Raw genomic sequence first — 57,671 nt, 5'->3', positions numbered from 1 at the left:
ACTTGAACATGATTTGAAAATGATGGTGCAACGTTTATCTGTGGAAATAAGCAATCGGCAGGAAATAGAGCAGCAACTGCTGGTGCTGGCGACACGGGATAAATTAACAGGCGCGTTTAACAGGCACAAATGGGATGAACAACTGCGTATGGAGCTGAGTCTTGCCGAGCGTGGCGGCCTGTTCAGTATTGCCCTGCTGGACGTGGACTTCTTTAAGAAGGTTAACGACCAATTTGGCCACCACACAGGTGACACAGTATTGCAGGCTTTAACAGAGCATATCAGCCACCGCTTACGTAAAACAGATTCGTTGTTTCGCTTAGGTGGGGAAGAATTTGTCATTTTATTGCCGCAACAAAAAGCCGAAGCCGCATGCCAACTGGCTGAAATGTTAAGACAACATATTGCCAGTCTCGACGAGCAAGGCTTGCCCCAATTCACCATCAGTTTTGGTGTAACAGAATACCAGCAGGGTGATGACAAAGATTCAGTGCTAAAAAGAGCCGATCAGGCCTTGTATCAGGCCAAAGCTATGGGGCGAAACAAAGTACAGTTGGGCTAAAAGCCAGTGTCGGATAACAGGCACTGGCTTTTTAAAGGACGCAGTTAAAACTTACTGCAGATTCAACTGATAAGCCTGCACTGAATTGCCAAAAAAAGTGGGGATAAACAAGGTTTTAGTTGCTGCGTCCCAGCCAATATCTGCGGTATTCAGTTTGGACGTTCTGCTATCCAGCAACTCTTCAATCCGGCCGTCGGCATAGACGTAATACACCACGCCTGCCCAGCAACTGACAATAAAATCGCCATTACCTACAGCTTCCACACCATCGGCTCTTTCGGCAAAACCAACAGCAACCTGTACAGGGGTTTTGTCCTTAGCTGTCAAATCAGTTCTCAGCAACTTATCACCAGCTGCAATATACAGCTGCTCAGCCACTACTGTTAAGCCATTGGCCGCTGCTACATTGTCCAGAAAAACGCTGATGTTGTTTTGTTCCAGCTTATAAACACGGTTCAGGCGGGTATCGGAAATATACACCACACCTTTGCTGTCTACTGTGACATCATTTAAAAACACTGCATCTGGTGCTTTGATTTTGTTCAGTATTTTGGCAGATGCTATATCTACCACCACTACTTCGGTTAAGTCAGCAATATAAAGTTTACCCTGATACAAAGCCAAACCTTTAGGCGCATTCAGGCCACGTAACCAATCTTTGTCACGAATGCTGCCGTCCGTATTTAACAGAGCCACACCACCCACGCCATCGGCTTCATTACCTTTGCCATCAATTTCCGAGACAAATAACAGGTGGTCGGTTTTGCCATTGTTTTGCTGCTGATGCCAAAGCACAGACTCAGGCACACGCAGGCCATCGGTTTGCCACAAAGCCTGTAAAGTTGGCGTGGTGGTGACCGCTTCTTCAGCGACCACTATCGGACTGATCAGCATTGGCACTGTGAGGCTCAGTAAAAAAGGCAACAAAGTTTTCATCGGTAGGGTCCTGTATTCACAAATTCGGCTCTACCTTACCCAGAGCGTAGAAAAAAAGCGAATTTGCGATGGTGCAACAGAAGGAAAGTCCGGGCTTGTTTCAGATATGAAACTTTTGTCACACTCAGAAAGTGCATGGCATTTCGTTTTCACCAGCCTGTTATCCACTACTGAGTCACAGTTCAATCTTGAGTTGTTCTTGTTCTTCAGTTAATCTTTTTTCTTTATTTAACAATAAGGTAACTTATGAGACGCGCTATTAAAACTCGGGTGTCCAGGCTGACAGCTGTGGCTTTGTTGTGTGCTTTGCCTTCTGTTCTGCTCGCCAGCGAACAACAAGCCCCGGTGTTGCCTGCTACGGCGCAGGGCTGGGCTGAGCTTGCCCGTCAGGATATTGAAGCGGCGTATCAAATCACGGCAGAAAATCATCCGGGCATGGCAGACAAGCAAAACCCTGGTTTTCAACAACAGTTATTGCAAGCCAAAACCAATGCGCTTTTATTGGTCACACAAGTGACTGATGCCTATGGCTACGAAGCTGTGATTGAACGTTTCAGCACCAGTTTGCAAGACGGTCATGCCGGAGCCTATGCTCAATTACCCGATTCGGTACCTGCCATCAGACGCTGGCCTGGTTTTAATACAGTCTGGCGCGGCGATGCGTTATGGGTGTATTACAGCGAACAAGCTGGTGTGACAGCAGGAATGCAAGTGCTGTCTTGCGACGGCAAAGCGGTAGAAAGCCTGATCAAAGACAGAGTTTTTGCCTTTGCAGGGCAGGCAAATCAGCCAGGGCACTGGTGGTCCTTTGGCAGCAGGCTGATGCTGGATGATGGTAATCCATTTAACCCGCCATTAAAGCAATGTCAGTTGGTAAAACCCGGTGCTGAAGCTGTTGCTGTTACATTGAACTGGCAACCCCGGCCTGAATCGGCCATGCAGCACGTCAAGGCTGCTTATAACGGCGATAAATTACCTGTTGGCTTAAGTTGGCAGCAGAAGGATATCGCCTGGATTGCCATGCCTACTTTTAGCCCTGAAGCTGATGACATTAAGCTGTATGAAAGCTTGTTCAGCAGCCTTGAGCAGCAGCGGCCACGCTTGCTTGAGGCTAAAGCCATAGTACTGGATTTGCGCCACAATCAGGGTGGCTCCTCGTACTGGAGTGTTCAGGTTGCCAATGCTTTATGGGGCGAAAAGCGGGTTGAATCTCTGCGTAATGCCTTGTTTAGCAACACCGAAGTCTGGTGGTTTGCATCCCCAGGTAATACAGCCTATGTAAAATCTTTATACGATGTACTCAAAACTCAGGGTCAAACCGATATGTTGCCCTGGATCCAGGCTGTAGGGTCGGGCATGCAAAAGTCGCTGGACTCGGGCAAAGCTTTTTACGTTGAAGGGGATGACTCTGAAGCTGATGCAGCATCAGCCCAGCCAGAGGCAACGCAGGAGCTGCAACCGCTGCAGGCACCTGTATATGTCATTATGCCGGGTCAATGTGCCAGTGCTTGTCTGGATGCAGTAGATGTATTTACCTTGTTTGAAAATACTAAACTGGCAGGTGCCACCAGTAGTGCCGATTCCACTTATATGGATGTAAGGTTCCAGATACTGCCATCAGGTTTAGGTCAGGTGATTATTCCAAACAAAGTTTATGTCAACAGACCAAGAGCCAATGGCCAGTATTACACTCCAGCCTTAGCCCATAACGAGCTGGATTGGTCGACACAAGCGCTGTTGGAGAAAGTGTTGTCGGATCTTAAAGACTGATATTTTTGTCAACTGAGCAACAACTTTAAGCAAACAGGCTGGTTACTCATGATATTTGATTTGGAAACTGGTTATGTCAGGTCCGTTCAGCTTTGGAGCTTTTGCTTATCCTGCATCCATCAGGTAGTTGCTTAATTATGCTGTTAACAGTTGAAATGAAATAGTGCTGTCACTATACTCACTACCAAGTGGATTGGGGGTGCCCGGTCGGCGTTGTAGCCTCGGTGAGTTTCATCGGGGCTTTTCGCTTTCTTGCTCTGGATAAATTTTCATGCCGATACCCTCAAAATTCTGACCCAGTCTTCTCCTGCCTCCGTCACAGTAGAATTTTTTCATTAATACGTCAAAAGCACGGTTTTCCTGTTGTGGTCTTACTGTTTTCAGACCTATAGGTCGAGCGACCAGATCGGCCAATTGTAAACCCGACGACATGGCTTTTTTGTCCGCAAACAGTACTTCGAAAGGAAGTGGGATCCCAAGCCGGTTATTGCCATCGCTAATACGCCTGAATTCCAGCTCCAGCTCTCTGTCTTCTTTATTCCCTCTGCATTCGACGACGATAAAAGTCTTTTTCTGTTGCTGGCCTTTTTCCTGGAGGAATTCGTGTAAAGTCTCCATGCAGAAACCAAGGGCTGTATGATAAGGATTAGATTCTAAATCGGCTTGTTTTTTCAAAGCCCGTTTGTCTATGGTGCAGCTTATGAGAATAAAGTTACTAAATTCAATAATATGAGTTAACTCATTTAGAAACTGAATTTTATCTTCTTTACTACGGAAAATATTAAAAGCGCCTTTTTCCTTACGAATTTCGTTTTCGTGTAACACGACTTGATCATGGCCAAAGTGGTTAAATTTGAACTTCTCCAGTGCCGGGACTATTGCTTCGCTATAATGTCTTTTGTGAAAAATGCAAAAAGCTAATACGAAGACAGGGTAGTTTTCATCAATACTTTGCAAGCTGTGATCGCCACTTTCATCTACATAGACGATATATTTGCTAAAGAGCGAATCAGGTTTGTCGGAGTTGTCAGCCTGTGCTGCCTCCGGATAATACTCTTCGGTTTCAAACAGTGGGAGTTGCCTGTCTGCATCTTTTGCTTTCATGCTTGTAACCCTGCATTGTTTCCAGCCCTTGATTATTCGGTATTATTTTGATTTGAGTCTGGCTAGGCTGAGTGCTATTTCAGTGATGAGTTTTGAATGTTGAGCATAGTTGAAGAAATTAAAGGGGCAGGGGTATTTCATTTTTCCTCATGTTCGGAATAAAACTGTGCAATCAAAAGACCGCCTCTTGCTACAAAAAAGTTAAAGCAACTTTTGCCAGTAGCCCACATCCTGCCACTGCTCAAATTTAAAACCCACTTGTTGAAAGTGGCCGCATTTCTCAAAGCCAAACTTCTCATGCAGCGCTACGCTTTTTTCATTAGGTAAAGTGATGCCACCTATCACCAGGTGCAAACCCAGAGCTTTCAGTTCATCTAAGAGCTGCTGATACAACTGACTACCTATGCCTTTGGCTATAACCCTCTCTTTGACATACACAGTGCTTTCCACCGAAAAGCGATAAGCCGAACGCACCCGCCATTTTGTGGCATAGGCATAGCCCAGCAGTTCGTCGTTTTGTTCCAACACCAACCATGGCAAGCCATCAGCTTTTACTTGCCCAATGCGCTCCGCCATCTGTTCAGTAGCCACAGCCTGCTCTTCAAAAGTAACGCTGGTATTCAGTACATAGTGGTTATAAATGGCTGCAATAGCTGCTGCATCTGCTGTAGTTGCCTGACGGATCATGTTGTATCTCCAATAAATACAAGATTTTGCGTGCTTCAGATACAAGAATGCCAGTCATAGGACTGGCATTGCAAGATGGCATTTGTACTTAAAAGCTTATTCCGCTATCAAACCATAATCGCGGCTTAACACCTCGATAATTTCAGCTTTAGGGTTGGCTGCTAATTCAATTTTACGGCCAGTTACTTTTTCCGCTATGCCAAGGTAAGTGCGGGAAATATCCATCATTACGTCAGTTGGCAAAGCATTGTCGCGGGCTAAAGCGGCGCGCTCTGGCATACGGTCTTTGTTCAGCAAAATATCCGGATCAGGGAAGTTGCTCAGCAGCCACTGGCGGAAGCCTTCTTTCGATTGCTCTACTATGCTGCCATTGCGCCAGCTGGCGCCATCCCAAATACGTGAGCTGTCTGGTGTGCCCACTTCGTCCATATAAATCAGTTTGCTGCAGCCATTAGCATCGTTGACATAACCAAATTCAAATTTGGTATCAACAAACATCTGATCCAGCGCAGCTAAAGCGTCGCTTATCACGCCAAAACCTTGTTTTAACAGGGTTTCGTACAGGCTGATGTCGGATAACTGTTCAAAACCAAAGGCTGCGCTATGACGTTCAATATCGGCGCGGGAAATGTTTACATCATCCGCTTCAGGCACACCGGCTAAGCCAGTCAGAATACCTTTGGTAGACGGAGTAATTAAAATCTCCGGCAGTTTTTGATCTTTTTGCAGGCCTTCAGGCAGGGTAATACCACAGAATTCACGTTCGCCTTTGCTGTAAGCACGCCACATAGAGCCGGTAATGTACTGGCGGGCTATGGCTTCAATTTTCAGCGGACGGGCTTTTTGCACTATCCACACCAGCGGGTGCGGAATATCCAGAATATGACTATCGGCCAGGCCATGTTGTTTAAACAAGGCAAACCAATGATTCGAAATTGCGTTTAATGCCGCGCCTTTGCCAGGCACACCATTTAAGCCATTTTCGCCATGCCAGATGCAGTCAAAAGCGGAGATGCGGTCGCTGATCACCATAATGGCCAGCGGCGTGTCTGGTGCTACAGGGTAATTTTTTTCCCGGATCAACCGCTCGCTGTCAGCGGCAGTCAGCCAGTACACACTGCGAACTTTGCCTGAATGAACAGGTAAATCTGTACGAATAGGCAAGTCGTCATTGACCGCCAGGACCTGAGTTGCAAGAGTCATCTTCACTTCTTCTGTGGCTGAAAAAAGGCGCGGTGGAGTTTAACAGAAAGTATGGGTGAACTGAATCGGTCTGGTGGAATATGGCTGGCATAGTTGGCCGTGAAATTTTCAATAGCTCAGGCGCTGTATTTTTGTTTCACCATAGAGGCAATGTCTTGCAAACTAAGCTCACTTTCTCCGCTGTTTTCACCAGCTTCAACAGTATTTCTAAGGGCTATTAGCTTATTTTCCTGTTGTTGCAATAAGCGCAAAGCGGCTTGAATAACATCATTGGTTGAGGCGTATCGGCCTGATTCAATTAGTTTGCCAATAAATTCATCGAACTGAGGCTCTAAGCTTATGCGGATTGTTTTAGTCATTTAAAAAGCCTGTGTTGACAGATATCACTAGCCTAGTGCTGTGAGGTATTGGTTGCAATTGATAGTGTATGAATAAACAGAATAGAGCAGTTTGAGAAGTCAAAATAACTGCGTTCGTGGTTATTCCGCCATTTTTTGTTGGGGTAGACAGCACACTTACACGAACGCATAAATAACCAGGCGTTACAGTGTTAACACCAGATTCAGCACTAGAGATCAAGGCATTGAAAGGCCCTGCCACGTAAAAACAAGATCAGCCGAAAACAGGGACTCGCGAGACAAATTACTGTTTTATATCTTTTTTTTATCACACTAAAGGAGTAATTTGTCTGGCTTATGCTATGACTGTATTTGTACGACTGTTGTCCCTGAGCAGTTAAATTCCGGTTTAAGCCTGCACTACATGGAGTTTTTTATGCCTGTCAATGAAGACATTATCCGCAGAAACAATATCAACATAACAGGCTCTGGCCAGCAGGTGATGCTGATGGCACATGGTTTTGGTTGCAATCAGCTGATGTGGCGTTTCCTTACTCCAGAGCTAAGCAGTCAATACAAAATAGTGTTGTTTGATTATGTCGGGTCGGGCGGCTCCAACCTTGCCGCTTATTCCAGGCAAAAGTATGCCGATCTGGAAGGTTATGCCCAGGACATCATCGACATTTGCACCAGGCTGGATTTACAGAACGTGGTGCTGGTTGGCCATTCTGTCAGCAGTATCATCAGTTTGATTGCAGCACAGCAAATTCCGCAGCGAATTCACAGCCTGGTGATGGTGTGCCCATCGCCTTGCTTTTTAAATCATCCGCCGGATTATCTGGGTGGCTTTGAACGCGAAGATTTAACTGAACTAATTGATTTAATGGATAAAAACTACATCGGCTGGGCTCAGTATCTGGCGCCGCTGGTGGCGGGCAACACAGATACAAATTTTGTCAGTGCTGAACTTACCGAAAGCTTCTGTAGCACCAACCCTATTACAGCCAAAAACTTCGCCAAAGCTACCTTTTTCTCGGACTACCGCTCTTTGTTGCCACTGAATAATCACCCTGTATTGCTGCTGCAAAGCCAAACCGACGCTCTGGCTTCGTTGTTTATTGGTGAATACATGCATAAACACACCCCAAAAAGTGATTTGCAGGTGGTGCAGGCCAAAGGCCATTGCTTGCATATGACGCATCCACAACAAGTGGCTGGCCATATTCAACACTTTATGCAGTCCTTACAGCCAGGTGAAAGCACAGTATGACGGCTGAATTTGCTCTGGACGATTTCCCCACTGGTTTAGTGGTGACCACCCTTGAAGATCGTGAAATCCTGTTCGCTAATCAGTATTTTTATCAGGTCAGCCAACAAGAGCCACAAAGCTGCGCCCGTATTGGTCTGGTATTTACTGCCGCGTCCAAAATTGTCATCGAAAGTTTTGTCATGCCTATGCTGCTGCATCAGGGGTACTGCGCAGAAATCCAGTTAACCCTTGAAACCAAAGCCGCAGAGCGTGTGCCTGTACTGGTGAATGCCCGTATTGTGGATGACGGCAACCGGCTAATTTATTGGGTGATTAGCACAGCACAACAGCGCGATACCTTGTATCAGGAACTGGTGAACCTGCGTAACGATTTAGAGCTAAGGGCCGAGAAGCTGGAAGTGTTGTCGCAAACTGATGAACTGACAGGCTTACTGAACCGCAGAGCTTTTGTCTCCAGAGCCACAACGCTGATCAAACAAGCGCTGCGGCATAAACTACCCTACTCATTTTTTATGATAGACATAGACCACTTTAAGCACATCAACGACCAGCACGGCCACGATGTAGGCGATGAAGTGTTACATAAATTGGGGCAGCTGCTGGCAAACAACAGCAGAGAAAACGATGTGCTGGCCCGTATTGGCGGCGAAGAATTCGCCATCATCACGCTAAATCAAAGCAGCGAATCCCCCATCCAATTCGCCGAAAAATTGCTGTCGATGATCCGGGCTGAAAAAATACAAGGTATTGATATTAGTGTAAGTTTAGGCCTGGCTATCTCAGCAAAAGCCAGTTTTGAGCAGCTGTACAAAGGCGCAGATATTCTGCTGTACGAAGCAAAACATCAAGGCCGCGACAGACTGGTGTGGCGGGATATTGATTGATCAATGCCGCTGTTTTAGTCTTCAACGTTTTCTTTGTTGCGTGGAAAAAATAGCAGGAACGAGTTAGGCAGGCATTAGGAATTGAAATTTTTACGTTTCTGTTATAGGTTCTAAGCAAATCATGGCAGTAGTGGTAAATCAGGATGATTGTAAAAGACAAACTGCAAAAAGCCGCCGTTGGCGTGCGTCAGAAAGCTGGAGATCAGCAAGAACAGGATGTGGCTTTTTACCTGCGTCGTGCTTTTAAAGACGAACACAGGGTGAAGGTGTTTCATGACTACAGTTGTGTTACGACGGCGAATTCGCCCAGATAGATCACCTTATTGTCTATACCTTCGGTTTTATTGTCATTGAATCCAAAAGTATTAGAGGCGAAGTGCAGGTTAATGCTCAGGCTGAATGGTCTCGCGGCTATCGCCAACAATGGCAGGGTATGCCATCTCCTATCAAACAAGCCGAGCTGAAACTTAGAGTATTGCAGGAAGTGCTAACTCATAATGCTACAAAGATGCTTGGCCGTGTTTTGGGTATCCAACAAGGTTTAGGTGGCCGTTGTTACCATGTGCTTTGTGCTATATCGCCATAAGCGTCATTAATAGGTTTGAAATTGTCCAGGTCAATAAAAGCGACAGCGAGCTTATTTTCTGACGCAGCCAGTTTATTAAATTCCAGCTCTGCATGTTTCCGGTTGTAAAGGCCAGTTAAGGGGTCGAGGGTAGCTATTCGTTTAATTTCTAGCTGTGAGCGTTTTGATTGCTGGTTTTCGTTCCATAGTTCGCGTAGCAGCGAATGGAAATCTCTTGCTATATACCAGGCTGTAAAGCCTGTAATAGCAATAAAAATATTCATTGCAACAACAGAGATAACCCGAACTTGTGGTGTTGGTTCAGGCCAAATACCCCAAAGAATAAGCAACAAGAGCCCAGTGCAATACAGACTGATAAAAACTAATAAACCACTAAAGATAAGTCTGGATGAAAACAGTGCTGCATACATCAGGACCAGCGCGTAACAAATAACCAGAGGGCCGTACACTGTGTTATTGATAGTGATCAAGGCACTAATAAGAAAGGTGGTTAGCCAGAGAAAGCAGTTAACCGCTAAATTGATTTTCTGTTTTGAGAATACCAGCCAGAATATTCCACACATAGCTAAGGCTGCAGTGAGCAGAATTAACTGAGACTTGGGGCCAGAGAGCACAGCTCCCAGCACGCAACTAAAAAAGTAAACTCAGAGTACCTGAATAAAGCGACGCCGTTGCTGGTGACTGGACTTCTCTGGCTCATACCTCATTGTGCGTCCTTGCACCTAAAGTGATAAAACTAAACTGAAGTGGCAGACTAGCGAAATTATCTACCCGGCTCTACCTTGCCAGCACAATCTGTATAACTTTGAAGATCAGCACTGGAGCCAGCTGCTTTATGGTATAGCTGCACCATTTATAGCACTTCGTTAGCTAGATAGTCTGAATTGTTTTTTATTCTGGTCTGATTTTGTTGGCTTTTTATCTCTATTTTAAGGATCTTAATCGATTTACCTCTATGGTAATTATATGTCAGTCGTTGCTCGGCAGAGGCACGAGTTGAGAAACCTGACACAGGTTGGGTTGCAGCATTGTATTTTGGGAAAAGGAGTGGTTATGGATCAGAACTATCTTGGCAGCAGTTACAAAAAGCTGGCTACGCTGGCTTTGTTAAGCCTCTGCGTATTTGCTGCCGTGGATGCTCAGGCAGGATCGGACGCTGAGCATGCGCCATCTAAGACAGTAAAACCTACGGCACTTCAGTTGTTGCATGCAGACTACAGGACAGAGCTAACAGAAGTTTCCCAGTTAATTACCAAGATTGGTTTTGAGCATATTACTGCGGATAATTATAAAAAAGTGCGGATGGATGAGGCCGCCAAAGTGCAGCCACCATTAGCTTCGCCTGCGGTTTATAAGAAAACTATAACAGGCTCTGCAGGTCAGCCAGATGTTGGGATCTATGTGATTAATGCCAAAGCTGCGGATACAAAACCTGCGATACTTTATATGCATGGTGGTGGTTTTGTTTTAGGAAGCCCTGCACTTTATTTGCCTGGTATTCAGCAGTTAGCACAGCGACATAATTGCACCATAGTGATGGTGGAATACCGTCTGGCTCCAGAAACCCAATTTCCGGGAGCGCTTGAAGACAATTATGCCGCCTTAAAGTACATCTATCAGAATGCCTCCGAGCTTGGTATAGATAAAACCAAGATTGTTATTATGGGGCACAGCGCTGGCGGTGGGCATGCAGCTATGTTAGCTATAGCTGCACGTGACAGGGCAGAAATACCTATTAAGCATCAGGTTCTTATTTTTCCCATGCTGGATGACCGTACCGGCAGCAGTCGCAAGGTACCTGAACAGATCGGAAAGCTGTTGTGGACTGCTGTTTCAAATGAATTCGGCTGGTCGGCTTTATTAGGGCAAAAGGCCGGAATGCCGCAAGTACCTTATGGTTCAGTACCTGCCAGAGTTGAGGATTTATCCAACTTACCACCCACAGATATCATAGTCGGCGCAATCGACCTTTTTGTGGAGGAAGATATAGAGTATGCAAAAAGACTGATACAGCATGGTGTGCCCACTGAGTTGCATGTGTTACCCGGTATGTTCCATGCTTCTGAAGCCATTTATCCGGACGCTGATATCTCAAAACGCTTTAGTGCATTAGAAAACAGTGCTGTAGAGCGAGCGCTGCGTAACTGATCATAGCTGCGTAGTAAGCGGTTAGCCCTGGATGCTTTATGGATGTTTTTCTGCTTACAGCTAAAGAGCATCCTACTGATTTGCATCCAAGCTTAACCGTGTTCTGCTGCAAAGATTGTTTAAAGCCTTGGGTCAGGTAAACTGTTTAGGCCAAATTAGCGTAAGCTACCTTCACTTAGCCAGAAGAGTAATAAATCTGCGATGCGTTATATCAACACACCCAATTACGACCACAAGCAAAACGACAAAATCGGCATTTTACTGACCAATTTAGGCACACCCGATGAGCCAACGCCTAAAGCGCTGAAGCGTTATTTGAAGCAGTTTTTATCAGACCCAAGAGTGGTGGAAGTGCCGCGTTTATTGTGGTGGCTGATTTTAAATTGCGTGATATTGCAATTCCGGCCGCGCCGCTCGGCCAAAGCTTATGCGACGGTTTTTACCGACCAGGGCTCACCACTATTGTTTAATACGCAGGCGCAAAGTGATGCTATTGCCGCTCAGTTGCAGCAGCAAGGCCTGCAGAATGTGGTGGTTGATTTTGCCATGCGGTATGGCAATCCAAGTTTTGAGACTGTGCTGGATAAAATGTTCGCTCAGGGTGTGCGTAAGTTATTGGTTTTGCCTTTGTATCCACAATATTCGGGCTCGACTTCTGCTTCAACCTTCGATGAGCTGGCTGCTAATTTTATGCGTCGGCGCTGGTTGCCGGATTTACGTTTTATCTCGCATTATCCAGACTACGCGCCTTTTATTCGCGCCGCTGCTGAGAAAATTCGCCAGCACTGGCAACAACATGGTCAGGCCGATAAACTGATGTTGTCTTACCATGGCATTCCAAAACGTTATTTACTCAATGGCGACCCCTATCACTGTGAATGCTACAAAACCTCGCGTTTAATCGCAGAAGAGTTGGGGCTGACTAAAGATCAGTACCTCACCACTTTCCAATCCCGTTTTGGCCGCGAAGAATGGTTAAAACCTTACACTGACGAAACCTTAAAAGCGTTGCCAACCCAGGGCGTCAAAAGCGTTCAGGTGTTTTGCCCTGGCTTTGCCGCCGACTGCCTGGAAACCATCGAAGAAATTGGCGAAGAAAATAAAGAGTATTTCTTACATGCTGGTGGCGAACGCTACGAATACATCACAGCACTGAACGCCGAACCTGCGCATATCGACGCTTTGTGTCAGTTGATCACCGAAAACTTGCAAGGCTGGCAAGTGGCTGCGGATCCAGAGCGAGCTGTGAGGGCTGAGGCTTTGCGGGTGGAGAAGTATCCGGGGTAGGGCAAGCGGATTGTTAAAACGGCAGAAGGGATTGAATGCCAAACATAAGAAAACCACCTTGCGGTGGTTTTCTTATGTTTGGTGCACCCGACAGGAGTGCTCACCCCATCCCTGGGGTTCGCCTGCTTCGCAGGCCAGCTAAAGCTGTCCAAAAACGTTCCAGACGTTTTTGTGACTCGGTACATCCATGTACCTCGCCCTGTCGGGCGTCGCTTCGCTCCGTCCCAAACGGCTATCCTGCATGCTACTCGTATCATCCTGATACTCGCCCTGACGGGCCAGCGGAGCTGTTCCAGTTTGCTCCCGGCAAACTGGTGGTCGAACTGCGCGTTCAAATCGGACAGGGTGCCAAAAACACAAAAACCACCTAAAAAGGTGGTTTTGATGTTTTGTGGTGCACCCGCCGCGATTCGAACGCGGGACCTTCGCCTCCGGAGGGCGACGCTCTATCCAGCTGAGCTACGGGTGCGCAACGGCGGCCATTTTATGGGGCTTTGTGGTTATTGTCCAGCCAGCATTTGGCCTAATTCTGCTGCAGGGGTTTAACGGCACAAAAATTAACCAATAGTATGAGTTGCGGTGAAAAAGCGCTGGTTGTTTATGGTGGCTTTTCGTAGATTAATGAATGAACTATCAGGAATATACCGGAGGAATTGATGACTCCCGCTGTTTTACTGCTGAAAAAACTCAAAGTGCCGCATCAAGTATTGGAATACCAGCACGACCCTCACGTTGAATCTTATGGTCTGGAAGCTGCAACTAAACTGGGTTTAGCTCCGGCTCACGTCTTTAAAACTTTGGTGGCGGCTTTGGATGGCAAAGAGCTGGTCACCGCCATAGTGCCTGTGGATCAGCTGCTGAATATGAAACAGCTGGCCAAAGCTGCTGGTGCAAAAAAGGCTGCTATGGCAGCGGCTGCTGATGTCGAGCGTAGTAGTGGTTATGTGCTGGGTGGTGTTAGTCCGCTTGGGCAAAAAAAGCTGTTACGGACTTTTATTGATCAGTCGGCTGCGGCTTTTGAAACTATTTATGTCAGCGCTGGTAAAAGAGGGCTGGAGATAGGGTTGAAGCCTGCAGATCTGCAGGCTTGCCTGAAAGCGAAGCTGGTAAGTTTATGTCAACACGAAGGTTAAGAGTTAACCATAGGTCTTAACCGAGCGTGGTGTCCAACACCATCATCACGGCAAAGCCGACCATTAAGCCCAAAGTAGCTGCTGTTTGATGGCCGTTGCGATGGGTTTCTGGTATCACTTCATGCGACACCACAAAAATCATAGCGCCAGCTGCCAAACCCAACCCCATAGGGTAAGCGATGGCAAAACCGCTGGATAAACCTACGCCTATTAAAGCTCCTATGGGTTCTAAAATGCCGCTGGCTGCCGCGACAAAAACGGCAAAACCCGGTTTAAAACCTGCAGCTCGTAAGGATAAAGCCACAGCTAAACCTTCGGGAATATCCTGCAGCGCTATGGCGGTAGCCAGTGGTAAACCTACTGACATATCACCATTGGCAAAGCTCACGCCTACTGCCATACCTTCAGGCAAGTTGTGCAGGGCTATGGCGAATACAAATAACCAGATGCGGTCACAGGCCTGATAACCCGGGCCACAAGGGCCTGTTTTGTCGTGCTCGTGTGGCGTAAAAGCGTCTAAGCCCAGCATCAGCAATACGCCTAACGACATGCCAAAAACCACCACCAAAGCACCTAAAGTGTCGCTTTGAAACAGCTCTGTGCCTGCTTCAATGCCGGGTAATAACAAGGAGAAAGCACTAGCCGCCAGCATCATGCCAGCTGCTATGCCTAATAAACTGTCTTCCATTGCCTGAGGCAAACTGCGTAAAAACAAAGCGGGTAAAGCACCTAAAGTGGTGGCAACAAAACCTGCAGTGCCGCCCAGTAGGGCCATTTGTAAATTGTCGGATGAAGGGGAGTTGGACAAGTGCACTATGCTCTGAGCCAGCAGCACCAATACGGCGAATAAACCTAAAGCCAAACCCACAGCGGCCAGCTTGTGTTCGCTGGCATGTTGTTTGAGTTCAGCATACCAGGCTGGGTTTGCTGACAACGATTGAACCTGATCTGACATAACAGTTCCTTATGGTCCTTGTGGGTCCCTTGGCCAATGAATTGTTGTCAGTAGAACAAGTACAGCCGCCAACTGCAATAGCGAAGCAGCCTGAACTGCGGCTTTTTATGCCGCAGGTTTTAGCTTATGAAAACCATTGCTGCTTAGGATCAATAAAGCTAAAGGCAGCAGTGTCAGGTAAAAAGCTGTTTGTCCGCCTAAAGCGGCAAAACTATGGCCTGTGACTATAGAACCTGTAGTGCCACCTAAAGCAGAAAACACCACTATTAAGCCTGTCATGGCAGCGTGTTGCTGTTGTGGCAGGCTGGTTAAGATCGCCGAATTTAACATGGGGTAAATAGGTGCCATAAAAAAACCAATTAAAGGCAGCAGATAAGCAGCCAAAGGCGCAGTCCAGATAGTGACCTTTGGATCAGGCTGTATTTCGTGAGTTAAAGGCAAGGTTAACAACACTAAAGCTGCCATCGCCAGCAAGCAGATGTTGCAGAGAATGTGCCAGGGAATAAAACGTAAGATAAAACCTGCAGATAAACGCCCTGCTGCCAAAGAAGCGGCAAAAATACTGGTAATTTGCACGCTTAACTGATTAGGTAAATGCAGCACTTCATTATTAAAAGTGGGTAACCAGCTGCCAATGCCTTGTTCAATCAGCACATATAAAAAGGCTGAAATAACAAAGACAAACACCAGGGGTTTGGCTGTAAGTTTCAGCATAGCGATAAAGTCTTTTAAACCTGTGCTTTGTGGGTCCAGCTCTACAGCAGGGAATTCAGTTGAACTGACTAATAACAACGCCAGCAAACTTAATCCGGCCAGATACCAGTACACATCCAGCCAGCCGTGGCCTGAGCCTTCTGTCATAAAGGCAGCAAAAAACCAATAGGCCGTCAGTACACCCAGCATAAAAAAGCCTTCAATAAAATTCAGCACTGAAGCGTGTTCGGCTTTGCTTTTGGTGATTAAACCTAAAGTGGCGTATACCGACACTTTGGTCAGCGCAAAAGCCACACCTACACAGAAAAACAATAACTTACTGGTGTCAAAAGCAGGAAATAGCGGCATCAACACCGAAGCGCCAGCGATCAGCAATAAGGCAAGTTGCAGTGCTTTTTTGTAACCCAGTTTGGGCAAAGCCGAAGCCACCAGAAAAGACACTATGGCAATGGGCAGATCTTTAAAACCTTCCAGCACACTGGCAGCTTCTTTACTGACCTGAAAATTCTGGATCACCTGCAGTATCACTATGCCAACGCTGTTCAGCAGCATGGCGAAAATAAAATAGATCAGCAGCAAGGCTGCTTTGATGCGGACGTGTTGCATAGATGTGCTCTTCTTCATATCAGCTTTTATTGCTGATTTTTTACCCTGTCTGAAAATCATAATACAGCTATTGCAATCGATTGCAATACTTGTATTATGAGAAATAACAACCAATTTAAATGATGTGTAGGTAACCACAGTGACTCTATCCGCAGTAACCAGCCAAAGCCTGAACCATGCCCTTGAAATTGATGAGTGGCGGCTTGTGGATCAGCAGTTTGATCCACAACAGCTGATGTTAAAAGAGACTTTATTCAGTCTGGCTAATGGTTTTATTGGCAGCCGTGGCACCTACGAAGAAGGTTGCAGCGCAGGCGCCAGCTGTGAAGGTAGTTACTTAAACGGTGTCTACAGTTCTGAACCTATAGTTTATGGTGAGTCGGCTTATGGTTTTGCCAAAAACAACGACAAAATGCTGCAGGTGCCGGATGGCAAAAGCCTGCAACTTTCAATCGACGGACAATGGCTGGCGGTGTCGGCAGAGCAACCAGGTGAACGTTGCTTAGATTTACGCACTGGTATCTTGAGTCGTGAGCAGTTATTTACCAGCCCTTCCGGCAAACAGCTGAAACTTCAAAGCCGACGTTTAGTTAGTTTTCAGCGCCCTGAACTGATGGCGATTGAATGGACCATCACAGCGATCAACTTCTCTGGTACCGTGTTATTAAATTCCTGCCTGAATGGTCAGTACAAATCAGTCTTTAAGCCAGACGATCCACGAGTGGGAGATATGGCGCTGGAAACCAGCCTGAAGCCTGTGGCGCAACAGGGCATTAAAGATAAATCTGACTGCAGTTATTTGCTGCATCAGGTGCATGGTGCTGATTTTCAGCTGGTGTCTGCTATTCAGCATCAGTTTGCTGGTGATGTGCTGTTTATCGACCAGCAAGCGGAAGCCAATCTGTTGGCGCAACTCTTTGAACTGACTTTACGGCAAGGTCAGGCCGTCACATTCTGCAAATACATCAGTTATCAGGTGGCATCTAAACAAGCTGAAACTCCTTTGCCTGCGGCTAAAAAAGTTTTGCAGCAAGCTGCAGCAGATGGCTTTGCCGTATTAGCAGCTGAGCAACAGCAGTATTTGGCTGACTTCTGGTTGCAGTCGGATATACAAATCAGTGACGACCCGGCGCTGCAGCAAGGGTTACGTTTTAACTTATTTAGTCTGGTGCAGTCGGCAGGGCGTAATGGTGTCAGCAATATTGGCGCTAAAGGACTGACCGGGCCTGGTTATGATGGTCATTATTTCTGGGATACAGAAATTTATGTGATCCCCACATTAAGTTTCTGTCAGCCAGACACTGCCCGTCAGTTGTTATTGCAGCGTTTTAGTCAGTTGGATCAAGCCAAAAACAGAGCACGGCAAATGTCGCACGATAAAGGCGCTTTGTATCCATGGCGCACCATCAGCGGTGATGAATGTTCAGCTTATTTTCCGGCGGGCACAGCCCAGTACCATATTAATGCTGCCATAGCTTATGCCATTCGCAGCTACGTATTGGCAACAGACGACTGGGTTTTTATGCAACAAGCCGGTGCTGAAATGCTGGTGGAAACTGCACGTTTATGGCTGCAACTGGGCTTTTTCAGCCAGCAAAGCGGCCGCTTTGAAATTCACCTGGTGACTGGGCCTGATGAATACACGGCTTTGGTGAATAATAACTTTTACACCAACGCCATGGCGCAGCTGCATTTGAGTTTTACCGCTGAAGTTTTGGCAAAGCTGGCTACCCAAACCCCTGAGTTTTATCAGAGTTTTTGTTTGAAGCTAGGTGTAACGCCAGAGGAAATACAAAGCTGGCAACAAGCCGCAGAGCTAATGTATTTACCTTATGACGACAAATTACAAATCAGTGCGCAGGACGACAGCTTTTTAAACAAAAAGCCATGGGATTTTGCCGCCACACCAGCAGACAAATATCCACTGTTGCTGCACTTTCACCCGCTGGTGATATACCGCCATCAGGTATTAAAACAAGCCGATTTAGTGCTGGCGATGTATTTGCTTGATCAGCAATTTGATCGTGATTTAAAAGCCCGCAATCTGGCCTATTACGAGCCGTTAACCACTCATGATTCCAGCTTAAGCAGCTGCATTCATTCTGTGGCTTTTGCTGAAACTGGCCAGACGGAACGCGCTTATCAGTTTTTTGCCAACACAGCGCGGATGGATTTGGATAACTACCATCACAACACCGAATACGGTGTACATATTGCCTGTATGGCCGGCAGTTGGTTGTCTGTGGTCTGTGGTTTTGCAGGTATGCGCAGCCGCCCTGAAGGCTTGTATTTTGAACCTAAGTTGCCTGCGGCCTGGCCGGAGCTGAAATTTAAACTCAATTACCGCGGCCGGGTGCTGCAGGTACAGATCAGTCAAACCCAAGCAGGTTATCAGTTGCTAAGCGGTGCAGATTTAACTTTGCAGCATCAGGCTGAGTCTTTTAGTTTAACCGCAGGCCAAAGCCAGTTGTTTTCGTTGTCGGGAGTTTTATCAGGAGTTCAGTTATGATCCATGCCTTTATTTTTGATTTGGATGGTGTGCTGACCGACACAGCTGAATACCACTTTTTAGCCTGGCAACAATTGGCAACGCAACTGGGCATCAACTTTAGCCGTGAAGACAATGAATTGTTAAAGGGCGTGGATCGCATGGGTTCGCTGGAGCTTATTCTGCAGCTGGGCAAGGTGCAACTCAGTCAGGATGAAAAGCTCAAACTGGCTGCGCAAAAAAATACACAATATTTAAAGCTGGTGGAAAGCATGTCATCTGCTGATTTATTTCCAGGTGTATTGCCACTTTTTAGCAGTTTAAAAGCCGCTGGCATTAAAACAGCTTTGGCTTCGGCCAGTAAGAATGCTGCTTTGGTGCTACAAAAGCTGGGTATTCCGGATTTATTTGATTATGTGGCCGACTCGAATTTTATTCAGAACGGCAAACCCGATCCGGAGATCTTTTTAACCTGCGCTCAGGCTCTGGGCGTAGCGCCAGAGCGTTGTATTGGCGTGGAGGATGCGCCAGCCGGTGTGACGGCTATTAAAGCAGCTGGCATGTACGCTTTGGGTATTGGTGAGGAGCAAGCTTTAACTCAGGCTGATCTGGTGATTCCTGCGGTTTCTGCTATTGATCAGCGCTTATTAACCAGGTTGCTGACAATGTGATAAGGCAATGGAAACTGTAGGGGCGGGTCTTGCACCCGCCCGTCTAATGAGACCGCGGTCCCCTATCTGATATTGGAATAAGGTTATACGCGCCTGTCGCGAGCAGAACTTTGACGGGTTAATAAACGCACAGGTAAGAGCTCAGATTCTGCCTGTTCGCCGTCCATTTGCTGCAATAACTTAGACACCAGCAATTTCCCACCATTGATGGTGTCTTGTTTCACTGTGGTGAGTGCTGGTGAGCAATAGGCAGACATTGCAATATCGTCAAAACCTGCAATAGCCAGTTGTTGTGGCACTTGTACTCCATGCTCTTGCAGGGCTTTCATCGCGCCTAAAGCTATGGCGTCGCTGGCAGCAAAAATACCATCCAGCTCTGGCAGCAGCGGGAACAATTGTTGCTGGGTTTTTAAATAACCATCCTGAGCGGTAAAGTCGGTAATGAGTTCGTAATCCGCATTCAAAGCAAGACCAGCTTTTTGCAACGCATCCTGATAACCCAGATAACGTTGTTCAATTTCGTTATGACGGTAATCACCGAGGAAGGCGATGTGTTTGCAGCCTTGAGCGACCAAATGACTGACCGCTGCTTCAGCACCGCTGCGATTTTGACTGCCTACGACGGTAAAGCTGTCATGACCAGAACTGGCGCCCCAGACCACAAAAGGAACTTTGCTATGCGACAGTTGTTCAATACGCTGGTCGTGTTCGCCCTGGCCTATGATGATTAAACCATCGGCTCTTTTGGCGTCTATGTAATAGGTTTTCCAGTCTTTATCTTTGGTTTTGCTGGTACTGAGCAGCATGTCATAACCTTTGTGGGTTAACTCATCTGCTATCACACCTAAAATTTCCAGCAAAAATGGGTCGGAAATAGCTTGCTGGCTTTTGGCATCAAACAAGATGATTACGGCTATGGTGTAGCTTTTTTGTGTACGCAAACTACGTGCTGTTGGGTTGACATTAAACTGGTACTGCTGAGCGATTTGCTGCACTTTTAAGCGGGTTTCTTTGTTTACCACAGGATTGTCGCGTAACGCCCTGGATGCAGTAGATTCAGACACTTCAGCCAGTGCTGCAATGTCGGCCAGCGTCATCATTTTTTTACCTGAATTCACAACTGATTTTCCATATTCAACCGCAGTAACCCCTGCCAACCTCGCTGATTATGACAAAAGCACGTAATCAGATCGAGTTCAATTTAGGTCTGCTTTACCCATCGTATAAGAGATAAGGAAACCCTAACACATAATGTTTTTGCAAACGATTGCAAAAGTTGTGGTTTCGTTATTGCAATCGATTGCAGTATGGATTATGTTTATTTAAGCAGCAATAAATACACTAGCGTCATAGCTGCGTAATCCAAGACAACGGGGAGAGATCAGATGAATTTACGGCTCACTAAGCTGGCGTCAGCCATGCTTGTTACTTTACTGCCAGTCACTTTGTTACAGGCTCAGCAGCAAAGCGAAGACACTCAAAAAGTTGCAGCAGCAAAAAAACCAGCAGAAGAAAGTCAGATTGAACAAATAGTTATTACAGGTAAGGCCAGCGGTATTGCCGGTTTACGTGTAGATGCCAGCTATGCCATTACCAATGTGTCGGCTGAAAATATCGAAAAAATGAATCCAAAAAGCACGGCTGAATTATTTACCCTGGTGCCAGGTGTCTGGTCTGAAAGTTCAGGTGGTGTGGCTGGGGCTAACGTTTTTGTCCGTGGTTTTCCTGGTGGTGGTGATGCGCCATTTTTAACAGTACAAATGCAAGGGGTACCAATTTTCCCACCTCCAACTTTGTCCTTTTTAGAAAACTCTTCAATGTTCCGCCTGGATGAAACTGTTGACTTTATGGAAGCGCTGCGTGGTGGTTCAACGCCGGTGATTTCTAATGGTCAGCCGGGGTTAACCACCAACTTTATTTTAAAAGAAGGCTCAGAAGAAACTGAGGGTTTAGTCAAAGTATCTACTGCTGATTATGGTCTGCAGCGTGTGGATGCATTAATCAGCGGCGAATTGGCGGATGATTTGTATTTTATGATGGGCGGTTATATCAGCAGCTCACAAGGTATTCGGGATGCGGGCTTTAACTCAGAAGAAGGCCATCAGTTTACGCTGAATATCACCAAAGATTTAGACAACGGCAGTATCAACTTCTATACCCGTCAGACTGATGATCACGGTGTTTGGTATCTGCCAACGCCATTAAATGTAGCTGGTGTAGACAATACCTATACTCAAATTGGCCCAAACAACAGGCAAGCAACCATTCAATTTGGCCCGAACGGTGAAAGCCGCAGTGTTGATTTGGGTGATGGCCGTGGCTGGAAAGGCTCGGTATCAGGCGGTACCGTGGATCTGGATTTAAACGATGACTGGAAACTGTTGTATCGCTTTAACTATACCCAGGGCGATGCCAATACTTTAGGTTTAGTGCCGGAAGCGGGCGCTGTGGCGTTAAGCACAGTGGCAGATAATGGCATCAACGCGACCGGTGCAACCACTGGCACTTTGTATGATGGCGATACCATGGTGCAACAGATGGGACGCTGGGTGGTGGAAAAAGAACTGGATTCCTTCACCAACGATTTAGCTGTCACAAAAACTGCCGATAGCGCCAAATACACTGTAGGTGTGTATAGCACCGCATTTTCTGTCAATGAGTGGTGGTCTATCGGTAATCAGGCCTGGCATGTAGTGGAATCTGGTGGTGAAGCTTTAACTGGCATCAACTGTAACGACAATCAGGACAGTTGCAGCTGGAACTATGATATTGATGCCGCCGGCGATGGCACCACAAGGGCTTTATATGCTGCAGTGGAAGTTGCATTAAACGAACAATGGACAGTGGATCTGGGCTTGCGTAACGAAAACCACACTATTGACTACACTGTCGATGAAGGTTTAACGGGCCAGGTCAGCAAAGCGGTCAGTTATGACGAAAGTAAAATTGCCTGGACCGCCGGTGTGAACTGGATGTGGCAGAAAAACATGGGTGTATTTGCCCGTGTTAACAAAGGCAATAAAATGCCATTTTTTGATGATTTCCGTGACAACTACGCGGCTTTTAGCAGCGGTGAAAATCTGATTAAAGAAGTGACTCAGTTTGAGTTGGGTTATAAATGGGCTGAACAAAATTATAGCTTTTACGCTACCTCTTTTTATAACGAAGTGGAAGGCGACACTTTTGTTCGTCGTCCGGGCGATCCAGCTGAAGTGATGACCAACAGAGCTTATGGGGTAGAGCTGGACTTTAACTACTTCACCAGCGTGGGTTTTTCACTGAATCTGAACTCAACGCTGCAAAAAACGGAAATCACCGAAAGTCCAACCAACGAAGGCAACAGAGCGCAGCGTCAGCCTAAATGGCAAGTGCGGTTAACGCCAAGTTATGGTTTTGAAGCCTTTGAAGATACCTTCGCTTCTGTGTACGGCACTTTGTCTGCAGTCTCTGACCGTTACTCCGACAATGAGAATACAGTCACTTTACCTGGTTACACCAAAGTAGATCTGGGTGTGCAACTGGAGTTAACAGAGCAGTTAAAAACTCAGTTATCGGTAGATAACCTGACAGATAAACAAGGTTTAACTGAAGGTGATCCACGCAACCCAAGTTCACCAAACGGCCGTTATATTCTGCCGCGTTCAGTGACTTTGAGTATGACCTATCAGTTCTAGTGGAAATACTGAATGTCACAGTAGGCTGACAGTGCCTTAAAAGGCGCTGTCAGCTGTGTCCATTCCACAGAGAGAAAGGCTTAGGCTTAACCTAATGGATTTTATTTGGCATACAATTCAATCACCACAAGTTTATAAGCTTGAAAATTGGGAATTGGTAAAAACGTAGATTGCTATCCGAATTCTACGTGATGAACGGAAATTTCTGTTGCTAGCTTTAATTCCATCGTGTGTTGGTTCGTGAAAAAGCGCGACCAAAAGTTTCCTAATTTTGAGCAGTGAGGGTTAATAGGCAAAAATTCGGGTTGTTTGCACTTTAAAAAGGAATAGAGCGTGAAAAAAAGTCGACATTGCCCATCATGTGGATGGAAGTTACCTATTTCTAAAGCCAACGCCCCAATTTCCAGGGTTAACGGGCAACATTTTAATTGTCCGGAATGTCACGCTTCATTAGTCTATAGAACGAATTACGATCGCTTATATAAAGTCTCGTCCGCGCTCATTGTCCCATGCGCTATTTTCTTTTATATGTATAAAGACGTTCCCTTAGTCAAAAACGTAGCTATGTTCGTGATAATTCCTTTCGGTATCGTACTATCCATATTGTGGCGAAGAGGGGAATATATTGAGTTTTACAAACCATGAATATTATCTGCTTTTTCCTCAATATATCGACAGCCATACCGTCCTTCCATGGACATCGTCGAAAATATGCTCCTGCATTTTCGACATACCGTCCTTCCATGGACATAAAAAAGGCCAGCAATTTGCTGGCCTTTTTCTCCCCGTCGACGTCTATCGTCCCCTGTTGTTTTTATTCGTTTTGCCCCTAATTTTTATTAGGTTAGGCAAAATTTATATACTCGTACTTTCTGTTACCAAGAGTATAAAAAATCAACTGTGTTAGTTATAACTAATTTAAGCGGTAATCGCCACCATCTTTTGCACGAAAGCATGGACTATTTTGTGTACTGGCTATACAAGGCTGAGATTGAGCATTACCGCGGATCATACTGAACCAGCCCGTCTGCTCGCCTGTCAGCTGCAACTGAATATCTTCAATACCTGCTTTATCCAGGGAGCCATGCGCTCCTTTGTGGCAAAACAATAATTCGACATGGCGTTCGCCATCCTTTAATAACAGCGACTGTGGCTGCTCCGGATGGCCGCCAAAAGCGACAAACTGCGCCGGAGTTCTTAAACCACTGTTGCTGCCATCGGCAAAATAGGCCAATACATGCTGGTAATACACCACATAACTGCAAACATCTTTATGTGAGCCGCGGTCCAGTGGAAAAACTTTATCAAGGAAAGCTTTGGAGTAATCCATGATCTGACGGACATAACTCTGGTTCAGCCCGGCGATATAGCTGATCTCTTCCCGGATATCATGGTCCTGGTGTGAGTTTTGGGTTGCTGTCATGTTCATGATTTCAGTCCTGTTGTGTGTTGCTTTTAATAAGTTCTTAAGGCTGTAGGGCCAGTAAAGCAGCATTGATGTTGCTTGATATTTAGTCTATGTTAGTTTTCTGAATAATTTCACAATAAAAACTTCACAGTGTGAATTTTACAAAATGACAGCCAATAAAAGTTTACTCAGAAAGTCGCATTTCCTTGGTACTAAGATCAGAAACCTTAGAAAGCGCAATAACTTAACTATGGAAGACTTGTCGACCCGTTGCATCAGAGTGAACTCTGAATACGCGCCTTCTGTGTCTTATTTGTCAATGATTGAGCGCGGAAAACGGGTGCCTAGCCTGGATATGTTGCAGGTAATTGCCGAAGTGTTTCAAAAAGAAGTCGAATGGTTTCTGGATGGTGAAGAACAGCAACTGGATATTACTCCGCAAAAAGGCAGTAGAGGTGGTGTGTCTGGTATGGCGCTGGAGCCAGGCTTTTTGTTTTCCAATGATATTCTGCAAATTGCCATTCCTGAGATGTTATCCCAAACCGGCATCAGTGGTCGCCAGTTTGCCCAGTTGCTGATCCGGGCGCATCAGGAGCATCATCAAAACCACTTCCCCGAGCTGGAAAGGGCTGCTGAAGAAGTGGGCCTGAAGCGTATGCCCTTGTCGGTAGAAGATTTAATGCAAATCTTACAGCAGCTTGGTTTGAAGCTTTGCTGGTTTGAACAAACGCCAAAAGAAGTACTGGATGAACTGGGTGTATTGTCGAAAAACGTGCCGACGTCGTATTTTTTACCTCCTGCGACTTTGCATTTAAACAAGCTGTTGCAGCAATGGCCCACCCGGCTGAAGTACGAGTTGGCGGTACATATTGGCCATGCTGTGCTGCATAACAAAGATGGCGTGAAAAGCGGCATGATGGTGGGTGGTGCTTTTGAATCTGTGCCGACGGACGATAGCGCCGTAGCACCTCAGGATATTTTGCATGCCTGGCGTGACTTTGAATCAAGCTTTTTTGCCGGTGCTTTATTGTGTCCTAAAATGCCGTTTCGCCAGTTGCTGGATAAACAAGGTTATGAAATCAGTTCACATCATTTAGCTGGTGTGTCGGCCTCTGTTGCTATGCGCCGTATGACGGCTGTGTCGCCTTACAGTCATTGGCATTATTTTGATGCTTATACACCGGGTAAATTAAAGGCTGTGTATAGGGGGAATGGTATTCCTTTGCCCTGGGGCAATATGCGCCAAGTGGAAGACCCTTGTCAGCACTGGGCGGTATTTCGCATGTTTGAAGCGGCTGAGTCGGCGCATTCAGCGCAATTGTCTATTTTGGATGTGCAGGGCCAACCACGGATTTATTGTTGTGAGTCGACTAAAGTCTCTGATTTAGCAGGCAATGCTCATGTGCTTTGTGCAGGTATTGATTTAAATCCAGCTATCGAAGCTCAGGGTATGGATGTAGAAACTATGGCGCAGGAGTTAAAGCAGTTGTGTCGCAGTCAGGGCGGCTCAGCTGTGGTGCCTAAAGCTATTCGCTCTACCTTAACTACAGTGTCTAATATTCTGAATATTAACTGGGTGGCCCGCAGTTTAGATAAACCTGCTCAGCTGATTTGTTCGCGCGGTAATCACTGTCCACGAGAGCCCGGTTGTTACCAGCATTGCTCTGCGAAATAAAAGCACAAAAAAGGGGCCAAACTGGCCCCTTGGTAAACTTATAAACCTTGTTTCAACTGCCAGCTTAATTGCTGTTCAGCGAAAAACGGCACTATAGGGCTGCCATCAGGTAAAGTGATCTCCGCTGGTACTGTCCAGTCTTGTTTCACTAAGGTGATGGTGCCGCTGTTGCGTGGCAGGTTGTAGAAGTCCGGGCCGTAGTGGCTGGCGAAACCTTCTAATTTGTCTAAGCAACCTAAGTCTTCAAATACTTGGGCATACAACTCAATGGCACTCCAGGCGCTGTAACAACCGGCGCAGCCACAAGCTGCTTCTTTACGGTGTTTGGCGTGTGGGGCTGAGTCTGTGCCTAAGAAAAACTTTTTATTGCCGCTGGCCACCACAGCGCGCAAGGCTTCCTGATGCGTGCGGCGTTTGAGTACCGGCAGGCAGTAGTTATGCGGGCGCACACCACCCACTAACATATCGTTGCGGTTCAGTAATAAATGCTGAGGCGTAATAGTAGCAGCTACACGATCTGGTGCGGCTTTGACAAATTCAACAGCGTCCGCTGTGGTGATATGTTCAAACACCACTTTTAAGCCAGGAATGGTGTTTATCAACTGAGTTAAATGCTGATCGATAAAGACTTTTTCACGGTCAAAAATATCGATATGGCTGTCGGTCACTTCACCGTGTACCAACAGCAACATTTGTTGTTCTGCCATCACTTCCAGCACAGGATAAAGTTTACTTAAACTGCTGACACCAGAGTGAGAGTTGGTAGTCGCGCCTGCCGGATACAATTTAGCTGCCACTACACCTGCGGCTTTGGCGGCTTTAATGTCTTCGGCKGAGGTTTTGTCCGTTAAATACAACACCATCAGAGGTTCAAAACTGCTGCCTGCTGGGCGTGCGGCCAGAATGCGTTCTTTGTAAGCTAAGGCTTCAGAGGCATTGGTTACAGGAGGAACAAGATTTGGCATCACAATAGCGCGCTTAAAACAACGGGCAGTGGCTGCCACAGTTTCTTTCAGCATATCGCCATCGCGAAAATGTAAGTGCCAGTCGTCCGGGGTTTGCAGAATTAATTCAGTCACAGCGCTCTCCTCTACTGATGCAGTGTCATGCCGTCAGGGCGGGGCAGTTTAACACGGCTCTGCGGGATACTCAGCACAGCAGGCTAAACTTTTATTCTGTTGTTCTCTGTGATTGAGGCATAGAGTAATAGTTGCTGTATGGGTTATAGTCACTGACGATAACAGAAGATGTTCAACAGGTTACGAACCATGGAACAGAGCAACGCATTAAAACAACAATCTCACTGGCTGCTGCCATGGCAATGGGTGGTGCCACTTTTTTGTTTGTGTTTTGCCGCCATTATTACCGAGTATCAGGCCCGGCAACTGGTGGAACAGCGGCAAAATCAGGCGCTGCAGCAATTAGTTGGCTTATCAGGCCAACTCCGTTCTTTTGTCGAATCTGAATTAAATACATCGCTGTATATGAGCCTTGGTTTGGCCTCTCATATCCGGGCCAGTGACGGCAAACTGGCCGAGAAAGAAATGTTATTTTTGCTGCAAAGTTTGCTGGAGCAGGGCAAACACATCCGCAATATAGGTTTAGCTCCTGGTAATGTGTTAACCCTGATTTATCCGGTGCAGGGCAATGAAAGAGCTTTAGGCCTGAACTACCAGAATTTGCCACAACAATGGCCTGACATTAAACAACTAATAGACGCCAAAGAACCCAGATTAGTTGGCCCTGTAGCTCTTGTTCAGGGCGGGGATGGTTATGTGTACCGACTGCCGTTATTTCTGAACGATGGCAGTTACTGGGGCATTATCAGTACAGTGTTGGATTTATCTGCTTTTAATCAGATGCTGCTACAGCAAGCCAACAGTTATCAGGTTCAGGTGGGGATCCGGGAAAAAAACGCTGGCTCTGGTCAGGCGTTGTTTGGTTATTCGGATTTATTCAGTGAAGAAGCGCTGATCCTGGATTTAAATATCAAAGGCGCACAATGGCAAATTGCGGTGCGCTTTATGGATGAAGCCACAGGTTGGGGCTTGTGGCAATGGCGTTTAACAGGGGCATCACTGTCCATCGTGTTTTGTCTGATGCTGGCCTGGTTACTGCACTCATACCGGCGCAGTGCTTTATTCGCCGATGCCTTACAAGACAATGAAATGTACTCTCGCCGAATTATGAACAGTGTACTGGATGTCATAGTGACCACTGATCTGGATGGCACCATAGACAGGGTCAACAGCGCTGTCAGCACTGTGTTTGGTTATTTACCTCTGCAACTAACAGGGCAACCTTTTAGTATGCTGTTAGCGCCTGGACAAGCCGGGGTATTGGCAACTCTCAGTCCGGGCGAAGGTGCAGCTGTGGAATTGCAGGGGCTACGTTACAGCGGTGAGGTTTTCGCTATGGATTTATCGCGTAACAGCACCGAACATCACGGAAAACCCCGTTATGTCTGGCTTATTCGTGATATTTCGGAGCGAAAAAAAGTAGAACAGTTAAAAAACGATTTTGTCTCCACCGTCAGCCACGAATTGCGCACCCCTTTGACTGCTATCAGTGGGGCTTTAGGTTTGGCTGTAGGTGGCGCTTTGGGGGAGCTGAATGACAAGCAGCTGCATATGCTGACTCTGGCACAGCAAAACAGTCAACGATTAGGCAAACTTATCAACGACTTGCTGGATATCGAAAAACTTGCGGTCAACAAAATGCAGTTTAAGTTAAGGCTCTGGCCTTTGGCTGCATTACTCAGGCAAGCTATAGATTTGAACCAGCCAGTTGCCTTTCAGCGCCAGGTCGAACTGGAGTTGTTGTCTGCTGAGCAGGATGATTTGTGGGTGGAAGTGGACGAAGTCAGAGTGCAGCAAGTCATGGCCAATTTACTGGCTAATGCGATTCGGCATTCACCTGCAGGCGCTTCGGTGCAGGTGACTATGGAGTTGTCTGCCAAAACAGTCAGAGTCTCTGTCATTGATCAGGGGCCTGGTGTTTCTGAAAGCTTTGAACCCAGATTATTTGAGAAGTTTTCTCAGGCTGATTCTTCGGATCGCAGGCAAGTGGCAGGTACCGGACTTGGCCTGGCTATTTGTAAAGATCTGATTAAAGCCATGCGGGGAGATATTGGTTATCAGCGCGCCAATTCCGGAGGCGCTTGTTTTTATTTTACCTTGCCGCTGGCAACAGAATTGTCTCTGGAATAACAGTTGTACTTCTGATTTTTTTCTATGTGATGACTAACAAAAAAGCATGTTTGGCGCTGGTCAAACATGCTTTTTTTAATTGGGGAGCAAACAGCTTTTAAAAATGATACTTAAAGCCTAAAGCGGCAGAACTATCGTTTTCCGATTCAAAATCAAGGGCTGATATCATGGTGTAGACCGTCAGATCTTTGTTCCAGGCGAAGTCTAAACCCGCGCTGACCAAAGTGCCTGTCTCGGGATGACGTAGTTTGCTGTCATCACGTTGCCACTGCAGTTTATAAGTCATGGCTTCAAGCTGATAAGCCAGTTGCGCCATAATTGCATCCCCTTCAACATTGCGGGTGACGTGTTCAGTGCGCTGCAATAATAAACCTGCAGACAATTTACCATTATTCAATTCGGCAATTTTGCCATTGATCAGAACTCGCTGGGCATCCAGATTGTTGAGTTCATGTGTCTGGCTATAGGCAATGTAATAAGGATAGTTTTTGAAGCTGGCATCACCATAACTCAGGGTCCAGTCATAACCACCCGCGATTTCATCACTGACTCCTGTCTGGTAAGTGGCAGACCACTGAAAGCCATTGATCACAGGACTCTGATAGCCAATGACGTTTTCCAGTCGGTCCTGACCCGCTGTTAATTGCCCTATGTCATTCAAGGTTTCATTAAATAAATCAACTTTGCCTTCGGACTTCTTAAAGCGAGTATCATTTTTACCAAAAACCAGCTCACCCCAGCCACCCGCTACACCAATATAAGTATTACGACTACCGAGTCTGTGATCTTTGTTGGCGTCATCCAGGCCATTGACCTGCCATTCGTACACCATAATCAGTTTCAGGTTGTCGGTTAGATCCTGGCTGGCTTTAAATCCAAGCCGGGTAAAAGGAGCTTCAAGTTGTAGGCCTTGATCTGAGTAGCGATACAAGCCTTCATCAACATATAAAGCCTGGAGATCAAGCTTGCCATAAACATCCCATTCAAAAGCCTGGGTATTGTGACTGAGCAGCAATAAACAACTAATAGCACTGTAATGTTTTATGTTCACAATTCGTCTCCAAATCACTTTGTTTTTATAGGTGAGGCAGGTCTGATGCGGCCTGAATCAAAAAAATTTATAAATTACCCTGTTACCTGTAAAAGTGAATAGCTTTATAGGGTTCTAGCGGATAAAACGAACTACGTCAAAGTTTTGCAGTTTTTTTCAATAAACCAGAGGAATAAGTGGAATAAAATTTCAACAGTCTGATTCTGTGTCCTATATTTCCAAGACGTTAACAGCACTCCTGTTCAGTTTGTTACCGTGCTCAGCGCCTTACTGCGAGGTTTTACACTGCAAAAACGCTTTGCGTGAAACTGTATTACTCATAGCCATGGGGTCCAAAATGCTCAAAAATATGTCGTTAAAAACTATTATCTTATCTATTCTGCTGATGTTCAGTGCTGGTCTGGTGGTCCTGAGTTTTTACTCCTGGAACAGTGCAAAGGCCAGCGAAAAAGGCATGGTTGATTTATATGAACTTTCAGCATTGCAGGTTAACCCTATCAGCGATGTGTATGGCTTGTTGTTGCGCAGCAGGCTGGCGTTAGCCGGTGGTTTTATTGAAAAAGAAGGGGGGCAAAATGACAAAGCTCAGGTCAGCGCGCAGCGGGCCGAAAAGTTTCTGAAAGAAGCGATTGAAAAGTTTAATGCCTTCGCCGAGTTAGGTTTGAAAGGAGAAAACAAAGAGCTGGTCAGGCAAATGCAAGCCATCTTCACTATCTATTTTGAGGGTGTTGAAAAAACAGCAAAAGAATTGCAAACCGGCACCAGCGAAAGTTATGTGGTGGCGAATCTTGAAGCCAGAGACGCCAACGCAAAAGCTCAGGAGTTGGTTGCTCAGTTTGTTGAAAAAGCGAACAGGGTAAACAATGATTTGATGCATGTAGCGTCGGAGCGTTACAGAGCGACTGCAGTGCTTTGTGCTGTGTTTCTGGCTTTGTCACTGATTGCATTAGTGATGAGCTGGTATCTGGTCAAAACTATGTTGATCCAGCAGCTTGAACTGGCCGGTGTGCATTTCCAGCGCATGGCGCAGGGCGATTTAAGCAGCCAGATTGTCGTGGAAAGTACCAACGAAATAGGCGTGCTGTTTTCCGGCTTACAGTTTTTGCAGCAGAGTCAAAAAGACACCATCAGCCAGATCAATAATACTGCCACTCAGCTTGCCTCAGCGGCTGAGGAACTGAGTATAGTCACGTCACAAAGTACCGAAGGGCTGGATTTACAAAGTGCCGAGTTGCAACAGGCAGCTACTGCAGTCAATGAAATGACTGTTGCGGTGGAGGATGTAGCGCAAAATGCGTTGTCCACTTCTGACGCCTCCAAAGCCTCGAATGAACTGGCAAGTCGCAGCCTTGACGAGATGAAGCAAACCATTGCTCAGACCCGTAATATGGCAACAGAAATGAAAACCTCAGCTGTACTGGTGCAGGAACTGGCAGTTCAGGCTGGCAATATAGGCACAGTGCTGGATGTGATCCGGGCCGTTGCAGAGCAGACAAATTTACTGGCATTAAATGCGGCGATAGAAGCTGCCAGAGCAGGAGATGCAGGTCGCGGCTTTGCAGTTGTGGCTGATGAAGTAAGGGCTTTGGCACATCGTACTCAAAACTCAACTCAGGAAATTGAACAACTGATTAGTCAAATCCGTCAGGGCACTGCGAAAGCTGTACACTCTATCGAAGCCAGCACAGGTTTGGCTGACAATACAGTCGATATGGCCAATAAAGCGGGTTTAGCTTTTGAGCAAATTTGCAGTTCTATCAGCCATATCAACGAACGTAATCTGTTGATTGCTACTGCATCAGAGGAGCAGGCGCACGTGGCCCGTGATGTAGACCGAAGTCTGGTGGCTATTAAAGATTTGGCTGTGCAAACTTCTGCAGGTGCCAATCAGACCAATGCCGCCAGTCAGGAATTGGCAGGTATGGCGTCACGTTTGATGGATTTGGTCAGACGCTTTAAAGTTTAAGTTTCAAATGGGGGGGATTCACCCCCCATTTATTTAGTCTTTGTATTCAAAAGCTTTTATAACACGAGCTACGCCGTCGACGTTACGTGCTAAGTTGACTGCTCTGTCCGCTTCTTGCTGACTGACTAAACCCATTAAAAACACTTCACCGTTTTCAGTCACGACTTTGATATTTAAACCACTGACGTTTTTATCAGCCAAAAACTTGCTTTTAATACGGGTGGTGAGCCAGCTGTCTTTGCTGCCTGTACCAAAGCTGATTTCGCTGCCAACACGCAGCTGGTTATGCACGTCTTTCACACCGTCTACTCTGGATATCTCGGCTGCCACTTCACGTACACGTTCATTGGGAACCTGACCTGTTAACAGCACTATGCCATTGTAACTGGTCATATTGATATTGCCTTTGTCCTTGGTCTCCGCGTTTTCACTCAGTAAGCGGCTTACTTTGATTTGAATACTTTTATCGTCAATCTGGCTGCCCAGGGTGCGTGGATCGCCTGCTGATTTAACGGCTGTAGCTCCGCCTGCTAATACTGCAGCAGCACAACCTTGTAATAACCAGCTCGTTAGTAACACCAGCATTATTTTATTCAACATCAGAGATCTCCTTGTTGCGGAAACAGAGTTATGTCGATAAGTTCGCATAACGCATGCAGTAAAAAGGTATAACACTCAAACACCCGGGCCGGTCTGTGTGCCGGCACCTTCAATTCAGTATCCTGATTGCCCAGCAAACCAGACAATTCCCCACTGTTATCTACAGTGAAAGCTACTACTGTCATATCTTTGGTTAAGGCGGCTTCAACAGCTTTGATCAGATTGTGTTCTTCACCTGTCATTGAAATAGCCACCAGCACATCACCGGCCTGGCCTAAAGCCCTGACCTGCCTGGCTAAATGATCAGGGTTCTCCTGATTACCAGGTTGTAAGCTGGAATTATTAGTTAACAAGGCAAAAGCCGGTAAACAAGGCCGTTCTGCTTCAAACTGATCCAACAACAGCTGAGCAAAATGCGTGGCTAAAGCTGCAGACGCACCTTCACCACAACAAATCACTTTGCCGCCATTGATCAGGCAGTTCACCAGACTGACGGCGGCGTTTTCGATAGGCGCAGACAAAGCTTCGCCTGTCGCTATCATGGTTTGTATATTTTCAGTAAAAAGTTGCCTGATATGGTCTTGCATTAGTTAGCTGTTCCTGCAAAAGCGTTTTTAATCCAGCAAATGTCTGCTGGCTGTTCGGTAATGGCCACTACATCAAAGCGACAATGCTGCTGGCCAGTACTTTGTAAATAACATAAAGCAGTGCGGCTCAACTTTTGCTGTTTGGCTGAAGTGACGGCTGCTGCTGCACCACCAAAGTGGGTGCTGCGTCTGAATTTTACTTCAACAAAAACCAGCGTCTGTTGTTCTCGCATCACTAAATCAATTTCACCAAAGCGACAACTGTAGTTTTGCTGCACCAACTGTAAGCCTTGTTGCTCTAAAAACACTAAGGCTTGTTGTTCATAAAACTGCCCTGTGCTTTTGCTCATTTAAGGCGTCCGTGGGGTCAGCAAACCATCCTTACTGTATTTGCCCCAGGTTAACTGTCGCTGAACCTGTCCGCCTGTCGACAAGGCCAGATTGCCCGTTAAGCCCTGATAACGCAGAGCAGGAAATTGTTGCTGCTGCTTTAAACGGTACACTAAGTGGTAGGCGTCGTAACCCATGGCAAATAAACGTTGCAGGGTTTCATCCTGTTGTGGAAACAGCTGCTCAAATTGCTGGCGAAACTCTTGTTGCTGACCTGTGCTGAGCATCCAGGGCATTTCGGTAAAAGTTAAACCTTGCAGGTCGCGGCGGTCAGTAAACTCTGCAGATTTCTGATGACTGCGTGAACTGGCGTAAACCGGCAAAGTCACCTTGGTTGGCGCTACAGACACATCGATATAAGGTTTCAGCAAACGGGTTTGCGCCGGGTCGGCCAGCAAATAAATAGCATCTATATCCTGACGGCTATGAGGTTCAGCTTTGACACTTTCACCTGCAAGTTTACTGATATCACGAATACGTTGTTCGCTCGCTGCTGTTTCCAGTAACTGCTTAATGGTGCTTTCCATGCCAGCCTGATCGGCAAACCAATAGGTTTCAGGTTCTTTACCTGCTATTTGTTTCCAGTCACGGCTGAATTGTTCGGCCATACGCTGACTTAACGGGTTACGGGAAGCCATTAGCACAGGCTGTTTATAGTTTTTCTGTTTAAACAGCATCGCCATTTGGTGCGCTTCATCTTCCACACTTAAGGAAAAATAAAACTTATCGGCAGATTGTTGCACCAAATCGGTTTTACCATTTAAAAACAGCGTAGGAATGGTCCAATCCGCTTTTTGTGAAATGGCATCCACTTGCTCTCTGAGCAAAGGCCCTATGACAAAGTCCACTTGTTCAGCCGCCAGTTGTTGCTGCAGTGCTGCAGTATCTGTCTGGCTGTCGATAAAAATTAAACGGGCTTGCTGGTTGGTAGATGCGGCCAGAATACCTTGTTGAATAGCTTCGGCGTGCTGGCGGAAGTTGCTGCTAAAAGGCAGCAGGACTGCAATAGTTTTAGGTGAAAAGGCATCTACTGCACTTAATTGCTGAATTTCATCTGGTAACTGCTGCAGAGACGGCAGGTTTGGGTATTGCTGCTGCCAGTCGCTAATCGCCTGAGTTAAAGCGGCTCTGTTGCCCAAATGCTGTTGATGCAATTGCAATAACTTAGCCCAGCCTTGCGTGCTGTTATCACCGCTTTGGCTCAGATTTTGTAATTGATCCGGCGTCAGCATACCCAGCTGTTGCCACAATGCACTTTGATACGAACTTTGTTCAGGTTGCAAAGCCAGCAACTGCAGATAGGTTTTCACCGCATTCTCCGGCTCTCTTCTGCTGCTTTGATACTGTGCCAGACTTTGTAAATAAGCAGTTTTATCTGTAGCTCTGAATGAGTTTACCGAATACTGATTGCTGAATTTCTGAATATCTTCATGATCATCAGCTGCGATCAGGCCCTGAAAAAAAGGCAACAAATTGGCTTGTTGCACTTCAGCAGTGGCTTGTTGCGCCAGCACCCGGCTTATCGCTAAGGCCTGTTCAATTTCACCTTGTTGCAAATGCGCTTTAGCCGCTTCAAGCAATTGCCATTGTTGCTCTGAACCTTGTTGCTGGCTGGCTTGTTCAATAAAGTCAGCACCGGACAAAGGCCGTTCGATTTTAACTATTTCCACGTCATCTTCTGCCTCGGCGGCAGGCTGAACTACTGGAGTACGTTTTACCGGAGCAGTCTGCTCTGGTGTGGAAGAACAACTGGCTAACGCTATGGCGCTGCCCAAAAGAATAAGTGGCTTCAGTTTGCTGGATTTCACAATGCACAGGTACAATGAAGGAAACATGCAGGTATCTTACTCAGTGCCGTGCCTAAGCTCAATGAATTCCAGCCAAAGTAATTCAAGTACAACGGAATAAGCGCCATATGACTGCACAAAGCGGAAATTTATACATAGTAGCCACGCCCATAGGTAATTTAGACGACATCAGTCAGCGCGCTATTAAAACCTTAAGCACTGTGGCCTGGGTGGCAGCGGAAGATACCAGACACAGTGGTAAGTTGCTCAGCCACTTAGGTATTTCAGCCAAAATGCTGGCGCTGCATGATCACAATGAAAAGCAACGTGCCGCCACTTTATTGCAAAAATTGCAGGCGGGCGAAGACGTCGCGCTGATTTCAGATGCAGGCACACCGCTTATTAGCGACCCGGGCTACAGCCTGGTAAGGTTATGCCGTGACGCCGGTGTCCGTGTAGTACCAATCCCTGGTCCTTGTGCTTTGATAAGCGCATTGTGCTGTGCTGGTTTACCTACAGATAAATTCCACTTTATTGGCTTTTTACCGGCGAAAAGTCAGCAACGCCAAAACGTGCTAAGCGCCATTCCACAAGGTGTGGGTACTTTAATTTGTTATGAAACGGCACGTCGTATCAAAGACTGTTTAGAAGATGTAGTGAAGGTATTTGGCGTTGAACGTGAATTGGTGCTGGCAAAAGAGCTAACCAAAACCTTTGAAAACTTTGTCTATGGCACAGCTGCAGAGATCACAGCATGGTTAGATGAAGACCCAGCCCGCTGTCAGGGCGAAATGGTACTGATGATAGCGCCTACTGTGGCTGCTGAAGAAGAGATTAACCCTGCTGCTCAGCAAACTTTAAAACTCTTAATGAGCGAATTACCACTGAAAAAAGCGGCTGCTTTAACTGCAGAAATTCACGGTGAAAAGAAAAACGCTTTGTATAAACTGGGGTTAAGTTGGGGCGAGATGTAGGGGCGCGGGCTTGTCCCCGCCCGCGACTTTTATCAGATGTCCATAAGGTAATAGATAGAGTCTGGTCAACAACCTTGCAGCTTCGGGGAAGAAGGGTATAATGCGCGCCGTGAGTTGGCCCAGACAATCGCTGCCTGCGCAAGCAGGGGGAGGAAAGTCCGGGCTCCATAGGGCAGAGTGCCAGGTAACGCCTGGGCGGCGCGAGCCGACGACTAGTGCAACAGAGAGCAAACCGCCGATGGCCCTTGCGCAAGCAGGGGATCAGGTAAGGGTGAAAGGGTGCGGTAAGAGCGCACCGCGCGGCTGGTAACAGTTCGTGGCACGGTAAACTCCACTCGGAGCAAGACCAAATAGGCCCCCTTTGGCGCGGCCCGCGTTGGGGGCGGGTAGGTTGCTTGAGGCGTACGGTGACGTACGTCCTAGAGGAATGATTGTCCACGACAGAACCCGGCTTAACGGGCCGACTCACACCTTTCTTTTTCAACAAGGTAGCTAGCGCTGAGCAAGTTTTGCTAGTCTGGCTATCTGTGTTCTTTAGTTCTGATTTTTATGCTTCCGACAAATTCCTCTGTTTCTGCTATCCCATTCTGGCAAGCCTTTTGGTTTTGGCTAAAGCTGGGTTGTATCAGCTTTGGTGGGCCTGCAGGTCAGATTGCCCTGATGCATACTGAGCTGGTGGAAAAACGCCGTTGGATCAGTGAAGGCCGGTTTTTGCATGCGCTGAATTATTGCATGCTGCTGCCTGGTCCTGAGGCGCAGCAATTAGCGACTTATTTAGGCTGGCTGATGCACCGCACTGTGGGCGGTGTGGTGGCTGGGTTGTTGTTTATTCTGCCGTCTTTGCTTTTGCTGGTGCTGCTGTCTTGGGGATATCTGGTGTATGGCGAGCATCCTTGGGTGGCAGCTTTGTTTTATGGCATTAAACCTGCCATCGCCGCCATAGTGCTGCATGCCGCCTGGCGTATCGGCGGGCGGGTGATGAAACATCCGTTATTATGGGCTATAGCTGTTGCCGCTTTTGTGGCTATTTTTGCTTTCAAACTGCCTTTCCCATTCATAGTCCTGTCCGCGGCTTTGATTGGTTCTATCGGCAGTAAAGTTGCACCTGCGGTGTTTTCACAGGACAACCACAGCGCTGCACAAAAAAGTTATGGCCCAGCCTTGATTGATGAGACAACGCCCACTCCTGACCATGCGTTATTTCGCTGGAGCCGATTTGTGGTTGTGGTGGCTTGCGGTTTAGCGCTTTGGATTGTGCCTATGCTGGCATTAACCCTAAGTTTGGGCTGGCAGCATCAACTGACTCAAATGAGCTGGTTTTTCACCAAAGCGGCGCTGCTGACTTTTGGTGGTGCTTATGCGGTTTTGCCTTATGTCTATCAGGGTGCTGTGGATAAATTTGGCTGGCTGACACCCGGGCAGATGATGGATGGTCTGGCTTTAGGGGAAACCACACCAGGTCCGCTGATTATGGTGGTGGTTTTTGTCGCTTTTGTTGGCGCTTATGTACAGGCCAGTTTTGGGCCTGATTTAATGCTTACTGCAGGGGTGGCAGCTGCGCTTTTGGTTAGTTGGTTTACTTTTTTACCTTCCTTTATTTTTATTCTTGCAGGCGGCCCGCTGGTGGAATCTACCCAAGGCAAGTTGCAACTGACTGCGCCATTAACGGCAATAAGTGCTGCTGTGGTCGGGGTTATCGTCAATTTAGCGTTGTTTTTTGCCTACCATGTACTCTGGCCTACAGGTTTTGCTGGCGCTATCGACTGGCAAGCTGTGCTTATTGCCCTACTGGCTGCGCTGGCTTTGTTTGTGGCGAAGCAGGGATTAATGCGGGTTATCGCTGGGGCTGCCATTTTGGGCTTCATTTTGTCTTTTTGGAGTAGTTATTAATGTGGATTGATCTGCAGCAACTGGACCCTTCAGCTGCCTATAAGCTGTTAACCAGCACTATTACCCCTCGTCCTATTGCCTGGGTATCGAGCTTGTCCGCAGAGGGAGTGCTGAATTTAGCGCCTTTTAGCTTTTTTCAGATGGTGACGGATCAGCCGCCTACTTTGATGATCTCCACTCAGCATAAAGCAGATGGCAGTCGAAAAGATACCAGCCTGAATATTGAAGCCACTCATGATTTTGTGGTGAATCTGGTACCTCATGCACTGGCGAATGAAATGAATATCAGTGCGGCCGCTGTGCCTGCTGATGAAAGTGAATTTGAACTGGCCCGCTTGGAACAGGCCGCATCCAGCCAAATTAAGGTGCCCCGGGTGGCATTGGCTCCGGTGGCTTTGGAATGCCGGCTGGCAAAGTTACAACCTTATCCGCCGGAAAACCCAAGCTGCGAAGTGATTTTTGCACAAGTACTGGCCATTTATATCAACCCCGCTTTACTGGATGCCAATGGCATGCCTGATCCTTACAAAATGGATTTAATTAGTCGTATTGGTGGTTCAGGTTACAGCAGGGTTGCTGCTGATATATTTCAGTTAGCCCGACCTGCTTCGGCGGTCCGTCGCTAAACTCCCTGTTTCGCCCTGAATGCGCTCTCGTGCTCAGGGCTTTTTTAATGTCTGTTGTGAGCGCTTGCTTACCTTGCATGATGTTGTTTTATTGATATTGCCTTGTGTTTAGTGGTCTGTTTCTCTGCTTTTTCCACCTCCTTCTTAAAGCGACAAGCTTTTGCAGTTATTATCGTTTATAACTACCTTTGTTGACGTCTCTGCGCGAGATACCAATTTATATTATTAAAAATCATAGAGTTATTAAGATCCTTTAGCCGGAAAAATCCCTGTCACAGCTTTGGTAACAGCAGCTTGGTCGCGTGCGGCTGGCTGTTAGTCTGAATCATTGGGTTATGCGTAACTAAATAAAAAATTTCAAACTATTTTATGGTTTTTTTCTTCCACTTTTTCCCACATAAATCAGGATCTTCGCGCTAAGCCGCGTTTTTACTGGATCTGAGATGATCAAACAAAGGGGTTTTCACCTTGACAAGCTTTCTTCTGCGGCCCTAAACTGTACATCAGTGGGAAATTGTGGGTATTTGTGGATCAAATATCAGGATCAAACAACAATGAAGTGGGATTAATATGTTCCGTGGGTCGTTTTCTTTAACATTGGATGATAAGGGTCGGTTAGCGCTTCCAACGCGTTACCGCGATACCTTATTTGCTGATGCAGAAGGCGCCATGGTTTGTACTATTCACACCAAAGATCCTTGTTTACTGCTGTATCCACTGCCTGAATGGGAAGAGGTTGCAGAACAATTGCAGCGTTTATCCAATCAGAACCCACAAGAGCTGCGCTTTAAACGTTTATTGATAGGCCACGCGTCAGATTGTGACATGGATAAAAGCGGCCGCATTCTATTACCTGCGCCACTAAGAAGCCATGCCAGCCTGACAAAAAACATCCGCTTAGTCGGACAACTTAACAAATTCGAGATCTGGGACGAAGAGACGTGGAATAAACGTGTTGCCGAAGATATGGCAATTGAACGTGATATGTCCGTCGACGCCGAGATCTCAGAGCGGCTGCAGGATTTTGTACTCTAATGGATCAAAGCGCCCATATCTCTGTCTTATTGGCTGAAACCATAGACGGATTAGCCATCAAACCCGACGGGATTTATCTCGACGGCACTTTTGGCCGCGGTGGTCACAGCAGAGTGATCTTATCTAAACTGGGTGAACAAGGCCGTTTATACGGTATTGATCGCGATCCTGCTGCTATTGCCGCAGCCCAGCCTTTATTGGCCGACCCACGTTTTTCTATTACTCACAGCCCTTTTGCTGCCTTGGCCCAAATTGCTGAAGACCATGGCATTACTGGTAAAGTCGACGGTATATTGCTGGATTTAGGTGTGTCTTCGCCGCAACTGGATGATGCTGAACGTGGTTTCAGCTTTATGCGTGATGGCCCGCTGGATATGCGGATGGATCCAACGTCGGGTATTTCAGCTGCCGACTGGCTGGCAAAAGCAGATGTCGAAGACATTACTTTTGTATTACGTGAATACGGCGAAGAAAAATCAGCCTGGCGTATTGCTAACGCCATAGTGGACAGCCGCAGTGAGCAACCACTGACCCGTACAGCTCAGCTGGCCAGCTTAATCAGCACAGTAGTACCAAAAAGCCACAAAGAGAAAAAACATCCTGCGACTCGTAGCTTTCAGGGCATTCGTATTTATATCAACAGCGAATTGGACCAGATCAAAACTGCGCTGGAAGCTGCTGTGCATGTATTAAAACCTGGTGGCCGTTTAACGGTAATTAGCTTCCACTCGCTGGAAGATCGGATGGTAAAGCAGTTTATGCGTTTAAAAAGCAAAGGCGCTGCCATTCCTAAAGGTTTACCCCTGACGCAAGATCAACTGAATCTGTACACCCCATTAAAACTAATTGGCAAAGCTATTATGCCGTCGGATGCAGAACTGGAAAACAACGTCAGAGCCCGCAGCGCTGTATTACGTATTGCGGAGAAAACCGCATGAGTGCTATCAAACTGAACCGTCTAATCATCAGCGATATCTGGCAGCACAAGTTGTTGCTGGTGCTGATGTTGTGCTGTTTAGGTTCAGCTCTGGCTGTGGTGGAGTTCACTCATATGAACCGCCAACTGACGATGTATGAAGATAAAATACTGCAACAGCGTGACACCCTGGAAATGGAGTGGCGCAACTTGTTGCTGGAGCAAAGAGCTCTGTCTGAACACAACAGGGTGGAAGAGCTGGCAGCGACCAAACTCAATATGGTCAGGCCCAGCGGCCCGCAAGATGTGGTGGTGCAGGAACCATGATAAAGAAACCAGCAGCACCTAAAAAGCAGGCGAAAAAGAATCAACAGCCGACTGTCATCAGTTGGCGTTTTGCTTTTGTAATTGTGTCCTTATTGGCAGTATTCAGCGCACTGATTGTTCGTGCGGCTTATTTGCAGGTGTTAGAACCTGAAATGCTGCTGGAACAAGGTGATATGCGTACGCTGCGGGTGAAATCTGATACTGCGATGCGTGGCATGATTTTAGACCGTAATGGCGAAGAGCTGGCGGTCAGTGTACCTGTTCAATCTGTTTGGGCGGATCCACAGCTGGTACTGCGCAGCAGGCATAAAATTGACGAACGTCGCTGGCATGCGCTGGCGGATATGCTGCAAATCAGCCCGCAGCAATTATCGGACAAAATTGGTGCCGACGACTCCAAACGTTTTGTTTATCTGCAGCGTCAGGCCAGCCCTGCCACTGTCGATTACATCAAACAGTTAAAAATTCCGGGCATTGCCTTTCAGCAGGAATCCCGCCGTTATTATCCGGCCGGTGAAGTCACTGCGCATCTGTTAGGTTTTACCAATGTGGACGATCAGGGCATGGAAGGTATTGAACGTCAGTTTAACGACGTTTTAACCGGCAAACCTGCATTAAAAACCATCCGCAAAGATGCCAAAGGCCGTGAAGTTGAAGTTTTGTCACAAACTGATGGTCAGGCGTCAAACAATATTCAGCTGAGCATAGATCAACGTATTCAGGCCGTAGCTTACCGTGAGCTGAAAAAAGCTGTGATGCAGTTTGGTGCGACTTCAGGTTCTGTTGTTGTCGTTGATGTGCATAATGGCGAAGTGCTGGCCTTGGCCAATGCTCCTTCGTACAACCCAAACAACAGAAAAAATAGTGACAGCAACAGATACCGCAACCGTGCCATCACTGACACCTTCGAGCCTGGCTCCACCATTAAGCCATTACCTGTTTTAGCCGCATTGGAAAATGGCACTGCCACTATGGATACGGTGATTTCTACAGGCTATGGCCCTGTGCGTATTGGCGGCCGCTTGGTGCGTGATACTACAGGTTATGGTGATTTGGACCTGACCGGCATTATGCGCAAGTCCAGCAACATAGGTGTTACTCGTTTAGCTTTAGGTATGCCTACCGACAAGTTCCTTGATATGTATTACAAGATGGGCGTGGGTTCAGCAACAGGTTTAGGTCTGACGGGCGAAACCCCTGGTGTGTTGCGTGAACAACGCCGTTGGGGCGAACATGCCTTAGCTACAGTGTCCTTTGGTTATAGCTTTACTGTAAACGCTGTGCAGCTGGCTCGTATTTACGCCACTATTGCCAATGGTGGCGTGGCTTACCCTTTATCTATTTTTAAAAGCGACAAAAAGCCTTTAGGTGAGCGAGTGATCAGCGAGCAACATGCCGACAATATGGTTGCTATGTTAGAAGCTGTAGTTGGCCCAGGTGGTACTGCGAAAAAAGCGGCAGTGCCAGGTTATCGTGTAGGTGGTAAAACTGGTACTGCGCAAAAAGCTGGTATAGGTGGTTATAGCACTAATTACATTGGCTCTTTTGCGGGTGTGGCCCCTATTTCAAACCCTCGTATTGCTGTGGTGGTCATTATCAATGAACCAAGCGGCGATTATTATTACGGTGGTGAAGTAGCGGCTCCTGTGTTCTCCGCTGTATCGGGTGCTGCTTTGCAGTTACTGAATATTGCGCCTGATGCCAACGACAGTCGTATCAGCAAAATCAGTGAGGTGCCCAATGCAGGTTAACTCACTCCAGCTATGGCTAACTCCTTTTGCTATCCAATTGCCCACTGCTGTGGCTGCTTTGCCATTACAGAATTTACGGATTAACAGTGCAGAGGTGCAAAAGGGGGACGTGTTTCTGGCTTTGCCTGGCACTAAAACTCATGGCAATCAGTTTGTTGAAAAGGCTTTAGATGCTGGAGCTGCGTTGGTGTTAACCGACACTCAGCCTGCGCTGAATGATCAGCGCATTGTGGTTATACCTAAGCTAGTTGAACTGCTGAGCGCTTTAGCTGCTGCTTTTTATCCGCATCAAGCGCAGCAACTTGTGGGTATTACCGGCACCAACGGCAAATCCAGCACTGCAATTTTTGTCAATCAACTGGCTGTGCTGTTGGAGCAACAAGCTGCTGTGATTGGAACTTTAGGCTATGGCGATTATCGCAATTTGACGGCACTGAATAACACTACGCCTCATCTGGTGGATATTCACCGTATTCTTCACCGTATTGAGGCCTCCGCAGCAGCCAAAGGCAAAGCGCTGGTGGCGATGGAAGTTTCCTCTCATGCCTTGGTGCAACAGCGTGTGGCTGGTTTGCAGTTTGAAGTGGCAGTGTTTACCAATTTAACCCGCGATCATCTGGATTATCACGGCACTATGCAGGCGTACGGCGAAGCCAAGGCCTTGCTGTTTAAAGCGGATTTAGCCAAAAAAGCTGTGATTAATATCTCTGACGAGTTTGGCCGTCAGTTAGCTGCTGACTGCACTCTTCCTGTGTTGGCTTATGGCCAGTTAAAAGATTGCCAGGGTTATAGCGAGTATTTGGCTTACGACCAACTGGAAATCACCCCGCTGGGTTATCAGTTCCGCTTAAGCAGCCATTTAGGCCAACAGCAGCTGCAGCTGAAAGTGCTGGGTGAATTTAATATTCAAAACGTATTGGCAGCTTTTGGCGCCATGCTGCAATTAGGCCATAGCTTTGAGGCTTTAGTTGGGGCTGCAGAGCAATTATGCAGTGTGCCTGGCCGTATCGAACAGTTTTATCAAGCTCATCGTAAAGTGATGGCTGTGGTGGATTACGCCCATACGCCTGATGCGCTGGAACAAACATTAATTGCAGTTCGCAACCATTGTCAGAGCCAGCTTTGGGTGGTGTTTGGTTGTGGTGGTGACCGCGATAAAGGTAAACGGCCTTTAATGGGCGCTATTGCAGAACGTTTAGCCGATCAACTGATTATTACCGCCGACAATCCACGCACTGAAGATGTAATGGCGATTTGTTTGGATATAGCTGCAGGTTGCACACAACAGCAGTATCAGCTGATCACCGAGCGTAAGGCAGCGATACGCACTGCCTTAGAACAAGCCCAGGCTGGTGATCTGGTACTGATCGCCGGTAAAGGCCATGAAGATTATCAAATCATTGGCCATGAAGTTTTGCCTTATGACGAACGCGCTTTTGTTCGACAACTGGTGACGGAGACTGCTTTATGATCCCTTTACAAACAAAAGAAATAGCACAGTTAGTGCAGGGACAACTGGTTGGCGCTGATATTCAAATTCAGAGCGTCAGCACAGACAGCCGCAATATTACTCAGGGCGATTTGTTTATTGCCTTAAAAGGCCCGAACTTTGATGGGCATCAGTTTGCTGCTGATGTTATTGCTAAAGGTGCAGTCGCTTTAATTGTGGAGCAGCAGTTGGATGTGGCAGTGCCGCAAATTATTGTTGCTGACACCCGCTTAGCTTTAGGGGCTTTAGGCGCGGCAGTGAAACAAAAGGTCAACCCTAAATCTGTGGCTGTAACTGGCAGTGTCGGTAAAACCACAGTGAAAGAAATGATGGCCGCCATTTTAGATCGTATCGGTAATGTGCTGGCGACTGCCGGTAACTTTAACAACGATATTGGTGCGCCTTTAACCTTATTACGTTTAACAGAGCAGCATCAGTACGCTGTGATGGAGCTGGGCGCCAATCATTTAGGTGAAATTGCTTACACCTCTTCGTTGGTGAAACCTGAAGTGTCCATTATCACCAATGTGGCAGCAGCCCATCTGGAGGGTTTTGGTGACTTGTTTGGTGTAGCCCGTGCCAAAGGCGAAATTTATGGCTCTTTAGGTCAGGATGGCGTGGCTATAGTGCCACTGGACAGCGAGTTTTCTGATTATTGGTTAAAGCGGTTACAGGATAAAAAAGTACTGACCTTTAGCAGCACTCAGGCGGCCGATTTTACCGCTGAACATGTAGTGCTGAATGAACAAGGTTGTGCCAGCTTTGATTTAGTCTGCCCACAAGGCAGCATTTTTATTCAGCTGGTGTTGCCAGGAAAACATAACGTGGCCAATGCGTTGGCTGCAGCAGCTGCTACTTTGGCGCTAGGTGCCAGCCTGACCGATGTGCAGTTAGGTTTAGCTGCAATGAAACCGGTCAAAGGCCGGATTAATGTGACGCAAGCCAGCGACAAATTACGTCTGATTGACGATACCTACAATGCGAACTCTGAATCGACCAAGGCCGCTATCGACTTATTGGCGACTTATCCGGGTTTCAGAGTATTAGTCTTTGGCGATATGGGGGAACTGGGCGCAGATGCCCGTTTGTACCATGAAGAAGTAGGTTTATACGCCAAACAAAAGGGAATTAATCTGTTATTCACCTTGGGTGTGTTATCACAGAGCGCCAGTGATTTATTTAACGGCCAAGGGGCCCATTTTAGTTCCCGTCAGCAACTGATCCAAAAGTTAAGCCCGATCCTTGATGAACAGTCGAGTAGCACCGTACTGGTCAAAGGTTCGCGCAGCGCCAAAATGGAATTGGTGGTGCAGGACTTGCTAGAAAGATGTCAGCAGGAGATCAGCTCATGTTAGTGTGGTTAGCCGAGTATTTAACTCAATATATCAATGCCTTTAACGTATTCAGTTACCTGACCTTCAGGTCTATTCTGGGTATTTTAACCGCCTTAATGCTGAGCCTGTATTTTGGCCCCAAGCTGATTGCTAAGTTACAACAACTGCAAATAGGTCAAACAGTGCGTGATGATGGCCCCCAAAGCCATTTCTCGAAAAAAGGCACTCCGACTATGGGCGGCTTGCTGATTTTAGCTTCAGTGCTGACCAGTATTCTGCTGTGGGCCGACCTTGGCAATAAATACGTCTGGGTGGTGATTTTTACCCTGATAAGCTTTGGCTGGATTGGTTTTATTGACGACTACCGCAAAGTAGTGCGTAAAGATCCAAAAGGCCTCATCGCCAAATGGAAATACTTCTGGCAGTCCTTGTTTGCCATCGCTATCGCCTTTTTCCTGTATGCCACGGCAGAACGCCCGGCTGAAACCAGTTTAGTGGTGCCTTTTATTAAAGATGTGCTGCCACAGCTGGGTTTTATCTACATTGCTTTGTGTTACTTCGTTATTGTGGGTACCAGTAATGCGGTGAATTTAACCGACGGTTTAGACGGTTTAGCCATAGTGCCAACCATTATGGTGGCCTTTGCGTTTGCCATTATCGCTTACGCCAGCGGTAACGTGAATTTCGCCAACTACCTGAATATTCCTTATCTGCCTCATGCCAGTGAACTGGTGGTGGTCTGTGCTGCGCTGGTCGGCGCAGGTCTCGGTTTCCTTTGGTTTAATACCTATCCGGCTCAGGTTTTTATGGGCGATGTGGGGTCTTTAGCTTTAGGTGCTGTATTGGGCGTGATCGCCATTTTAGTCCGTCAGGAAATAGTGCTCTTTATTATGGGCGGTGTTTTTGTGATGGAAACCGTGTCGGTGATTTTACAGGTTGGTTCGTACAAGTTACGCGGCCAGCGCATTTTCCGCATGGCACCTATTCACCACCATTACGAGTTAAAAGGCTGGCCTGAACCCCGCGTTATTGTGCGGTTCTGGATTTTGTCAGTCATTTTTGTGTTGATTGGTTTAGCAACTTTAAAACTGAGATAAAGAATGAACGCTAAGTTGTTCCAGGGAAAACGTGTTGCTGTGATAGGACTAGGCCTTTCAGGTCTGGCCACAGTACGCTTTTTGCTGAAACAAGGCGTCAAACCTGTACTAATGGATACCCGCTTAAAAGTGTCAGGGCTGGATCAAATTCCGGCCGACAAAGTGGACGGTATTTATTTAGGTGAACTGGACGCCAACCGTTTAGCTCATATGGATGTGTTGGTGGTCAGCCCCGGCTTAGACCCTAAACATCCGGCTATACGTTTTGCTTTGGCACAAGGTGCTCATCTGATTGGTGATGTGGAGCTGTTTGCACTGCAAAACCAGAAACCTGTGTTAGCTATTACCGGTGCCAATGGTAAATCCACTGTCACCAGCTTAACCGCCCATATGCTGCAGTGCTCCGGCTTACGTGCTGTGGCTGCGGGCAATATTGGTTTGCCTATTCTGGATGCGCTGCAAAGTGATGCCGACGTTTTTGTGCTTGAGCTGTCGAGCTTCCAGCTGGATACCACCCATTCTTTACAAAGCAAAGCCGCCTGTATTCTCAATGTGACTGAAGATCATATGGATAGATACGGCACTATGGCCGCTTATGCTGCGTCCAAACAACGGGTGTATCAGGGCACAGATCTGGCGATTTACAATAAAGCCGATGCCTTAACAACGCCAAAAACTTCGATGCCTGCTCTGGCTTTAGATTTAGCGGGTTCTGACTACGGCGTGGTTCAGCATCAGGGCGAAAGCTGGTTGTTAGTTGCAGGTGAGCCTCTAATGCCAGTGCGCGATATGACCATTGTCGGTTTGCATAATCAGTTTAATGCTTTGGCTAGCTGTGCTTTAGCTTTAGCCGCCGGGGCAAGCCGTGAAGGCTTAGTCAAAGCGCTGCAGACCTTTACCTCATTACCTCACCGTTGCCAGTTAGTGCTGGATCATAAAGCTGTGCGTTGGGTCAACGACTCCAAAGCCACTAATGTGGGCGCTACTTTGGCTGCTATTGCGGGTTTACGCCCTGAAGTTGCAGGCAAACTGATTTTAATAGCAGGTGGTGATGGCAAAGGTGCTGATTTCAGTGAACTGGCAACAGTGCTAAATCGTGACGTCGATCACTTAATCACCTTTGGACAAGACGGTCCAGCCATTGCTGCACTGAAAGCTGGCAGCTTTGAAGTGAAAGATTTAATGGCTGCAGTAAAAACTGCAGCTCAGCTGGCCACTACAAATGATTTGGTGTTGTTATCACCTGCTTGTGCCAGCTTAGATATGTTTAAAAACTACGAAGACCGTGGCCAGCAGTTTGCTGCCGCTGTGCAGAAGGTGTGGTTATGAAGCAAATGCTGATGAACCTGATCCCTTCGCCCAGCGAAGCAATAGCGTCGTGGTGGCAACGTGATGAAGCCAATAGCTACGACAAGCTGTTTCTGGTGTTACTGGCTTTGGTGATTGGAGTGGGCATTATTATGGTCACCAGCGCCTCAGTACCTGTGGCTGAACGTTTGCATGGTAATCCGATGCATTTCACTATCCGGCATTTGGTGTATCTGGTGATAGGTTTAGCTGCGTCCTATGTGGTGTTGAACGTGCCTGTGTCCTGGTGGCATAACACCAATATCTTATTACTGATGTTGGCTTTGGTATTGCTGATCGCTGTGTTGTTGTTTGGCCGTAACGTCAATGGTTCAACCCGTTGGCTGGCACTTGGCCCTATTAATATTCAGGCGGCAGAACCTGCCAAATTATTCTTTTTTGTTTATCTGGCCAGTTACCTGGTACGCCGCCATGAAGAAGTGCGGGAAAACCTGAAAGGCTTTATCAAACCTTTGATTATCCTGTTTATTCTGGCAGTACTTTTACTGATGCAACCAGACCTGGGCACAGTGATTGTGATGTTTGCCACTTCTGTGGTGTTGCTGTTTTTGGCTGGTGCTAAGTTATGGCAGTTTTTCTGTTTAATTTTCACAGGTTTAGCCGCTATTGGTGTGTTGATTGTGTACAGCGAATACCGCTGGCGTCGTGTCACTTCCTTTTTAGATCCATGGGCCGATCCTTTTGGTAACGGCTACCAGTTGACACAATCGCTGATGGCTTTTGGCCGTGGTAGCTGGTTTGGACAGGGCTTGGGCAACAGTGTACAAAAACTGGAGTATTTACCAGAAGCTCATACCGACTTTATTTTTGCGGTGATTGCAGAAGAAACCGGCCTTATAGGTGTGTTTGTCATTCTAAGCTTGCTGTTTTTACTGGTCAGCCGCGCTTTATGGATTGGCAACAAAGCCTTGTTTAAAGGCATGAGTTTTCATGGCTTTTTAGCTTATGCACTGGCGATTTGGATTGGTTTTCAAACCTGCGTCAATGTGGGTGTAGCCAGCGGCGTGCTGCCCACTAAAGGTTTAACTTTACCTTTTATCAGCTCAGGTGGCAGTAGCTTAATTATTATGATGGTGGCCGCAGCTTTGTTATTGCGCATTGATTTTGAAGTCCGACTGAAAGGTCGACATGCCATCAGCGGAGGTCCTCATGCCTGAGCTGATGCAAACTTCTGATCAAAAGCAAAAAACAGCGCTGATTATGGCGGGTGGCACTGGTGGTCATATTTTCCCGGCCAAAGCTGTAGCTGAACTTTTGAAGCAACAAGGCTGGAACATTCATTGGCTGGGTACAGCCGATCGGATGGAAGCGACTTTAGTGCCGAAGTTTGGTTTCCCATTCCATAGCATTGCTGTGGCTGGTTTACGGGGTAAGGGGTTCAACAGCTTAGTCAAAGCGCCGCTGATGCTATGGCGCTCTGTCAGTCAGGCCCGTGCCTTGGTCAAGCAACTTAAGCCTGATCTGGTATTGGGTTTTGGTGGTTATGCCAGTGGCCCTGGTGGCCTAGCCGCCTGGTTAGCGGGTAAGCCATTAATAGTGCATGAGCAAAATGCAGTAGCTGGCACCACCAACAGATTATTGGCCCGCATTGCCAAAAAAGTATTAGTGGCGTTTCCACAGGCTTTTGCTGATCGCAAAGACAGATTGGTGGTAGGTAACCCTGTTCGTGCTGAAGTGCTGGCTGTGTCTGGTCAAAAGCAACTGCAGGCGCCAACACCAAGTTTAAAAGTATTAGTGGTAGGTGGCAGTTTAGGTGCGCAAGTCTTTAACCAGCAGTTGCCTGCTTTGTTTGCACAAGCCTCTCAGGCTGGTGCCCTGGAAATACGGCATCAGACGGGTAAGGCGATGGAACAGCAAGTGCAGCAAGCCTATGCCGCTTTGCCTGAGTTAAAGGCCAGTGCCAGTGCTTTTATTGAAGATATGGCTGCTGCTTACACCTGGGCTGATTTAGTGATTTGCCGCGCTGGTGCTCTAACAGTCTCTGAAGTGGCTTGTGCCGGAGTAGCAGCAGTTTTTGTGCCTTTGCCTTCTGCTATTGATGATCACCAGACGGCCAATGCCAGCTGGTTAGTGCAAAAACAAGGGGCGGTGTTACTGCCACAAAACGAATTCAGTAAAGGCGCTTTGCTGCCTTTGCTCCAGTCCTGGTTGCAGGACAAAAGTGCGCTGCGTCATTTGGCAAATAATGCCCGCAGAACAGCAATAGATGATGCCGCAGAACAAGTTGTAAGAGTCTGTGGTGAAGTAACAGGTAAGGCTAAATGAGCAATACAAAACAACAAAAGAAAAATGCTATGCGCAGAGTAGAGCGGATCCACTTCGTGGGGATCGGCGGCGCTGGTATGGGTGGTATTGCCGAAGTATTAGTCAATGAAGGTTATAAAGTGTCGGGTTCGGATATAGCGCCAAATCCTGTGGTTGACCGCTTAGCGTCCTTAGGTGCTTGTATTGTGATTGGTCATAAGGCCGAAAACATCGAAGGTGCCAGCGTAGTGGTCGTCTCCAGTGCGATAAAAACCGATAACCCGGAAGTAGCTGCTGCGATAGAACACCGTATTCCGCTAGTGCGTCGTGCTGAAATGCTGGCTGAATTAATGCGTTTTCGCCATGGTATTGCTATTGCCGGTACCCATGGTAAAACCACGACCACCAGCTTAATAGCTTCTATTTTTGCCGAAGCCGGCACTGACCCTACTTTTGTCATTGGTGGTTTACTGAATTCTGCAGGCACCAATGCACGTTTAGGCGCTGGCCGTTATTTAATTGCCGAAGCGGATGAAAGCGACGCTTCTTTCCTGCATTTGCAGCCTATGGCGTCGGTGATCACCAATATCGAACCTGATCATATGGAAACTTATCAGGGTGACTTTGAAAAAATGAAAGCCACCTACCTGGAGTTTTGCCATAACCTGCCATTTTATGGTGTGGCCGTGATGTGTATCGACGATGCCGTCGTGCGTGAGCTGATCCCACAAATTGGCCGTTTTGTCATTACTTATGGCTTTAGTGAAGATGCGGATTATGTCATCAGTGACTTCAGCCAAACCGGTACTCAAAGCCATTTTGTCATTACCGATAAAGACGGCGCTGCCAGCCAGATTGAGCTGAATTTAGCCGGCCGTCACAATGCATTAAACGCAACCGCAGCTTTTGCTGTAGCCAAAGATGAAGGCATAGCCACGGAGTCCATTTTAGCCGCACTGAAAAAGTTTGAAGGCATAGGCCGTCGCTTTGAACAGTACGGCGAGTTTGATACAGGCCGTGGCAAAGTGCTGCTGGTCGATGACTATGGTCACCATCCAAGCGAAGTGGCAGCTACGTTGGCTGCAGCACGTAACGCCTGGCCAGAGCGCCGTATAGTCATGGCTTATCAGCCACACCGTTACACCAGAACCCGTGATTTATACGAAGATTTCGCCAAAGTGCTGTCGTCTGTCGATTTATTGTTATTGCTTGAAGTCTATGCCGCAGGCGAAGCCGCTATTCCAGGTGCTGACAGCCGCAGTTTATGCCGCTCTATTCGTGCCCGTGGTCAGCTTGATCCTATTTATGTGGCGACGCCTGCCGACTTGCCTGCAGCTTTAGCTGATGTGTTGCAGGACGGTGATGTGCTGCTGACTCAGGGCGCTGGCAATATAGGCGCGCTGGCCAAACAACTGGCGGCAACTAAATTAGCAATTTCTGTATTAAAACCAAACGAGGGAGCTTGAAGTATGAGCAGCAAATTTGGCAAAGTGGCTGTGATGTTGGGTGGAACCTCGGCAGAGCGCGAAGTCTCGTTGCGTTCTGGTGCCGCTGTGCTGGCTGCTTTGCAAAAGCAAGGTGTCGACGCCCATGCTTTTGACCCTAAAGAGCAGCCTTTAAGTGCTTTGACTGTAGCTGGTTTTGACCGCGTATTTATCGTACTGCATGGCCGTGGTGGTGAAGACGGTACTATGCAGGGCGCTTTGCAGCTGATGGGCTTACCTTACACAGGTAGCCGCGTCTTAGGTTCTGCCTTGGCGATGGATAAAATCCGTTGCAAGTGGCTGTTTCAGGCGCAAGGTTTGCCTACTGCAAAATTTTTAGTGGCTGAAGCTGGAAAGCAACTGAATTATCAGGATATTTTGCAGCAATTAGCTGGTAAAGTGATGGTGAAACCAGCCAATGAGGGCTCCAGTATTGGCATGAGTGCAGCAAGCACTGCCGAAGAGCTGGAACAGGCATTGGTTGTGGCATCTAAATACGATGCTGATGTACTGGTTGAACAGTGGATCCAGGGCCGCGAATTTACTGTGACTGTATTAAACGGTAAGGCTTTGCCTATTGTTGAAATGCGTACTCCCCGCTCTTTTTATGACTATGAAGCCAAGTATCAGTCCAACAGTACTGAATACCTTTGTCCTGCGCCTTTAACAGCCGACCAGACCGCGTTTTTACAGCAAGCAGCTGCAGCAGCTTTTACTGCTGTGGGCGCATCGGGCTGGGGGCGTGTCGATGCAATGCTGGACGAACAGGGTAATTTTTATCTGCTGGAAGTGAACACTGTGCCTGGTATGACAGAGAAGTCATTGGTGCCGATGGCGGCTAAGGCAGCGGGTCTGAGTTTTGAGCAGTTAGTTCTGCAGATTTTAGAACAGACCTTATGACTAAAAACGGCAAGACAGAAGCAACACCTGTGAACAAAGCCTTTTGGGCTGGTGTGGCCTTTTTCTGTTTTGCCGTCTGGTTTGTTTGTTGGATGGGGTATCAGATCTGGCTCTGGAGTCAGGATCAACAAAGTGCACCTATCCAGCAAGTGAAGGTCTATGGCGATTTTTCTCAGATTGAAGCAGCAGGGTTAAACCAAAAGCTGCAACAACAGTATCTGGGTAACTTTTTTAATTTGAACGTGGATCAGGTGCAGCTGTTTCTGCAGCAACAACCCTGGGTCGCTCAGGCAGCCGTGCGCAAACAATGGCCTGATACGCTCGTGGTGGTGGTGACTGAACATAAGCCAGTGGCGGTATGGAATGACCAATATTTACTCAATCAACAAGGTCAACTCTTTGTCGCTCCTGTGGCTGAACTAAAACAGTCATTGCCAAAGTTACAAGGTCCGGACGGGGCCGAGCAGGATGCACTGACCATGTTCAATCAATTGAATCAAATGCTGACCGTCCATCAGCATATGGCAACAGGACTCACAGTGTCAGCCCGTCAGGCCTGGCAACTGAATTTAGCAGAGGGCATTCAATTGACTCTGGGCCGTGAAGATACGGCAAAGCGGGTGCAGCGGTTTATCGATTTGTACCCTGTGATTAGTAAACATAAAACTCAGGCAGTTGCCGAAGTTGATTTGCGTTATGACACAGGCGTCGCTGTACGTTGGGTCGAAGCGCCAGAACAAAGAGAACAAGATGACAAAGTCGACAGAACGTGATCTTATCGTTGGCTTAGATATAGGCACAGCACAGGTTAAAGCCTTAGTGGGCGAAATTACCGCTGACAATCAGTTAAGTATTGTTGGTGTGGGTACTCATGTGGCCCGTGGTATGGACAAAGGTGGTGTCAACGATCTGAACCTGGTGGTGCAGTCTGTGCGCCGCGCCGTGGAAGAAGCCGAACTGATGGCCGATTGCCGCGTGTCTTCTGTGTATTTAGGCATTACCGGTAAGCATATTCGTTGCCAGAACGAAAGTGGCATGGTGCCTATTAATGATGCTGAAGTGACAGCTGAAGATGTGATCAACGTCATTCATGCCGCCAAGTCAGTGCCTATTTCGGCCGAGCGTCGCATGTTGCATGTGCTGCCACAGGAATTTTCAGTCGACATGCAGGAAGGCATTAAAAGCCCAATCGGCATGTCAGGGGTGCGGATGGAAGCCAAGGCTCACATCATCACTTGTGCCAATGATATGGCAAAAAATATCGAAAAATGTGCTGAGCGCTGCGAGCTGCATGTCGACCAGCTGATTTTTTCTTCATTGGCATCCAGCTATGCGGTGCTGACGGATGATGAAAAAGAGCTGGGTGTCTGCGTCGTTGATATGGGCGGCGGCACTATCGACATTTCTGTTTTTACTAATGGCGCTTTACGCCATACCGCAGTGATCCCTGTGGCCGGTAATCAGGTCACCAGCGATATTGCCAAAATCTTCCGTACGCCTTTAGGCCACGCCGAAGATATCAAAGTGCAATACGCCTGTGCACTGCGCAGCATGGTAGGTAAAGAAGAAAACATTGAAGTGCCAAGCGTGGGCGGTCGCCCGGCCCGCAGCATGTCACGTCATACCCTGGCTGAAGTAGTAGAACCTCGCTATCAGGAATTGTTTGAACTGGTGCTGGAAGAAATTCGAAGCAGTGGCCTGGAAGAGCAAATTGCTGCAGGCATAGTACTGACGGGCGGTACCGCCAAAATGGAAGGTGCCATTGAGTTTGCTGAAGATGTGTTCCAGATGCCGGTGCGGTTGGGTTACCCCATTGGCATTACAGGTTTAAGAGAATATGTACAGGACCCGGCCTACGCCAGCGTAGTGGGTTTATTGATTTATGGAAAAGACATGCGGACCCAGCAGAAAAAAGCTGTCGCTGCCCGCGAGTCAGTCGGCGGCATGGTGAAACGACTCACCAGCTGGTTTAAAGGCGAATTTTAACTTTTTTGAGTAAGCGTACTAAAACGGAGAGAGAGCTATGTTTGAGTTAATGGAAAACCACAGCGAAGAAGCTGTCATTAAAGTAATAGGTGTTGGTGGTGGTGGCGGTAACGCTGTTGAGTATATGGTTGCAAGCAACATCGAAGGTGTTGAGTTTATTGCTGCCAATACCGACGCGCAGGCGCTACGTAACTCTTCTGCCCATATGACTCTGCAACTGGGTGCTGGCGTGACTAAAGGTTTAGGCGCTGGTGCTAACCCTGATGTAGGCCGTCGTTCTGCAGAAGAAGACCGTGAAACTATTAAGAAAACGCTGCAAGGCGCGGACATGATCTTTATCGCTGCCGGTATGGGCGGTGGTACTGGTACTGGTGCTGCTCCAATAGTGGCTGAAGTTGCCCGTGAGATGGGTATTCTGACTGTGGCTGTTGTCACTAAGCCATTCCCATTCGAAGGCAAAAAGCGTTTAGCTTATGCGGACGAAGGTATTGCTGAGCTGGCAAAACATGTGGATTCACTGATCACTATCCCTAACGACAAGTTATTAAAAGTCTTAGGTAAAGGCACCAGCCTGCTGGACGCCTTTAAAGCGGCAAACAACGTATTGTTAGGCGCGGTACAAGGTATTGCAGAGTTGATCACTCGTCCAGGTCTGATCAACGTCGACTTTGCCGACGTGCGTACAGTGATGTCAGAAATGGGTACCGCGATGATGGGTACTGGCCGTGCTTCAGGTCCGGATCGTGCTGAAGAAGCGGCTGAACAAGCCATTTCCAGCCCGTTACTGGAAGATATCGATTTATCAGGTGCTAAGGGTATTCTGGTGAATATCACGGCAGGCCTGGATATCAGCATTGAAGAGTTTGAAACTGTAGGTAATGCAGTGAAAGCTTTTGCTTCAGAAAATGCGACTGTGGTCGTAGGTGCTGTGATTGATCCTGATATGTCGGATGAACTTCGTGTCACTGTGGTTGCCACAGGTATAGGTGCAGAGCGTAAGCCTGATATCAGCCTGGTACCAAATCACCGTCATGAACCAGTTCGTTCAGCGCACGTTTATGGCAATGCTGGTACAAGCTATGCTCATCATCAGGGTAACGCCGCCCGTGATATGTCACAGGCTCCGTTAGAAGTACCAAATGTGCAAAGTAAGCCAGTAGCGGAGAAACAAGCGAACATCGATATTTTCGATATTCCAGCGTTTTTACGTAAACAAGCTGACTGATTTTCAGTCAGCTTACAAAAGGCCCAAAGGTTGGCATAGCTGGTCAGCTATGTTATGCTTCGCCGCCATTTTGGATTTGTTCAATATTTGAACAGGAAAAAATATGATTAAACAACGTACCATTGCAAAATCAATCAGCTCGATCGGGGTGGGTTTACACAAGGGAGAAAAGGTTACGCTTACTCTCCGGCCTGCTCCTGATAATACCGGTATTGTTTTCCGGCGTGTCGATCTGAACCCGATCGTTGATTTTAAAGTCAGCCCTGAATTAGTGGGCGACACTGTGATGTGTACCTGTTTGATCAACGACGACGGCGTACGCCTGTCCACCACTGAGCATTTAATGGCTGCAGTGGCAGGCTTAGGCATCGATAACTTGTTTATCGAAGTCGACTCTGCTGAAATTCCTATTATGGACGGCAGTGCCAACCCTTTTGTTTACCTGTTACTGGAAGCCGGTGTCAGTGAGCAGAAAAAAGCCAAAAAGTTTATTCGTATTAAGCAAAAAGTACGGGTTGAAGACGGTGATAAGTGGGCTGAGTTTGTGCCACATCACGGTTTCCGTATGGATTTTGCCATCGACTTTGATCACCCTGTGATTTCAGAAACCAAACAGCGCATGAAGCTCGACTTCTCTGCTGCGTCTTTTATTAAAGACATCAGCCGTGCCCGTACTTTTGGTTTTCTGCAGGATATTGAATATTTACGCGCCAATAATCTGGCGTTAGGCGGCAGTTTTGATAACGCCGTGGTGTTGGACGAGTTCCGGGTATTAAACCAGGACGGTCTGCGCTATGAAGACGAATTTATTAAACATAAAATTCTGGATGCAATCGGTGATTTATACATGGCCGGTTACAGCATTCTGGGCGAGTTTCGTTCTTATAAAACGGGCCACGCTTTAAACAACCAGTTATTGTCTGCAGTACTTGCTGATCAGGCGAACTGGGAATTTGTCAGCTTCGACAAAGAAGCGCAAATGCCGATATCGTACTTAGCGCCACAGCTGGCCTAAGTCTTGGGGGCAGAGCCAGGCTTTTGAGCCAGCTCTGCCAGCCTTTGTAGTTTCTGCTTTAACTCACCTTCACTGTTTTGTGCTAAAGCCAGTAAATACACCGCAGCTTGTTCAGATATTTTAGGTCCTTCAGTTTTGATTTCTTCCGCTTTGACATACTGCAGCTGGGTATTGGGCGACACTTCAATGTCGATTCCTGCTAAATCCGGCAAGATTTTCTGGCGGAAATTGTCTAGAATGGCCTCTCTTTGCATTTTCAGCCGGGTTGCCCAGGCAGGCGATTGGCATAAAATTACTAAGCGACCCGCTTTTATGGTACTA

Annotated in this window: 51 protein-coding genes, 1 tRNA gene and 1 other RNA gene (2 of these 53 only partly in view); 35 read left to right on the top strand and 18 right to left on the bottom strand. The window is 47.2% G+C overall.

All coding sequences use genetic code 11. The features are described 5' to 3' along the window. On the top strand, window positions 1-562 hold the final stretch of the coding sequence (locus tag P3C17_RS07460; RefSeq protein WP_300928818.1) for a GGDEF domain-containing protein. 791 nt of this gene lie to the left of the window's left edge; the window shows 562 of its 1,353 coding nt (coding positions 792-1,353); its start codon lies beyond the left edge, outside the window; its stop codon occupies window positions 560-562. Between the two features lie 51 nt (window positions 563-613). Here the strand turns inward: P3C17_RS07460 and P3C17_RS07455 are convergent, their stop codons facing one another. Next, the gene (locus P3C17_RS07455) at window positions 614-1,498 is read right to left on the bottom strand and encodes a hypothetical protein (RefSeq protein WP_300928817.1); all 885 of its coding nucleotides are present in this window, start codon (window positions 1,496-1,498) and stop codon (window positions 614-616) included. A 246-nt stretch (window positions 1,499-1,744) separates the two neighbouring features. Here P3C17_RS07455 and P3C17_RS07450 point away from each other — a divergent pair, with 246 nt between their 5' ends. Then, window positions 1,745-3,268 (top strand): S41 family peptidase, encoded by a 1,524-nt coding sequence (locus P3C17_RS07450; protein WP_300928816.1) that lies wholly within the window; start codon window positions 1,745-1,747, stop codon window positions 3,266-3,268. Between the two features lie 231 nt (window positions 3,269-3,499). Here P3C17_RS07450 and P3C17_RS07445 read toward each other — a convergent pair whose 3' ends face one another. From P3C17_RS07445 to P3C17_RS07430, 4 genes are all read right to left on the bottom strand, one after another. Next, window positions 3,500-4,372, bottom strand: a complete 873-nt coding sequence (locus P3C17_RS07445) for a DUF3800 domain-containing protein (protein WP_300928815.1) — start codon at window positions 4,370-4,372, stop codon at window positions 3,500-3,502. A gap of 201 nt (window positions 4,373-4,573) precedes the next feature. Then, entirely contained in the window at window positions 4,574-5,059 is a 486-nt protein-coding gene (locus P3C17_RS07440) for an arsinothricin resistance N-acetyltransferase ArsN1 family B (RefSeq protein ID WP_300928814.1), read from the bottom strand. A gap of 96 nt (window positions 5,060-5,155) precedes the next feature. Then, window positions 5,156-6,262 (bottom strand): phosphoribosylaminoimidazolesuccinocarboxamide synthase, encoded by a 1,107-nt coding sequence (locus P3C17_RS07435; protein ID WP_300928813.1) that lies wholly within the window; start codon window positions 6,260-6,262, stop codon window positions 5,156-5,158. A 116-nt stretch (window positions 6,263-6,378) separates the two neighbouring features. Further along, window positions 6,379-6,621 (bottom strand): type II toxin-antitoxin system ParD family antitoxin, encoded by a 243-nt coding sequence (locus tag P3C17_RS07430; protein WP_300928812.1) that lies wholly within the window; start codon window positions 6,619-6,621, stop codon window positions 6,379-6,381. Window positions 6,622-7,036: 415 nt separating this feature from the next. On the opposite strand from P3C17_RS07430, the gene P3C17_RS07425 reads away from it, so the two are divergent. The 4 genes from P3C17_RS07425 (at window position 7,037) to P3C17_RS07410 (ending at window position 9,340) form a co-directional block, all read left to right on the top strand. Continuing rightward, window positions 7,037-7,870, top strand: a complete 834-nt coding sequence (locus tag P3C17_RS07425; RefSeq protein ID WP_300928811.1) for an alpha/beta hydrolase — start codon at window positions 7,037-7,039, stop codon at window positions 7,868-7,870. Continuing rightward, the gene (locus P3C17_RS07420) at window positions 7,867-8,754 is read left to right on the top strand and encodes a GGDEF domain-containing protein (RefSeq protein WP_300928810.1); all 888 of its coding nucleotides are present in this window, start codon (window positions 7,867-7,869) and stop codon (window positions 8,752-8,754) included. Before P3C17_RS07425 ends, P3C17_RS07420 begins: the two co-directional genes overlap by 4 nt. Window positions 8,755-8,897: 143 nt before the next feature. Next, window positions 8,898-9,068, top strand: a complete 171-nt coding sequence (locus P3C17_RS07415) for a hypothetical protein (RefSeq protein WP_300928809.1) — start codon at window positions 8,898-8,900, stop codon at window positions 9,066-9,068. After that, entirely contained in the window at window positions 9,038-9,340 is a 303-nt protein-coding gene (locus tag P3C17_RS07410) for a nuclease-related domain-containing protein (protein ID WP_300928808.1), read from the top strand. Before P3C17_RS07415 ends, P3C17_RS07410 begins: the two co-directional genes overlap by 31 nt. Here P3C17_RS07410 and P3C17_RS07405 read toward each other — a convergent pair. Further along, window positions 9,310-9,750 (bottom strand): GGDEF domain-containing protein, encoded by a 441-nt coding sequence (locus P3C17_RS07405; protein ID WP_300928807.1) that lies wholly within the window; start codon window positions 9,748-9,750, stop codon window positions 9,310-9,312. The genes P3C17_RS07410 and P3C17_RS07405 overlap by 31 nt on opposite strands. A 643-nt stretch (window positions 9,751-10,393) precedes the next feature. On the opposite strand from P3C17_RS07405, the gene P3C17_RS07400 reads away from it, so the two are divergent. Further along, complete coding sequence (locus tag P3C17_RS07400; RefSeq protein ID WP_300928806.1) at window positions 10,394-11,488, top strand: alpha/beta hydrolase; 1,095 nt, start codon at window positions 10,394-10,396, stop codon at window positions 11,486-11,488. Window positions 11,489-11,689: 201 nt separating this feature from the next. Next, window positions 11,690-12,775: a ferrochelatase gene (hemH, locus tag P3C17_RS07395; protein ID WP_300928805.1), complete on the top strand. Its 1,086-nt coding sequence runs from the start codon at window positions 11,690-11,692 to the stop codon at window positions 12,773-12,775. Between the two features lie 392 nt (window positions 12,776-13,167). Here the strand turns inward: hemH and P3C17_RS07390 are convergent. After that, window positions 13,168-13,244: transfer RNA gene (locus P3C17_RS07390), tRNA-Arg, on the bottom strand. A gap of 187 nt (window positions 13,245-13,431) precedes the next feature. Between P3C17_RS07390 and ybaK the strand changes: the two genes are divergently transcribed. After that, window positions 13,432-13,908 (top strand): Cys-tRNA(Pro) deacylase, encoded by a 477-nt coding sequence (ybaK, locus tag P3C17_RS07385; protein WP_300928804.1) that lies wholly within the window; start codon window positions 13,432-13,434, stop codon window positions 13,906-13,908. A gap of 16 nt (window positions 13,909-13,924) precedes the next feature. Here ybaK and P3C17_RS07380 read toward each other — a convergent pair whose 3' ends face one another. Beyond that, on the bottom strand, window positions 13,925-14,863 hold the full coding sequence (locus P3C17_RS07380; RefSeq protein WP_300928803.1) for a ZIP family metal transporter: 939 nt from the start codon (window positions 14,861-14,863) through the stop codon (window positions 13,925-13,927). Between the two features lie 105 nt (window positions 14,864-14,968). Further along, window positions 14,969-16,183: an MFS transporter gene (locus P3C17_RS07375; protein WP_300928802.1), complete on the bottom strand. Its 1,215-nt coding sequence runs from the start codon at window positions 16,181-16,183 to the stop codon at window positions 14,969-14,971. Between the two features lie 139 nt (window positions 16,184-16,322). Here P3C17_RS07375 and P3C17_RS07370 point away from each other — a divergent pair, with 139 nt between their 5' ends. Together P3C17_RS07370 and pgmB are read left to right on the top strand one after the other, a co-directional pair. Beyond that, on the top strand, window positions 16,323-18,692 hold the full coding sequence (locus tag P3C17_RS07370) for a glycosyl hydrolase family 65 protein (RefSeq protein WP_300928801.1): 2,370 nt from the start codon (window positions 16,323-16,325) through the stop codon (window positions 18,690-18,692). Next, the gene (gene pgmB, locus P3C17_RS07365; RefSeq protein ID WP_300928800.1) at window positions 18,689-19,342 is read left to right on the top strand and encodes a beta-phosphoglucomutase; all 654 of its coding nucleotides are present in this window, start codon (window positions 18,689-18,691) and stop codon (window positions 19,340-19,342) included. Before P3C17_RS07370 ends, pgmB begins: the two co-directional genes overlap by 4 nt. 83 nt (window positions 19,343-19,425) lie before the next feature. Here pgmB and P3C17_RS07360 read toward each other — a convergent pair whose 3' ends face one another. Further along, window positions 19,426-20,460, bottom strand: a complete 1,035-nt coding sequence (locus P3C17_RS07360) for a LacI family DNA-binding transcriptional regulator (protein WP_300928799.1) — start codon at window positions 20,458-20,460, stop codon at window positions 19,426-19,428. 267 nt (window positions 20,461-20,727) lie between these two features. Here P3C17_RS07360 and P3C17_RS07355 point away from each other — a divergent pair, with 267 nt between their 5' ends. Beyond that, window positions 20,728-23,016, top strand: a complete 2,289-nt coding sequence (locus tag P3C17_RS07355) for a TonB-dependent receptor (RefSeq protein WP_300928798.1) — start codon at window positions 20,728-20,730, stop codon at window positions 23,014-23,016. A 913-nt stretch (window positions 23,017-23,929) separates the two neighbouring features. Here the strand turns inward: P3C17_RS07355 and P3C17_RS07350 are convergent. Further along, a complete protein-coding gene (locus P3C17_RS07350) occupies window positions 23,930-24,445 on the bottom strand; it encodes a malate synthase (protein WP_300928797.1) in 516 nt (171 codons plus the stop codon). 145 nt (window positions 24,446-24,590) lie between these two features. On the opposite strand from P3C17_RS07350, the gene P3C17_RS07345 reads away from it, so the two are divergent. After that, window positions 24,591-26,099, top strand: coding sequence for a DUF3612 domain-containing protein (locus tag P3C17_RS07345; RefSeq protein WP_300928796.1), 1,509 nt, complete (start codon window positions 24,591-24,593; stop codon window positions 26,097-26,099). A gap of 38 nt (window positions 26,100-26,137) precedes the next feature. Here P3C17_RS07345 and pyrC read toward each other — a convergent pair whose 3' ends face one another. Next, window positions 26,138-27,178: a dihydroorotase gene (pyrC, locus tag P3C17_RS07340; RefSeq protein ID WP_300928795.1), complete on the bottom strand. Its 1,041-nt coding sequence runs from the start codon at window positions 27,176-27,178 to the stop codon at window positions 26,138-26,140. A 189-nt stretch (window positions 27,179-27,367) separates the two neighbouring features. Between pyrC and P3C17_RS07335 the strand changes: the two genes are divergently transcribed. Next, window positions 27,368-29,308 carry an ATP-binding protein gene (locus P3C17_RS07335; RefSeq protein ID WP_300928794.1) on the top strand — a complete coding sequence of 647 codons (1,941 nt, stop codon included), beginning with the start codon at window positions 27,368-27,370 and terminating at the stop codon, window positions 29,306-29,308. A 97-nt stretch (window positions 29,309-29,405) separates the two neighbouring features. Here P3C17_RS07335 and P3C17_RS07330 read toward each other — a convergent pair whose 3' ends face one another. Then, window positions 29,406-30,359, bottom strand: a complete 954-nt coding sequence (locus tag P3C17_RS07330; RefSeq protein WP_300928793.1) for a porin — start codon at window positions 30,357-30,359, stop codon at window positions 29,406-29,408. Between the two features lie 337 nt (window positions 30,360-30,696). On the opposite strand from P3C17_RS07330, the gene P3C17_RS07325 reads away from it, so the two are divergent. After that, window positions 30,697-32,325, top strand: a complete 1,629-nt coding sequence (locus tag P3C17_RS07325; RefSeq protein WP_300928792.1) for a methyl-accepting chemotaxis protein — start codon at window positions 30,697-30,699, stop codon at window positions 32,323-32,325. A 33-nt stretch (window positions 32,326-32,358) separates the two neighbouring features. Here the strand turns inward: P3C17_RS07325 and dolP are convergent, their stop codons facing one another. From dolP to P3C17_RS07305, 4 genes are read right to left on the bottom strand one after another with little or no spacing between them, the layout of a single operon-like run. Further along, window positions 32,359-32,925, bottom strand: a complete 567-nt coding sequence (dolP, locus tag P3C17_RS07320) for a division/outer membrane stress-associated lipid-binding lipoprotein (protein WP_300928791.1) — start codon at window positions 32,923-32,925, stop codon at window positions 32,359-32,361. Continuing rightward, window positions 32,925-33,512 (bottom strand): SIS domain-containing protein, encoded by a 588-nt coding sequence (locus P3C17_RS07315; protein ID WP_300928790.1) that lies wholly within the window; start codon window positions 33,510-33,512, stop codon window positions 32,925-32,927. Before P3C17_RS07315 ends, dolP begins: the two co-directional genes overlap by 1 nt. Continuing rightward, the gene (locus tag P3C17_RS07310; RefSeq protein WP_300928789.1) at window positions 33,512-33,862 is read right to left on the bottom strand and encodes a YraN family protein; all 351 of its coding nucleotides are present in this window, start codon (window positions 33,860-33,862) and stop codon (window positions 33,512-33,514) included. The genes P3C17_RS07315 and P3C17_RS07310 overlap by 1 nt, the downstream gene beginning before the upstream one ends. Further along, window positions 33,863-35,737: a penicillin-binding protein activator gene (locus tag P3C17_RS07305; protein ID WP_300928788.1), complete on the bottom strand. Its 1,875-nt coding sequence runs from the start codon at window positions 35,735-35,737 to the stop codon at window positions 33,863-33,865. A gap of 80 nt (window positions 35,738-35,817) precedes the next feature. Here P3C17_RS07305 and rsmI point away from each other — a divergent pair, with 80 nt between their 5' ends. The 20 genes from rsmI to lpxC all read left to right on the top strand — a co-directional run bounded on the left by rsmI (window position 35,818) and on the right by lpxC (window position 57,350). After that, on the top strand, window positions 35,818-36,663 hold the full coding sequence (rsmI, locus tag P3C17_RS07300; RefSeq protein ID WP_300928787.1) for a 16S rRNA (cytidine(1402)-2'-O)-methyltransferase: 846 nt from the start codon (window positions 35,818-35,820) through the stop codon (window positions 36,661-36,663). A gap of 111 nt (window positions 36,664-36,774) precedes the next feature. After that, window positions 36,775-37,134: RNase P RNA component class A (rnpB, locus tag P3C17_RS07295), an RNA gene on the top strand. A gap of 78 nt (window positions 37,135-37,212) precedes the next feature. After that, the gene (gene chrA, locus P3C17_RS07290; protein WP_300928786.1) at window positions 37,213-38,553 is read left to right on the top strand and encodes a chromate efflux transporter; all 1,341 of its coding nucleotides are present in this window, start codon (window positions 37,213-37,215) and stop codon (window positions 38,551-38,553) included. Next, entirely contained in the window at window positions 38,553-39,179 is a 627-nt protein-coding gene (locus tag P3C17_RS07285; RefSeq protein ID WP_300928785.1) for a flavin reductase family protein, read from the top strand. Before chrA ends, P3C17_RS07285 begins: the two co-directional genes overlap by 1 nt. A gap of 570 nt (window positions 39,180-39,749) precedes the next feature. Then, entirely contained in the window at window positions 39,750-40,214 is a 465-nt protein-coding gene (mraZ, locus tag P3C17_RS07280) for a division/cell wall cluster transcriptional repressor MraZ (RefSeq protein ID WP_008900104.1), read from the top strand. Further along, window positions 40,214-41,152: a 16S rRNA (cytosine(1402)-N(4))-methyltransferase RsmH gene (gene rsmH, locus P3C17_RS07275; RefSeq protein ID WP_300928784.1), complete on the top strand. Its 939-nt coding sequence runs from the start codon at window positions 40,214-40,216 to the stop codon at window positions 41,150-41,152. Before mraZ ends, rsmH begins: the two co-directional genes overlap by 1 nt. Next, window positions 41,149-41,457, top strand: coding sequence for a cell division protein FtsL (ftsL, locus tag P3C17_RS07270; RefSeq protein WP_300928783.1), 309 nt, complete (start codon window positions 41,149-41,151; stop codon window positions 41,455-41,457). Before rsmH ends, ftsL begins: the two co-directional genes overlap by 4 nt. Continuing rightward, window positions 41,454-43,208 carry a penicillin-binding transpeptidase domain-containing protein gene (locus tag P3C17_RS07265; RefSeq protein ID WP_300928782.1) on the top strand — a complete coding sequence of 585 codons (1,755 nt, stop codon included), beginning with the start codon at window positions 41,454-41,456 and terminating at the stop codon, window positions 43,206-43,208. Before ftsL ends, P3C17_RS07265 begins: the two co-directional genes overlap by 4 nt. Next, on the top strand, window positions 43,198-44,679 hold the full coding sequence (locus P3C17_RS07260; protein ID WP_300928781.1) for a UDP-N-acetylmuramoyl-L-alanyl-D-glutamate--2,6-diaminopimelate ligase: 1,482 nt from the start codon (window positions 43,198-43,200) through the stop codon (window positions 44,677-44,679). The genes P3C17_RS07265 and P3C17_RS07260 overlap by 11 nt, the downstream gene beginning before the upstream one ends. After that, window positions 44,676-46,052, top strand: coding sequence for a UDP-N-acetylmuramoyl-tripeptide--D-alanyl-D-alanine ligase (gene murF / locus P3C17_RS07255; RefSeq protein WP_300928780.1), 1,377 nt, complete (start codon window positions 44,676-44,678; stop codon window positions 46,050-46,052). The genes P3C17_RS07260 and murF overlap by 4 nt, the downstream gene beginning before the upstream one ends. Further along, a complete protein-coding gene (mraY, locus tag P3C17_RS07250) occupies window positions 46,046-47,128 on the top strand; it encodes a phospho-N-acetylmuramoyl-pentapeptide-transferase (RefSeq protein ID WP_300928779.1) in 1,083 nt (360 codons plus the stop codon). Before murF ends, mraY begins: the two co-directional genes overlap by 7 nt. A gap of 3 nt (window positions 47,129-47,131) precedes the next feature. Beyond that, a complete protein-coding gene (gene murD / locus P3C17_RS07245; RefSeq protein ID WP_300928778.1) occupies window positions 47,132-48,457 on the top strand; it encodes a UDP-N-acetylmuramoyl-L-alanine--D-glutamate ligase in 1,326 nt (441 codons plus the stop codon). After that, the gene (gene ftsW, locus P3C17_RS07240) at window positions 48,454-49,653 is read left to right on the top strand and encodes a putative lipid II flippase FtsW (RefSeq protein WP_300928777.1); all 1,200 of its coding nucleotides are present in this window, start codon (window positions 48,454-48,456) and stop codon (window positions 49,651-49,653) included. Before murD ends, ftsW begins: the two co-directional genes overlap by 4 nt. Continuing rightward, window positions 49,646-50,761 (top strand): undecaprenyldiphospho-muramoylpentapeptide beta-N-acetylglucosaminyltransferase, encoded by a 1,116-nt coding sequence (murG, locus tag P3C17_RS07235; protein WP_300928776.1) that lies wholly within the window; start codon window positions 49,646-49,648, stop codon window positions 50,759-50,761. Before ftsW ends, murG begins: the two co-directional genes overlap by 8 nt. Next, the gene (gene murC / locus P3C17_RS07230; RefSeq protein WP_300928775.1) at window positions 50,758-52,206 is read left to right on the top strand and encodes a UDP-N-acetylmuramate--L-alanine ligase; all 1,449 of its coding nucleotides are present in this window, start codon (window positions 50,758-50,760) and stop codon (window positions 52,204-52,206) included. The genes murG and murC overlap by 4 nt, the downstream gene beginning before the upstream one ends. 3 nt (window positions 52,207-52,209) lie before the next feature. Beyond that, window positions 52,210-53,124 (top strand): D-alanine--D-alanine ligase, encoded by a 915-nt coding sequence (locus P3C17_RS07225; RefSeq protein ID WP_300928774.1) that lies wholly within the window; start codon window positions 52,210-52,212, stop codon window positions 53,122-53,124. Next, window positions 53,121-53,897 carry a cell division protein FtsQ/DivIB gene (locus P3C17_RS07220; protein WP_300928773.1) on the top strand — a complete coding sequence of 259 codons (777 nt, stop codon included), beginning with the start codon at window positions 53,121-53,123 and terminating at the stop codon, window positions 53,895-53,897. Before P3C17_RS07225 ends, P3C17_RS07220 begins: the two co-directional genes overlap by 4 nt. Next, window positions 53,875-55,110, top strand: coding sequence for a cell division protein FtsA (ftsA, locus tag P3C17_RS07215; RefSeq protein ID WP_053424145.1), 1,236 nt, complete (start codon window positions 53,875-53,877; stop codon window positions 55,108-55,110). Before P3C17_RS07220 ends, ftsA begins: the two co-directional genes overlap by 23 nt. A gap of 37 nt (window positions 55,111-55,147) precedes the next feature. Further along, the gene (gene ftsZ / locus P3C17_RS07210) at window positions 55,148-56,335 is read left to right on the top strand and encodes a cell division protein FtsZ (protein ID WP_233078739.1); all 1,188 of its coding nucleotides are present in this window, start codon (window positions 55,148-55,150) and stop codon (window positions 56,333-56,335) included. Between the two features lie 103 nt (window positions 56,336-56,438). After that, complete coding sequence (gene lpxC, locus P3C17_RS07205) at window positions 56,439-57,350, top strand: UDP-3-O-acyl-N-acetylglucosamine deacetylase (protein WP_233078740.1); 912 nt, start codon at window positions 56,439-56,441, stop codon at window positions 57,348-57,350. Here lpxC and P3C17_RS07200 read toward each other — a convergent pair. Further along, window positions 57,347-57,671 carry the 3' portion of a DciA family protein gene (locus tag P3C17_RS07200; RefSeq protein ID WP_233078741.1) on the bottom strand. 152 nt of this gene lie beyond the right edge of the window, so only the last 325 of its 477 coding nucleotides appear in the window; its start codon lies beyond the right edge, outside the window; it ends in the stop codon at window positions 57,347-57,349. The genes lpxC and P3C17_RS07200 overlap by 4 nt on opposite strands.

Source organism: Rheinheimera sp. 1928-s, from assembly GCF_029269265.1.
GTDB lineage: Bacteria > Pseudomonadota > Gammaproteobacteria > Enterobacterales > Alteromonadaceae > Pararheinheimera.
This window is presented reverse-complemented; position numbering and strand designations above follow the sequence as displayed.

What these genes read in the sequence shown, in the direction of transcription:
- P3C17_RS07430 (WP_300928812.1), bottom strand. Translation starts at nt 6,621, where the DNA reads ATGACTAAAACAATCCGCATAAGCTTAGAGCCTCAGTTCGATGAATTT.
- murD (WP_300928778.1), top strand. Translation starts at nt 47,132, where the DNA reads ATGAACGCTAAGTTGTTCCAGGGAAAACGTGTTGCTGTGATAGGACTA.
- P3C17_RS07445 (WP_300928815.1), bottom strand. Translation starts at nt 4,372, where the DNA reads ATGAAAGCAAAAGATGCAGACAGGCAACTCCCACTGTTTGAAACCGAA.
- ftsL (WP_300928783.1), top strand. Translation starts at nt 41,149, where the DNA reads ATGAGTGCTATCAAACTGAACCGTCTAATCATCAGCGATATCTGGCAG.
- P3C17_RS07450 (WP_300928816.1), top strand. Translation starts at nt 1,745, where the DNA reads ATGAGACGCGCTATTAAAACTCGGGTGTCCAGGCTGACAGCTGTGGCT.
- hemH (WP_300928805.1), top strand. Translation starts at nt 11,690, where the DNA reads ATGCGTTATATCAACACACCCAATTACGACCACAAGCAAAACGACAAA.
- lpxC (WP_233078740.1), top strand. Translation starts at nt 56,439, where the DNA reads ATGATTAAACAACGTACCATTGCAAAATCAATCAGCTCGATCGGGGTG.
- ftsZ (WP_233078739.1), top strand. Translation starts at nt 55,148, where the DNA reads ATGTTTGAGTTAATGGAAAACCACAGCGAAGAAGCTGTCATTAAAGTA.
- P3C17_RS07400 (WP_300928806.1), top strand. Translation starts at nt 10,394, where the DNA reads ATGGATCAGAACTATCTTGGCAGCAGTTACAAAAAGCTGGCTACGCTG.
- P3C17_RS07220 (WP_300928773.1), top strand. Translation starts at nt 53,121, where the DNA reads ATGACTAAAAACGGCAAGACAGAAGCAACACCTGTGAACAAAGCCTTT.
- P3C17_RS07455 (WP_300928817.1), bottom strand. Translation starts at nt 1,498, where the DNA reads ATGAAAACTTTGTTGCCTTTTTTACTGAGCCTCACAGTGCCAATGCTG.
- P3C17_RS07260 (WP_300928781.1), top strand. Translation starts at nt 43,198, where the DNA reads ATGCAGGTTAACTCACTCCAGCTATGGCTAACTCCTTTTGCTATCCAA.
- P3C17_RS07335 (WP_300928794.1), top strand. Translation starts at nt 27,368, where the DNA reads ATGGAACAGAGCAACGCATTAAAACAACAATCTCACTGGCTGCTGCCA.
- murG (WP_300928776.1), top strand. Translation starts at nt 49,646, where the DNA reads ATGCCTGAGCTGATGCAAACTTCTGATCAAAAGCAAAAAACAGCGCTG.
- P3C17_RS07225 (WP_300928774.1), top strand. Translation starts at nt 52,210, where the DNA reads ATGAGCAGCAAATTTGGCAAAGTGGCTGTGATGTTGGGTGGAACCTCG.
- P3C17_RS07425 (WP_300928811.1), top strand. Translation starts at nt 7,037, where the DNA reads ATGCCTGTCAATGAAGACATTATCCGCAGAAACAATATCAACATAACA.
- dolP (WP_300928791.1), bottom strand. Translation starts at nt 32,925, where the DNA reads ATGTTGAATAAAATAATGCTGGTGTTACTAACGAGCTGGTTATTACAA.
- pgmB (WP_300928800.1), top strand. Translation starts at nt 18,689, where the DNA reads ATGATCCATGCCTTTATTTTTGATTTGGATGGTGTGCTGACCGACACA.
- P3C17_RS07265 (WP_300928782.1), top strand. Translation starts at nt 41,454, where the DNA reads ATGATAAAGAAACCAGCAGCACCTAAAAAGCAGGCGAAAAAGAATCAA.
- ftsW (WP_300928777.1), top strand. Translation starts at nt 48,454, where the DNA reads ATGAAGCAAATGCTGATGAACCTGATCCCTTCGCCCAGCGAAGCAATA.
- ybaK (WP_300928804.1), top strand. Translation starts at nt 13,432, where the DNA reads ATGACTCCCGCTGTTTTACTGCTGAAAAAACTCAAAGTGCCGCATCAA.
- mraZ (WP_008900104.1), top strand. Translation starts at nt 39,750, where the DNA reads ATGTTCCGTGGGTCGTTTTCTTTAACATTGGATGATAAGGGTCGGTTA.
- P3C17_RS07315 (WP_300928790.1), bottom strand. Translation starts at nt 33,512, where the DNA reads ATGCAAGACCATATCAGGCAACTTTTTACTGAAAATATACAAACCATG.
- P3C17_RS07325 (WP_300928792.1), top strand. Translation starts at nt 30,697, where the DNA reads ATGCTCAAAAATATGTCGTTAAAAACTATTATCTTATCTATTCTGCTG.
- P3C17_RS07375 (WP_300928802.1), bottom strand. Translation starts at nt 16,183, where the DNA reads ATGCAACACGTCCGCATCAAAGCAGCCTTGCTGCTGATCTATTTTATT.
- P3C17_RS07405 (WP_300928807.1), bottom strand. Translation starts at nt 9,750, where the DNA reads ATGTATGCAGCACTGTTTTCATCCAGACTTATCTTTAGTGGTTTATTA.
- P3C17_RS07345 (WP_300928796.1), top strand. Translation starts at nt 24,591, where the DNA reads ATGACAGCCAATAAAAGTTTACTCAGAAAGTCGCATTTCCTTGGTACT.
- P3C17_RS07420 (WP_300928810.1), top strand. Translation starts at nt 7,867, where the DNA reads ATGACGGCTGAATTTGCTCTGGACGATTTCCCCACTGGTTTAGTGGTG.
- murC (WP_300928775.1), top strand. Translation starts at nt 50,758, where the DNA reads ATGAGCAATACAAAACAACAAAAGAAAAATGCTATGCGCAGAGTAGAG.
- P3C17_RS07440 (WP_300928814.1), bottom strand. Translation starts at nt 5,059, where the DNA reads ATGATCCGTCAGGCAACTACAGCAGATGCAGCAGCTATTGCAGCCATT.
- P3C17_RS07350 (WP_300928797.1), bottom strand. Translation starts at nt 24,445, where the DNA reads ATGAACATGACAGCAACCCAAAACTCACACCAGGACCATGATATCCGG.
- P3C17_RS07435 (WP_300928813.1), bottom strand. Translation starts at nt 6,262, where the DNA reads ATGACTCTTGCAACTCAGGTCCTGGCGGTCAATGACGACTTGCCTATT.
- P3C17_RS07380 (WP_300928803.1), bottom strand. Translation starts at nt 14,863, where the DNA reads ATGTCAGATCAGGTTCAATCGTTGTCAGCAAACCCAGCCTGGTATGCT.
- P3C17_RS07310 (WP_300928789.1), bottom strand. Translation starts at nt 33,862, where the DNA reads ATGAGCAAAAGCACAGGGCAGTTTTATGAACAACAAGCCTTAGTGTTT.
- P3C17_RS07285 (WP_300928785.1), top strand. Translation starts at nt 38,553, where the DNA reads ATGTGGATTGATCTGCAGCAACTGGACCCTTCAGCTGCCTATAAGCTG.
- P3C17_RS07305 (WP_300928788.1), bottom strand. Translation starts at nt 35,737, where the DNA reads ATGTTTCCTTCATTGTACCTGTGCATTGTGAAATCCAGCAAACTGAAG.
- ftsA (WP_053424145.1), top strand. Translation starts at nt 53,875, where the DNA reads ATGACAAAGTCGACAGAACGTGATCTTATCGTTGGCTTAGATATAGGC.
- rsmH (WP_300928784.1), top strand. Translation starts at nt 40,214, where the DNA reads ATGGATCAAAGCGCCCATATCTCTGTCTTATTGGCTGAAACCATAGAC.
- murF (WP_300928780.1), top strand. Translation starts at nt 44,676, where the DNA reads ATGATCCCTTTACAAACAAAAGAAATAGCACAGTTAGTGCAGGGACAA.
- rsmI (WP_300928787.1), top strand. Translation starts at nt 35,818, where the DNA reads ATGACTGCACAAAGCGGAAATTTATACATAGTAGCCACGCCCATAGGT.
- mraY (WP_300928779.1), top strand. Translation starts at nt 46,046, where the DNA reads ATGTTAGTGTGGTTAGCCGAGTATTTAACTCAATATATCAATGCCTTT.
- P3C17_RS07355 (WP_300928798.1), top strand. Translation starts at nt 20,728, where the DNA reads ATGAATTTACGGCTCACTAAGCTGGCGTCAGCCATGCTTGTTACTTTA.
- chrA (WP_300928786.1), top strand. Translation starts at nt 37,213, where the DNA reads ATGCTTCCGACAAATTCCTCTGTTTCTGCTATCCCATTCTGGCAAGCC.
- P3C17_RS07415 (WP_300928809.1), top strand. Translation starts at nt 8,898, where the DNA reads ATGATTGTAAAAGACAAACTGCAAAAAGCCGCCGTTGGCGTGCGTCAG.